This is a genomic window from Mesorhizobium sp. RCC_202, from assembly GCF_041355295.1.
Classification (GTDB): Bacteria; Pseudomonadota; Alphaproteobacteria; order Rhizobiales; family Rhizobiaceae; genus Mesorhizobium.
Map to the genome: position 1 here is coordinate 795,187 of NZ_JBFUPO010000001.1, position 53,048 is coordinate 848,234.

The window sequence follows — 53,048 nt, forward strand, 5'->3', positions numbered from 1 at the left end:
CAGTCCGCGACGGTCGAGACAGAGATCTTCGCCGGCGCCAAGGAAGTCGCCAAGATCAACGCTTATGAGGCTGACCGTCACATTCGCCAGTTCAACCTGGTGATCGACTGGGGCTGGTTCTATTTCATCACCAAGCCGATGTTCTGGCTGATCGACACGCTCTACAAATTCTTCGGCAATTTCGGCTTGGCGATCCTCGCCACCACCGTCATCGTCAAAGCCATCTTCTTCCCGCTCGCCAACAAATCATACGCCTCGATGGCGAACATGAAGAAGGTGCAGCCGAAGATGACCGAAATCCGCGAGAAATATGCGGACGACAAGATGAAGCAGCAACAGGCGATGATGGAACTCTACAAGACCGAGAAGATCAATCCGCTCGCCGGCTGCTGGCCGGTGGCGCTGCAGATCCCGGTGTTCTTCTCGCTCTACAAGGTACTCTACATCACCATCGAGATGCGGCATGCGCCGTTCTTCGGCTGGATCCATGATCTTGCGGCGCCGGATCCGACCTCGGTCTTCAACCTGTTCGGCCTGATACCGTTCGCGGCGCCCGCCTTCCTGCCGCATATGGGCGCCTGGGCGGTGGTCATGGGCATCACCATGTTCCTGCAGATGCGCATGAACCCGACGCCGCCGGACCCGACGCAGGCCGCCATCTTCACCTGGATGCCGGTGATCTTCACCTTCATGATGGGCTCGTTCCCGGCCGGCCTCGTCATCTACTGGGCCTGGAACAACACGCTGTCGATCCTGCAGCAGGGCGTGATCATGAAGCGCCAGGGCGCCAAGATCGAATTGTGGGACAATCTGACGGCGCTGTTCCGCAAGAAACCATCGCCGGCGGAATAGCCGGCGCCCCTATCTTCCTAGAGCGCTCACCGTTTCGCGGAAACGGCGAACGCTCTAACTCTCTGCTTTGACGCAATTCCTGACGGAGGTTTACGGCGAAGTCGCCGAACTTAACCGCTCACAGTTTTCCTGGAATTGTTCTGATGCAAAACCCGGCCCTGGCCGGGTTTCTTGTTGCCCGCCGATGGTGGGCGGCGGCTACAATTTTCAGAAAATTATGCGGGCCGTGAAACTCCGCGCCGGGTGACCTCGTTATCTTCACGTCCCCCAAAAGGCCCGGGTGGCTTCCGGCGCGATAACGCCGGTGTTTGGGAGGCCGTCCCGGCGGACCGGGGCTCGCGGCGGAGCCCCGGTCTAAGCTTTCAGCCCTGTATGACAGGACCTTGTCTCTGGAACTTTGTGTCGTGGAGCGGTCGGCTTTTCGAACCGCTATTCCATGACGGCGCTGTGGTCGACCTTGGCCGGCGTGCCGGGCTTGCGCAGCAAGAGCACCAGCGGGATGGCCGCGAGCGACAGGATCATCATCAGCTTGAAGTCGTCGACATAGCTGATGATCGTCGCCTGCAGCGTGACCAGATTGTCGAGCGCGGCGCGGCCGGCGGCGGTGTACGGGCTCAGCGCCTGCGAGACCGCAGGATCGCTGAACGCCTGGTTGAAGGGCGTCACATAGGTGGCGATGTTGGCGTGATTGATCTGAACATTCTGTGTCAACAGCGCCGAAACCACCGAGATGCCGACGCTTGAACCGATGTTGCGCGACAGATTGTAGAGGCCGGTGCCCTCCGAGCGCCGCTCCGGCGCCAAAGTGGCGAAGGTAATGGTGGTGAGCGGCACGAACAGGAAGCCCAGCCCGGCGCCCTGGATGAAGCCGGTGCTGATGATCGTCCATTGCGAGACAGCGGGCGTCCAGCCGGTCATGTCGTACATCGCCCAGGCGGTGATGGCGAGGCCGATGAACAGCAGCCAGCGCGTGTCGACCTTGCCGACGAGACGACCGACGAGGAACATGCACGCCATGGTGCCGAGGCCGCGCGGACCCATGACGATGCCGGCCGTCACCACCGGATAGCCCATCAGCGTCTGCAGATAGGGCGTCATCAACGCCAGCGAGGCGAGATAGGTGACGCCGATGATGAAGATGAAGATCATGCCGACGGCGAAATTCCGGTCGAGGAACAGCCTCGGGTTCACGAAAGTGTTGCGGGCGGTGAAGGTGTGGACGATGAAGATGTAGAAGGCCGACGCGCAGACCAGCGCCTCGACGACGATCTCCGCCGACGAGAACCAGTTGAGCTGCTCGCCCCGGTCGAGGAACATCTGCAGCGCCCCAATGGAGACGCTGAGCATGCCGAAGCCCAGCCAGTCGAGCTTGGCCTTGAGATCGAGCTTGGTTTCCTGGACGAACATCGACACGCCGAAAAAGGCCAGCGCGCCGATCGGCACGTTGATGTAGAACACCCAGCGCCAGGAGACATTCTCGGTCAGCCAGCCGCCGATGACCGGGCCGAGCACCGGTCCGACCATGACCGAGACGCCGAATAGCGCCATGGCCGAGCCGCGTTCCTCGACGCTGTAGATATCGAGCAGGATCGACTGCGACAGCGGCACAAGGGCGGCGCCAAACAGGCCCTGCAGCAGGCGGAAGCCGACGATCTGCGGCAGCGACTGGGCAAAACCGCACAGCACCGAGGCGGCGACGAAGCCGGTGATCGCCACCAGAAGGATGCGCTTGCGGCCGAAACGGTTGGCAAGGTACCCCGAAGGCGGCGTCATCACGGCGGCAGCGACGATATAGGAGGTCAGCACCCAGTTGATCTGGTCGGCGCTGGCCGAGACGCTGCCCTGGATATAGGGCAGCGCGACATTGGCGATGGTGGTGTCCAGCGCCTGCATGATGACCGCCAGGATGACACAGGCGGTGATGGCGCCGCGATTGGCGACCACGGGCGCGCCTGTCGCGGTAGCCGTTGTCATGACTTTGACCCGGATTGCTTGAAGAGATTGGTGATGAAGTCGGGCAGGCCACGCGCATGGCCGGTGTCGATGTCGACCACGGCGCTCATGCCGCCGCGCAGCGGCGGCTTGCCCTGGGGATCGTCGATCGCCAGCCGCATCGGGATGCGCTGCACGACCTTGACCCAGTTGCCGCTGGTGTTCTGCGCCGGCAGCAACGAGAAGCTGGACGACGAAGCCGGGCTGATCGAACCGACGGTGCCGTGCCAGACGTCACCCGGATAACCGTCGATGCTGATCGTCGCCTTCTGCCCGGGCCGGACATAGGTGATCTCGGTTTCCTTGGGCTCGGCCGCGATCCAGATATCGGTCGACGACACCAGGCTGAAGGCGGGTTGCGATGCCGGCAGATACTTGCCGACCTGCAGCGCATCGACATTGGTGACGATGCCGTCGAAGGGCGCCTTGACGATAGCGTCGTTCAAGTTGCGCTGCGCATCGTCCACCGCCGACTGGGCCTGCAGGTAGAAGGGGTTCTTCTCGACCGGCTGGCTGGCGTCACCGCCGAGCTGGGCGAGCATGGACTGCGCCTGCGCCTTGGCGACGATCACCTTCTGGCGCGCGGCGACGAGATCGTGCTGGGCGCTGTCGAAGGTCGCCTTGGAGGCGGTCGAGGTCTTGAGCAGGTCCTGCTGACGCTGGAAAGCGGCCTCGTAATAGGGAATGTCGGCCCGCGCCTGATCGATCGCCGCCAGCGACTGCCGGTAGCTCGCCTGCAAGGTCAGCACCTGGTTGCGCACGGTGCCGAGCTGCGCCTCGGCGCCCGCAAGCGCGGTCTGGAAGGAGGCCGGCCGCAGCCGGAACAGCACCTGGCCCTTCTTGACCGCGTCGTTGTCATGCACGTCGATCTCGTCGACGGTGCCGGAGACGTCGGTTGAGACGCCGAGCGACTGGGCCTGGATATAGGCATTGTCGGTGGTCATGACCTGGCCGCCGACAACGTAATAGTAGCCGCCAGCCACCAGCGCGACCGGAAGCAGTGCAAACAATATCGGTCGGGTGAGACTGCGGCGCGGCTTGACGGGAGCCGGCGACGCCACGGTGACCGAGGCTGGCTTCGGCTGCGCCGAGGGGGCTTCAAGGGCCGCCGGCTCGGGAGCCATGGGCGCTTCCAGCTCATCGTCTTCGATCGGCGGGTTGGTGACGCGCCTTTGCTCGCGCTGGCTGTCCAGGCGGATGACCTGGTCGCTTACCCTGTCGCCGGCATTGTCTTCGTCGGCGGACTTTCTGGTTGAGGTTGATTCAGACATGGACTTTCTCCCGGTCGATGACCGGCTGGGCGCGGGCCTCGAGCAGATTGCAATTGATCAAGCGCTTTTCGAACGGACGCGCGACATCGTGCAGCACGAAGCTGATGGAGGGTGAGGGGGACATGGGAGGATATCGAGTCGGCGACAAGCTTTCGTAAGCATGCTTATTATCATCATGCACATAATCCCGCTGGACGCGGCGCGCAAGACCGACTAAGGCGCTTGGTAAAAATTTCGCATGGGCCACGGCGGCGCCGGCCCGACCTATATTCGAGCAAGGCAAGACCATGAACCGGCTCAAAATCACTCTTGTCGCCAGCCTTGTCGGGTGCGCCTTTCCAGCCGCGGCCAAGGACGCGATTAGTTGCGGCGGGGCGGCGATGCTTGGGGGCGCGCAGCTCAACTGCAGCCACGTTGAACCCAAGGCGCCGCCGCAATTCTGCACCTTCAGCTGGGCTCTGCACACGACGGCCGGCGACCAGAAAATCGTCGAGGGCAGCTTCTCGCTGCCGCCTGGAGCATCGAATGTCCAGGTCTACCAGGGCAGCGGTTTCGACAGCGCTCTTTCCAACCCGATCGTCATCTGCCGCGGCAGCCACTGAGCGGTTTGCGCTATAGCCGGATCACGTTAGTTTGATCGGATGTCGACGTCGCCGGCTACGCCGGGACGCGCCTGCAACCATGGAGGGACCGTGATGACTGGACCCAATCCCAACGTCAAGCATCCGGTTGCGATGCATCCGCGCATCGGTTTCCTGAAGGGACTGGTGAAGGCGCCGAACATCGAGATCGGCGACTTCACCTACTATGACGATCCCGACGGCCCGGACGCATTCGCCGAGAAATGCGTGCTGCATCACTACGACTTCATCGGCGACAGGCTGATCATCGGCAAGTTCTGCGCCATCGCGGAAGGCGCGCGCTTCATCATGAACGGCGCCAATCATGCCATGTCCGGCTTCTCGACCTATCCGTTCAACATTTTCGGCCATGGCTGGGAGGAAGGCTTCGACCCGCAGACCTGGTCGAAGGAGGTTCGCGGCGACACGATCGTCGGCAATGACGTGTGGATCGGCATGGATGCGGTGATCATGCCGGGCGTGAAGATCGGCCATGGCGCCATCATCGCCGCGAAATCGGTTGTCACGCACGATGTGCCGCCCTATGCGATCTTTGCCGGCAATCCGGCCAAGGTGGTAAAAATGCGCTTCGACGACTTCACGGTGCGACGCCTGCTCAAGGCGGCCTGGTGGGACTGGCCGGTGGACAGGATCAGCCGCAACCTCAACGCCATCCGTGGCGCCGACATTGCCAGACTGGAGGCCGCGGTTTGAACGCGCCAAACACGACCGCGATCAGCACCGAGCTTTTCACCCGCGCGTGGATCTTCATCCGCGGCGTGCCGTCGATGAAATTCCTGCCGCCGGAAGGACCGCCCGAGATCGCCTTTGCCGGCCGCTCCAATGTCGGCAAGTCGTCGCTGATCAACGCGCTGGTCAACCAGAAGGGACTGGCGCGCACCTCCAACACGCCGGGACGCACGCAGGAGCTCAACTATTTCGTGCCGGACGGCTTTTCCGGCGAGGGCGCCGACCTGCCGCCGATGGCGCTGGTCGACATGCCCGGCTACGGCTATGCCAGCGCGCCGAAGGAGAAGGTCGACGAGTGGACCAAGTTGATCTTCGAATATCTGCAGGGGCGCGTGACGCTGAAGCGCGTCTATGTGCTGATCGATGCCCGCCACGGCATCAAGGCCAAGGACGAGGAAGTGCTGTCGCTGCTCGACAAGGCGGCGGTGTCCTACCAGGTGGTGCTGACCAAGACCGACAAGATCAAGGCCGCCGGCGTGCCGAGACTGATCGAGGAGACGCTGGCCAAGATCAAAAAGCGGCCGGCGGCTTTCCCGATCGTATTGGCGACATCCTCGGAAAAAGCCGAGGGGCTCGACGAGCTGCGCGCTGCCATCGTGCTGGTGGCGAACGGCGGCTGACAACGGGGCGCGCCGTTGACCACGCCTCGGCAAACCGTCAAAATTGCACGGCCTGCTAAGGTTACGCCATGCGCATTGTTTTCCGTTGCGACCCTGCACTTGCCGAGACGCTGCCGCAACCCGTGCCGGCACGCACGGTCCTGCCCGACTGGCTGCGCAAAATGCCGTCCAAAGCCTATTCGGAGATCCACGGCCGCGATATCCGAACGGTAAAACAGTGTCCGCCGTTCGTCGATGCGATGACACATGGCTTCATGATCCTGCTGCCATGCGACGTGACGGTGGAGAATGGCGCCTTCGAATGGCATTGGGACATCCCGGAGCCTTCAACGAAGGGTCACCCACGGTCCCCGCTTAGCTTCCACGTTGCTGAACAGCTCGCCGGCGCGCCATTCGCCAACGGGCTGGCGGCGATAAAATTCAACAGTTTCTGGACAATCGAGCTGGAGGAAGGCTGGTCCTTGTTCGCCACCCACCCGGTCAGCCGCGACGACCTTCCTTTCCGCCTGGTGACGGGGGTCGTCGATTCGGATCATTTCCAAGACGCCGGCATCAATTTCCCGGCGGTCTGGACCGACCAGGATTTCCGGGGAGTTCTGCCCAAGGGCACGCCGGTCGCGCAATGTTTTCCCGTGCCGCGCGCAGCACCCGAACTCGTCTTCGAGAGCTTCGATGCCGCTCGCGAGATCGCCTATGCGGAAACCGTCGCCGATGTCCTGGCCAGACCCGGCGTCTACCGGAAGCAGTTTCGCGACAAGCGCGCCCGCTAGAGCGTTTTCACCGTTTCACTGAAACGGCGAACCGCTCTATCTCTTTGTTTTGTCGTAATTTCCAGGCGGAAAACCGCTCACACCTTTCCTGAAATTGTTCTAGGACTCGCCGAGCAGTCCCTTCAGCGCTTCGCGATCGAGCCAAAGCCGTCCATGCGGTGCCGACGTCAGGGCCATCGCAATGGTGCCGAATGTTGCGGGGCGCTGCCGGTAGGCCGTTCGATAGGCTTGGATCGCGGCGTCCATGTCGCCTGTTTCCTGAAGCGCGACCCCTAGATTGACCGCGGCCTCGGCATCATCCGGGCGCTTTTCCAGTGCCTTGCGATAAGCGGCGCCGGCGCCGGCATGGTCATGCAGATCCTGCCTGACAAGGGCGAGGTCGAACCATGCCGAGGCAGGCGCATCGCCCTTGATGGCACGCTCCAGAAAAGGAGCTGCTTCGGCTGGCATGCCGTCCTCAAACAGAATGCGGCCCAGACGCGCTGCAGCTTCGGCGGATGAAGGATCGGCCTGTGTCGCCGCGCGCCACGCCTGATACGCCTGGCCCCGGTCGCCCGCCGCATCGAGCGTGCGCGCCCGCTCGAGCAGTCCGGCAACGCCGGGCGCCAATTCCGCTGCGCGCCCGAAATGGTAAAGCGCCGGCTCAAAGTCCCCTGCCGCCCGCGCTATCCGTCCCGCGAGCAAATGAGCGGATGCGTTGTCGGCCCTGATCGACAGACTTGCACGAATATGGGCGCGGGCTTTCGCCACCTCTCCCTTTGCAAACAGGACGGCCGCCAGAAGATGGTTGAGAGCCGGTTCATCCGGCGTCTGGCGAAGGCCCTCTTCGCAAAGCAGGCGCGCCTGGTCGTGGCGACCGGCATTGAAGTCCGCCACGATGCGCCGAATCCGGTCCTGCAGCTTTGTATCGACCATCCTCAACCTGCCTGCCACGCCGAGCCCCCCTGCGGCCCAGTGATCCGTCGAAGCCCGCCTTAAATGTTTGAGCCTTGGGGCCGTCAGGTCAAGCTGGCGTTCGGCATGTCTCGTGGGGTGGCGGGGAAACGGCGGCTGACGCCAGCGATGGGACCGGTCCGTCAGGGATCAATCCGTCTCGTCGCGTTCCGGCTCGCGGTCGCGACGCCCGGTGAGGATTTCGCGCTTGCCGACATGGTTGGGCGTGCCGACCAGCCCTTCCTTCTCCATGCGTTCGACCAGCGAAGCGGCGCGGTTGTAGCCGACGCCAAGCCGACGCTGGATGTAGGAGGTCGAGCACTTCTTGTCGCGTTTGACCACCTTGATGGCTTCCTCGTAGAGGGCATCGCCATCGTCCTCGGCGATCGCGGTCTTGTCGAAGACCGGGCCGGTGTCTTCGGCTTCCTGATCCTCTTCCTCGTCGGCGGTGACGGTGTCGAGATATTCGGGGCGGCCCTGCGCCTTGAGATGCGCCACCACCTGCTCGACCTCGAGGTCGGATACGAAGGGGCCGTGCACGCGCGCAATGCGTCCGCCACCGACCATATGCAGCATGTCGCCCTGGCCGAGCAGCTGCTCGGCGCCCTGTTCACCAAGGATGGTGCGGCTGTCGATCTTGGACGTGACCTGGAAGGAGATGCGGGTCGGGAAATTTGCCTTGATGGTGCCGGTGATGACATCGACGGAGGGCCGCTGCGTTGCCATGATCAGGTGAATGCCGGCGGCGCGCGCCATCTGCGCCAGACGCTGGATGGCGCCTTCGATTTCCTTGCCGGCCACCATCATCAGATCGGCCATCTCGTCGACGATGATGACGATGTAGGGCATCGGCGTAAGATCGATTTCGCGCTCTTCGAACAGCGGTTCGCCCGTGCCCTTCTCGAAGCCGACCTGCACCTGCATGGCCACGGTTTCGCCCTTGTCGCGGGCGCTTGCGGCGCGCTGGTTGTAGCCGTCGATGTTGCGCACGCCGAGCCGCGCCATCTTGCGATAGCGATCTTCCATTTCACGCACCGCCCATTTCAGCGCCGTCACCGCCTTCTTGGAATCGGTGACGACCGGGGTGAGCAGATGCGGGATGCCGTCATAGACCGAGAGCTCGAGCATCTTGGGATCGACCATGATGAGGCGGCATTCCTCCGGCTTCATCCGGTAGAGCAGCGACAGGATCATGGTGTTGATGGCGACCGACTTGCCCGAGCCGGTGGTGCCCGCGACCAGAAGGTGCGGCATCTTGGCGAGCTCGGCGATGACCGGCTCGCCGCCGATCGTCTTGCCGAGGCCGAGAGCCAGCTTGCAGGACGTGTTGCGGAAGCCGGCCGACCCGATCAGCTCGCGGAAATAGACGGTCTCGCGCGTCTCGTTGGGCAGTTCGATGCCGATGACGTTGCGGCCCGGCACCACGGCGACGCGCGCCGAGACGGCCGACATGGAGCGGGCGATGTCGTCGGCCAGGCCAATGACACGGCTGGACTTCACGCCTGGCGCCGGCTCGAATTCATAGAGCGTGACGACGGGACCCGGGCGGACATGGATGATCTCGCCCTTGACGCCGAAATCCTCCAGCACGCTTTCGAGCAGGTCGGCGTTCTGCTCCATCCGCTCCTGCGACATGTAGAAGCCCTGGCCTTCCGGCGGCATCTGCAAAAGGTCTTCGGAGGGGAGCTCGTAACCAGCCGTACCGATTACCGGCGCGATCTTGCCGGCAAGTGGCAGTGCGGGCGCCGACTTGGCTGCCCGGGCACCCCTTGCGGGCGCGGTCGGCGCGATGTCCGCAGTAGCGGGCTGCACGGCCGGCTCGACGGCCGGCGCCGACATTGAAGCCGTGCCGGCGAGCGTCGTGTTCGAGCGCCATTCGATGACGCGGTAGAACGATGTCGCCTCGCTCATGAGAGGGATGCGCGACTGGCTCGGTTGCGGCCCCGGAGTCGGGACAGCGGGCGACGACCCGGCGGATTGCTGCGTTGCCTGTGCCCGTGCCAGACGCTCGGCCAGGAACGGCATGCCGAACTCGAAAAACGCGTGGTCGGAAAGATAGGACCAGCGCAATCCGGTCGGGCGCGGCTTCGGCGCTGGAACAATGGTATGCGGCGGCGCAGCGGCCGTTGCGGGAACAGTGACGACAGCGGGGGCAACCGGCCGAGCCGGATTGGTCTTCGCCTGGACCGAAGCCAGCGGCGCGGGCCTGACAGGCGCCGCCGCGGAATTTGGTTTCGGCGGCAGAGCGGCCTCCGTCTGTGGCGCCGGGCGCTTTACGGCATCGGAATCGGGCGTGCGCGTAAAACGCACGTTCGGCGCCAGAAAGAAATAGTTCTGGAAAGTCGGTCGGTTGAATCCACCGTCGGTCGAATCGGACGGTTCATCGCGGACGGCATTCGATTCGGCGACGGGCACGGCGCGCAACGGGACAATTTGCGCCGCTTGCGGCTGCGCGCCCGCGCCCGGGCGCCCAACGTCCCGCGGATGATGATTGTCATCGCTATCGTAGGCCGAGGCACCGGGAAGATTGGCACGGGGGAAACGCATGGATGTCATACTCGAGACTCGCCGGTTGCACGTGTCCCGAGACATAGAAAGCGATGGTTAACAGGTCCTTCCGAAAACCCGGTGACGAGGTCGTTGACGGTCGGATTTGATCGGAAAAAATCTACCCGGCATCGAAGCGACCCACAGGCCGATTGGAACTGGCAACACGCATCACGAACCTTCGGGTTCGGGCAGGGCGCCTCCATGTCGGCTGTCGCGAGTTCCGTCCATCGAAGAGACGCTCGCTTGCGATGGTCAGGCCGTCTCGGACGCACGCTCCTCGGCGAACAGCTTCTCTGTACCGTAGGCCTTGAGGAACACATCGACACCTGAACGCACGATATGCTCGATCTCCGCCTGGCCTGGGGCCTTGGTGCGGTAGGAGAAGATGCACTGCCGGAACAGGCCGGCGAGGCAGAGTTCGGTGTACTGATAGGCGGCGAGATCGACATCGTCGATCTTCAGCAGGCCACGCTCGACGGCCTCAACGAGGAAGGACATCACCTTGTCATGGCCGCGTTTGGGACCACGCTCATAGAAGCGGGCGCCAAGCTCGGGAATCCTGTCGGAGGCACCGACCACGGTGCGCTGCGCCTGGATGACTCTGACCGAGGTGATCTTGGTCGAGAGCACCACGCCAAATTTCACCATTGTCTTGCGCAGATCGTCAAAGTGATCGAGCACCTCATACATGTTCTTGAAGATGCTGCCGCGCTCTTCTTCGATGAGGGCCTCGAACAGCTCTTCCTTGTTCTCGAAATAGACGTAGATGGTGCCCTTGGAGACGCCGGCCTCGCGCGTTATGTCGTTCATGGACGCGGCCTCGAAGCCTTTGTCTATGAAGACGCGGCGCGCGCCCTCGATGATCTGGGCCCGCTTAACAGGATCCTGCCCGGCGGCCGGTCGGCCCTTGCGCAGGTCGAGCAGATCGCTGTCCGCTGTCGTTTCGACCATTAAAGTCACACCTCGCAAAATATTTCGAACCGCTCGGTTCGATTTCCTCTTGATATGGGCCTCTTCCCGCGCTATGTCAACGGCGAATTCGAACCGAACGGTTCAGTCTGACTGACAATCCAGAGAGATCATCATGTCCTCGAACGCGCCCGCCACCGCCGAAGTCCGCCCCTTTCCCAACGCCAAGGTCCAACCGTCGACCGAAGCTCCGGAAGCCCCCACCCAGCCCGTCACCCCGGTTGCTCCTCCCGCAGCCGAAGCACCGGCCAAGAAGAAGCGCTCGGTGCGTTCGTTCCTGTTGCCGATCATCGGCGTGGCCCTGCTCGGCGCCGGCGCCTGGTATGGTTATGACTACTGGACCGACGGCCGCTTCATGATCTCAACCGACGACGCTTATGTCCAGGCCGACATGTCCTTCGTGTCGCCGAAGATTTCCGGCTATATCGACAAGGTCCTGGTGAGCGAGAACCAGCAGGTAAAGGCCGGCGATCCGCTGTTCGTCATCGACAATGGCGACTACAAGATCGCCGTTGCCCAGGCCGAGGCGCAGATCGCGACGCTCGCCAAGACGCTCGACCGCATCGACGCACAGACCAAGGCCGCCCAGGCCTCCCTGCAACAGGCCCAGGCCTCGAAGGTTGCCGACCAGGCCGCCGCCGACAATGCAGGCCGCGCCCAGGTGCGCGCGACGCAGTTGCTCAAGACCCATGTCGGTACGCAGGCGCAGCTCGATGACGCCCAGACGGCGCTCGATCAGGCAAACGCCGCGCTTGTCGGCGCGGATGCGCAGATCGCCGCGGCCCAGGCCAATATCGGTGTGCTGCAAGCCCAGCGCGCGGAATCGGCCTCGACGCTGGCTTCGCTGCAGCTGACCCGCGACAAGGCCGCGCGCGACCTCGCCTTCACCGTGCTCAAGGCGCCTTATGACGGCGTCGTCGGCAACCGCTCGGTCGAGCAGGGCGACCTCGTCAGCCCTGGACAGAAGCTCGCCGTCGTCGTGCCGATGGACAAGCTCTACATCGTCGGCAACTTCAAGGAAACGCAGCTTGGCCGGATGGTGCCTGGCGAAAAGGTGCGCATCACCGTCGATGCCATCGACGGCCAGACCTTCGAAGGCACCGTCTCGTCGCTGGCGCCGGCCTCGGGCGCGGTGTTCTCGCTGCTGCCTCCGGAAAACGCCACCGGCAACTTCACCAAGGTGGTGCAGCGCGTGCCCGTGCGCATCGACGTGCCGGCCGATGTCCTGAAGACCGGCAAGTTGCGCGCCGGCCTGAGCGTCGTCGTCGCCGTCGACAGCCGCACGGCGCCCGCCAGCACGACCAACTAAGCACTTTTGGGGGGACGGTTCGGTGGCCTGTTGAGCACCGAACCGTCCAGCCCGCCAGTATTTGTTTCGATGCAATTCCGGACGGAAACCCTTGTTCCCGGAATTGCTCTAGGGAGGCCATGATATGGCAACCGCAACCCTGACAGCAGGCGCGCCGGCGGCAAGGCCGGCAGTCCCTGACACCATCTCGACCAGACGTGTCATCGCCTTCCTGGCGATGGTGTTCGGCATGTTCATGGCGATCCTCGACATCCAGATCGTCTCGGCTTCGCTGGCCGAGATCCAGGCCGGTCTCAGCGCCAGCTCGGATGAAATTCCGTGGGTGCAGACCGCCTATCTGATTGCCGAAGTTGTGATGATCCCGCTGTCGGGCTTCCTCAGCCGGATGCTGTCGACCCGGGTGCTGTTCACCATCGCCGCCGCCGGCTTCACCGCGGCCAGCGCGCTTGCCGCCACCGCCACCAACATCGACCAGATGATCGTCTACCGCGCCATCCAGGGTTTCATCGGCGGCGGCATGATCCCCAGCGTGTTCGCGGCCGCTTTCACCATCTTCCCGCCTTCCAAGCGCGCCATCGTCTCGCCGATGATCGGCCTGGTGGCGACGCTGGCGCCGACCATAGGCCCGACCGTCGGCGGCTATATCAGCCACGCTTTCTCATGGCATTGGCTGTTCCTGGTCAATGTCGTGCCGGGCATACTGGTGGCGACCGCGGCCTGGTCGCTGATCGATTTCGACAAGCCGAACCTCAAGCTGTTCAACAAATTCGACTGGTGGGGCCTGATCGGCATGGCCGCCTTCCTGGGCTGCATGGAATATGTGCTGGAGGAAGGCCCGAACCACGACTGGCTGCAGGAGCCGGCGGTGTTCGCCTGCGCTGTCATCATGACCATCGGCGCTGTCGTGTTCTTCTGGCGCGTGTTTACCGCCGAGGAACCGATCGTCGATCTCAAGGCCTTCACCAACGTCAACTTCGCCTTCGGCTCGCTGTTCTCCTTCGTCATCGGCATCGGCCTCTACGGCCTCACCTATCTCTATCCGGTGTTCCTGGGACGCATCCGTGGCTACGATTCGATGATGATCGGCGAAGCGCTGTTCGTCAGCGGCCTGGCGATGTTCGTCACCGCGCCGATCTCCGGCTTCCTATCCAGCAAGATGGATTTGCGGCTGATGATGATGATCGGCTTCCTCGGCTTTGCCACCGGTACCTGGTGGATGACGCATCTGACCGCCGACTGGGATTTCTATGAGCTGCTCATCCCGCAGATCCTGCGCGGCTGTTCGATGATGCTGTGCATGGTGCCGATCAACAACATTGCGCTCGGCACACTGCCCCCGGACCGGCTGAAGAACGCATCGGGCCTGTTCAACCTGACCCGCAACCTCGGCGGCGCCGTCGGCCTTGCGCTGATCAACACGGTGCTGATCGACCGCAACGCCTTCCACTACGCCCGGCTGGCCGAGCATGTGCAGTGGGGAAGCGCCGCCGCGCAGACCAAGCTGCAGAACATGACGTTGAATTTCGAGCAGACCGCAGGGCTCGATGCCACGACTGCCGCGATCTCGAAACTGTCGGGCATGGTTCAGCAACAGGCGGCGCTGCTGTCGTTCATGGACGTGTTCATGATGCTGACGGTGCTGTTCGCCTCGCTCGGTTTCTTCGTGCTGTTCATCAACAAGCCGGCCCAGCAGGGCGGCGGCGGAGGCCATTGAGGAGCCGGAACCCCCGCCTGGCATCCTCACGCGTGACCCCGGAAATCGGTGACGATTTCCGGGGTCATTCTTTTTCGGAGACCGAACGCGGCTCCAGGTGGGTTGAGATTCAGGTCAGGCCGAGCCGAAAATGGCGGGTTCCGAGAACCGGGGCCGAGCGTACTTAAGTACGTGAGCACCGAAGCGCAGGAAGCCGGCATTTGCAGGCCGGCATCACCTGGATATCGACCCAGCTCAGGCGGTGGCCGGCTTGAAGCTCAGCGCCACGCCATTGATGCAGTGGCGCAGGCCGGTCGGCGGCGGGCCGTCATCGAAGACATGACCGAGATGGCCGCCGCAGCGGCGGCAATGGACTTCGGTGCGCGTCATGCCGAGCGAGCGGTCCACGGTCTTGCCGATGGAATTGGCGATCTCCTGGTAGAAGCTCGGCCAGCCGGTGCCGGAATCGAACTTGGTCTCGGATGCATAGACCGGCAGGTCGCAGCCGGCGCAGGCGAACACGCCTTTGCGGTGCTCGTTGAGCAAAGGGCTGGTGCCCGGATATTCGGTGCCTTCCTTGCGCAACACATCGAAGGCGGCGTCGGAAAGGATGGCGTGCCATTCAGCGTCGGTCTTGGTGACCTCGAAGGTCTCGGCGGCCAAAGCCGGGTTCGGCCCACCAGTGCGCAGAAGCGCCCCGGAGCCGACAATCAGAGCGGCAGCGGCAGCTCCGCTCCAGAGAATATCACGACGGTTCATGGCCATTCCTCCTGCACTTTTGTGCCAGATCGCGGCGCCACCTGAAAATCAAAAGCCGGTGACGCTCTGTCTCTTTGTCTTGACGCAATTCCGAACGGAAACCGCTGCACACTTTTCCCGGAACTGCTCACAATGATGCTCCGCATCGCCTTTCCAGGACAACGCGGAGCACACTCTTGCCGGATTACGCGGATCTTTGCGGCCGGCGCGGTTCGACCTATTCTTCGCCGGCCGGGCCCGCTTTGTTACATCTTCGGCAAGAGAACCTTGTCGATGACGTGGATGACGCCGTTCGACTGGCGGACGTCGGCGATGGTGACATGCGCGACATTGCCGTTCTCGTCGGTCACGGTGACCTTGCCCTTCTCCGACTTCAGCGTCAGCTCGCAGCCGCCGGCCGTCTTGACCTCGTGCGCGCCGCCATCGGCCTTGGCCATCTTGGCGACGTCGGCGGCCATCGCCTTGGCGGCGACGACATGGCAGGTCAGGATCTTGACCAGCTTGTCCTTGTTCTCGGGCTTGAGCAGCGTATCGACCGTGCCGGGCGGGAGAGCGGCGAAGGCCTCATTGGTCGGCGCGAAAACGGTGAAGGGGCCCTTGCCCTCAAGCGTGTCGACCAGGCCGGCGGCCTTGACGGCAGCGACCAGCGTCGTGTGGTCCTTGGAATTGACGGCGTTCTCGATGATGTTCTTCTTGGCATACATCGGCGCGCCGCCGACCATCGGATTGGCATAGGCAATGGCGCCAAGCGCCGAAAGGCCGATCGTAGAGGCGAGCAAAAGGGTGGCGAGTTTACGCATAGTATAAGTCTCCTCGGGTTGTTTTTCCCCTGTTTGGGAACGCTAGGAGATACGGTGCTCGAAAAACTAAGTTTCGCTACTCCCAAAAGATTTCGCTCTTTCAGGCGAGACTTCTGTCTCTATCTGGTTAGGCACCAGCAGAGCCTCGAACATGGGCGACGTGCCCAGATAAGCTTCATCTAATCTTTGGAAATGCCGTAATGATCAGATGCCCTTGAGGTCGCCCGCGGCGACGACAGGGCCGGTCGGCTGGCCGGTCGGCGAACCACCCGTCGGCTCGAGGCTGACGGCGAGCACCGCGCCTTGCGCGAGCTTTTGCTGGACGGCGGGCGTGACAGCGACGCGCGCGGTCTGGCCGGCGGGGATGACGCCCATCGATACAGGCGCATTCTTGCCTTCGATCATCCAGAGCTCGAAATCCTTGCCGGCGCCACGGTCGCCGGAGACCAGCGACAGGCCGACCTCGTGACGGGCCGCGTCATAGACTGCGAGGTATTTGACATTGCTGTTGTCGGCGGCGAGCGATGCGACCAGCCTGGTCTCGGCCTGCGGCGCCGGCGGGTTCACATAAGGCAAAGCGACATAGACGGCCAAAGCGGCGATCGCGGCGGCGGCAAGACCACGCCAGAAGGCCAGGCTCGACCACATGCCGGCGCTCGGCGCGGCGGATGTGGCGGCAGAAGATGCAAACAGCCGGCGGTCGATCGCCACCTTGACGGAGGCCGGCGGCTCGACCGCGGCATAGGCGGACGCCATCGGCGCGAAGTGGACCTCCCAGCCATCGACCAGACCGGCGAACGCCGTTTCGGTATCGATGCGGCGGGAAGCGATCTGGCGCTCGTCGGCTGCCAGAACGCCGAGAACGTATTCGGCGGCGAGCAGGTCGTCGCCTCCACGTTCCGGTCCGTTGTCCTCTGCCAGCGTCATCTTTCCAGACATTCTCTAAGTTTCAGCAGGCTTCGCCGCAGCCAAGTCCGCATCGTGTTCAGCGGTACGTTGTGACGTTCCGCCAGCTCGGCATAGCTTTCGCCGTTCAGATAGGCGCCCCGGACGGCCGCCGCCCGGTCTTTTTCCAATTCGTCGAGGCAATGGTAGATGCGTTCGGTTTCGCCGCCCGCCACAGCCATGGCCTCGGGTCCCGGCGTCGGATCGGCGACGTCGAGGGCTGCATCGATGTTGGCAGAAGGACTGCGCCGCACCCGAATGCGATCAATCGCATGGTTGCGAGCAATGGCCACCAGCCAGGAAATCGGGCTCAGATCGGAAACCGCGAAACGATCCGCCTTCGTCCAGACTTTGACGAAGACCTCCTGCAGCGCTTCTTCCGCATCTCCCCGATCCTTCAATACACGAAGGCAGACGCCAAAAAGTTTCGAGCTGGTCTGCTTATAGAGCAGATCGAACGCAGCCCGGTCCTTCATCGAAGTCCGGACGATCAGCTTGCTGATGTCCTGCGGCGCCATGGAGGCAAATTAGAAGATTATGATTTATTTGCAACGGGTCAGCGGATGTTGTCCACGAAAGGTCGTCATCGAGCTGCGAAGCGGTTTGGGCGGTCTTTATTGGCGCGTCGCCCAACCTGCCGCCGTGGGGCGTTTCACCGAAACGGCGAAGCGATCCAACTCTTTTCTTGCGCAATTCCGGGTGGAAAACCGCTCACACTTTTCCTCGAATTGCTCTAGCCTTTTTCAAAACGAGGGAATGGCGATGTCGGTCGAGCGCGTGCTTTGGGAACAGGATGCGACCGGCCTCGCCGATCTCGTGCATCGAAACGAAATTTCACCCGAGGAGCTGGTCGACGCGGCGATCGCGCGCGCCGAGGCGACAAGGCCCGACATCAACGCCATAGCCACACCGCTTTATGAAGCCGCGCGAGGCCGGGCCAGGACAATCGACCGTCAGCTGCCGCTGGCTGGCGTGCCGTTCGCGCTGAAGGATCTCGGCATCGGCATCAAGGGCGTACCGATCCATGGCGGCAGCCGCGTCGCGCCGTTCACGGCCGATTTCAACTCGGTGATGGTCGAACGCTACCTTGCCGCCGGCCTTATCCCGATCGCCACCAGCACGACCCCCGAGCACGGGTTGCGGCTGATGACGGAGTCTGCCCGTTTCGGCATCACGCGCAGCCCGTGGAACACCGGCCACACGACCGGCGGCTCGTCCGGCGGCTCGGCGGCGCTGGTCGCGGCGGGCGTGGTGCCTGTCGCCCATGCCTCCGACGGTGGGGGCTCGATCCGCGTGCCTTCGGCCTGCAGCGGGCTGGTGGGCTTAAAGACCTCGCGTGGCCGGGTGCCGCTGACGCCGCTGATCAGCGAGAGCTGGTATGGCATGGTCGTCGACCATGCCGTCAGCCGCTCGGTGCGCGACACGGCGCTGCTGCTCGATCTCACCCACGGCGCCGACCCGCTGTCGCCTTATGCGGCGCGCCTGCCGCAGGGCACGTTCGCGGCAGCCGCGGCGCGTGACCCCGGCAAGCTCAGCCTTGCCGTCTACCGCAAATCGCCGCTCGGCCTGCCGATCTCCGCGGAGACGATTGCCGCGCTCGACACGGCGGTGGCGCTGGCGCGCGAGGGCGGCCACACCGTCGAAGAGATCGACCTCCCCTTTATCGGCCGCGACTTCTTCGCCGACTTCTGCAAGACGGTCGGCTCGGCCGTTGCCGGCACGATGCGCGGCGAGGCGGAGCGCCTGGGGCGGCCGGTGACCGGCGAGGTCGAGCGCGCGACGCGCGTGCTCAGCCGTCTCGGCGAGATGCTCTCGGCCGGCGAAGTCTATGACGGGCTGCAGCGGCTTCACGCTACAGCACGCCAACTGATAGCGGAGACCGCGCGCTACGACGCGGTGCTGATGCCGATCATCGCGCATCCGCCGCTGGCCTGCGGCTCGATGGACCCGCAGGGCGCGGACGAGCTCATCGAGAATCTGCTCGACAAATTGCGTCTCACCAGCCTGCTCAAGGTCAAGGCGCTGTTTGGCCAGCTGATGGACAAGAGTCTTTGGTTCACGCACTGGCCGGCGATCCAGAATGTCAGCGGCCAGCCTTCGATCGCCCTGCCGGTGCATGTCACCGCTGCCGGCCTGCCGCTCGGCATCCAGGCCGCGGGCCGGCCCGGCGACGAGGAAACGCTGCTTTCGCTCGCCGCGCAAATGGAGAAGATTTCCGGATGGCTGACGCGCCGGGCGCCACTCAAGGTGCCGGCCTAGAACAGTCGGCCAGATTTCATCATTGTGACCGCAAAGCCGTTTGCGGCCTGCGGCAATTCCCGCTAAGAGGCCGCCACCCTTGCCAGTCAGGAAACCAGACCGATGACGGACATTGCCGCCACCGCCGAAATGCAGGCCGCGCTGCTTTCCAGGGCGCTGCCCTACATGCAGCGCTACGAGCACAAGACGGTGGTGGTGAAATATGGCGGCCATGCCATGGGCGACATCGAGCTCGGCAAGGCCTTCGCCCGCGACATCGCGCTTTTGAAGCAGTCCGGCGTCAACCCGATCGTCGTGCATGGCGGCGGGCCGCAGATCGGCGCGATGCTCTCCAAGATGGGCATCGAATCCAAGTTCGAGGGCGGCCTGCGCGTCACCGACCAGAAGACGGTCGAGATCGTCGAGATGGTGCTGGCCGGCTCGATCAACAAGGAGATCGTGGCGCTGATCAACGCCGAGGGCGAATGGGCGATCGGGCTGTGCGGCAAGGACGGCAACATGGTGTTTGCCGAAAAGGCGCGCAAGACGATGATCGACCCGGATTCCAACATCGAGCGGGTGCTCGATCTCGGCTTTGTCGGCGAGCCGGTCGAAGTCGACCGCACGCTGCTCGACCTGCTGGCACGCTCGGAGATGATTCCGGTGCTGGCGCCGGTGGCGCCCGGCCGCGACGGCCACACCTACAACATCAACGCCGACACCTTCGCCGGCGCCATTGCCGGCGCCTGCCAGGCGACGCGCCTGCTCTTCCTCACCGACGTGCCCGGCGTGCTCGACAAGAACAAGAAGCTGATCGACGAGCTGACGGTGGCCGAAGCCAAGGCGCTAATCAAGGATGGCACCGTGTCGGGCGGCATGATCCCCAAGGTCGAGACCTGCATCGAGGCGATCGAACGCGGTGTCGAAGGCGTCGTCATCCTCAACGGCAAAACGCCACACTCGGTGCTGCTCGAGCTGTTCACCGAGCACGGCGCCGGCACGCTGATCGTTCCGTAACAGTAGAGGCATAGTTAGCCGGCTAATCTTCTTTCTTTCGCTAGGCCCTGACCTTCGATAACAGGCGCGGTCGGTTTGCGCGGCTGGCGCCGAACGATCATCGATTCCTCCTCGGTATCCTGCGGCGCGCCCCAGAATTCGGCTAATGTCGGGCCGCCCGTCACGCGGCGGTCGGTGACCAGAAAACCCCAGACCTCGCGGAACCAGACGCGGCGGCCCATCTTGGTGTACCAGCGCATCGAATGGCGCTGCACGGGATCGGGGTGAAACAGGATGCGCGCCAGCGCCTTCGGCCTGGATTGCACGGCGACTTCGATGAGCTTGACCGCGAAGAACAGCATCCACGGCTTCAGCCTCGTCATATGCATCACCTGATGCTTGTAGTCCCAAAGACGCACATCCTTCTGGATCACCTTGCGGTCGCGGGCGATGCGGAAGAACGGCGTCCAGCGATGCGGCGTGACATAGAGCGCCTGGATCTGATCGGGGTCATAAGCGAGAAGCTGGCGAAAGCCGCGCCAGAGATCGCTGAGCGTCTCGTCCTCGAAGCCGGCAACCCAGGTCGCCATCGACAGGATGCCGTGCTGCCTGAGCAGCCGGATCGCCTCGCGGTCGGATTTCGTACTGCCGCCCTTGCGGATCAAGGACAGCGTTTCCTCGTCGGTGTTCTCCATGCCGAGCAGCCAGCGGATGACGCCTGCCTTGCGATAGAGATCGAGGATATCGGCATCGCGCACGATGTCGTCGGCGCGGGTCGAGCCGACGATCAGCACCGGCACGTTCTCGGCGATCATGGCATCGAGAAACGCCCGCCACGCCTTCTTCGAGGATGTCGGGTTCTCGTCGGCAAGGTTGATCAGCTCGACGCCGTGCTGACGATGCAGCCAGGCTATCTCCCTGGCGAACTTGACCGGGTCGCGATGGCGCCAACGGGTCCAGAAACCGCGCTGGCCGCAATAGTTGCACAGATGCGGGCAGCCGCGCGAAAACTGCATGACGACCGCCCGCTTGCCGCCCCAATAAGAGTAGCGGCGATGGTCGATCAGCTCCCAGCCGACGCGGTAGGCGTCGAGGTCGCCAATGGTCATCGCCGGCTGCGTCGCGGCCGGACGCCCGAGGTCGTCGCGATAGGCGATGCCGGCGACGCTCGCCAGCGGCTGGCGCATTTCGATGGCCTCGACCAGCGCCGTCAACGTCGCCTCGCCCTCGCCGCGCACGATGAAGTCGAAGACGTTCGTCTCGGTGAGGATGTCGCGCCAATGATAGGTCGGGAAGACGCCGCCATAGATGACGATGACCCCTGGCGCGCGTGCCTTGATCATCCCGGCGATGCTGAGCGCCGTAGGATGCGCCGAGGTCGAACCGGAATGGCCGATGAGGACGAAGTCCGGATCGCCGCTCAGGGCGTCGTCGACAAGCGAGGAGAGCGGCATCGGCCCGAATTCGGCATCGACCAGCCGCACCGCATGGCCGGAATCGATCAGCGGACCGCCGATCGCCAGCAGGCCGAGCGGCGGCAGATGGTCGTCCGGCACGCGGCTGCCGATGGCGGTGTGCGGCGGGTTGATCAGCACGATGTTCATGGTGGACCTCCAGACTGGTCCACCGGTGATAGTTGCCGATGACGAGGCCGCCTTGGCGCGATTGCGCAGTTTCCAAGCAGCTTTCCCGGAGATTTCCGATCCGAGCCCCGGAGTACCCTTACCGCTTCAAATGCGCCAGCGGCACGTGGCCCGGCCCCTTGATATTCTGCAGGACGAGCTGGGTGTGGACGTCGCGCACGCCGGGCAGCCGCATCAGCCGGTGCATGACGAAGGCGTTCAAATCGTCCACCGACGGCACCAGGACATGCAGCAGGAAATCATGGTCGCCGGTCATCGTCCAGCAGGACGAGACCTCGTCCATGCGTTGCACGGCGGCAATGAAGCTTTCCGGCGAGCCGTCGCTATGGCTCACCAGCCGGACCTGGACGAAGACCTCGACGGTGAGGCCGACGGCGCGGCGACTGAGCACGGCGGCAAAGCCCTGGATGATGCCGGTTTCCTGAAGCGCGTCGAAGCGGCGGGCGCATGGCGTGGTCGACAGGCCGATCTCCTGCGCCAGCTCCGACACGGGCTTGCGCCCATCGCGCTGCAGGATGTCGAGCATCTTGATCTCGAATTCATCGAATTGAGGCATATTTTCTCGATCCACTGTTAGAGTGAGTGTCTTTACCTCAGAATCGGCTTGCAGGCCAGAAACAAGGCTGATTTGCCTCGCCAGGAGCCGCTAAGTTTCTCTTCACGATCCGAGGATCACGATCTCGAGGAGGAAATGATGACGATGAGCGTTGCCGACTATGCCCGCGACTGCGCGGCGCAAGGGCTGCGCGGCGACTATTCGGTCTGCCGCAGCGATTTCACGGTGGCTCAAGGATACAATTACTCATCCGAGGAGCAGGCGGTGTGGCGCACGCTCTGCGACCGCCAAACCAGGCTGACGCAGAAGCTGGCGCACCGCTCCTACCTCGACGGCGTCGCCTCGCTCGGCCTGCTCGACCGGATCCCGGACTTCGACGAAGTGAGCGAGAAGCTCACCAGGCTGACCGGCTGGGAGATTGTCGCCGTGCCTGGCCTGATCCCGGCCGGCCCGTTTTTCGATCATCTCGCCAACCGCCGCTTCCCGGTCACCAACTGGCTGCGGACGCGCGGAGAGCTCGACTACATCGTCGAGCCGGACATGTTCCACGACTTCTTCGGCCATGTGCCGATCCTGACCCAGCCGGTGTTTGCCGATTTCATGCAGATGTATGGCCGGAAGGCCGAGGACGTGATTGCGCTCGGCGGCGACGAGATGATCACCCGGCTCTACTGGTATAGCGCCGAGTATGGCCTGATCCAGGAACCCGGCCAGCCGCTGAAGGCGTTCGGCGCCGGGCTGATGTCGTCTTTCACCGAACTGCAGTTCGCGGTCGACAGCAAGGACGCGCACCATGTGCCGTTCAAGCTCGAGACGGTGATGCGCACCGGCTATGAGATCGACAAGTTCCAGCGCGCCTATTTCGTGCTGCCGTCCTTCGACGTGCTGCGCGACGCCTTCGGCAACGCCGACCTCGCCGGCATCGTTAGCCGGTTCAAGGGCCAGCCGGCGCTCGATCCGGCCACCGTATAAGGTCGGTTATCGCCCAATCGGCCTTCGGGAGTGGTTCAGCGGCCAGACAGATTGCTGAACCGCTTTCAGCTTTTCCAGGCAGGCCGTCAGCCAGCCTCCTCCGGTTCAGCCTTGAGCCGCGCCAGCTGTTCGTTCTGCAGCGCAAGGGCGGCGGTCACGAAACGCAACACCGTGGCCAGCTCGGCATCGCTGAAACCGGCGAGCAGTTTTTGCCCTTCGCGGGCGATCGGGCCGTAGTAGCGATCGGCGAATTTCCTGGTGGTTTCGGTCTGCTCGATGACCACCTTGCGCCTGTCTTCCAGGCTGCGGGTGCGGGTCAGCATGCCGCGTGCCTCAAGCCTGTCGATCAGCGACGTCACCGCCGCCGGCGTCAAGCCGGTGGCGATCGCGATTGCACCAGCCGATTGCGGGCCGGTCTGCAAAAGGCCGAGGCAGAGCCGCTCGGCCATGCCCAGGCCGAGCTTGGCCCCGACCGCCTCGTCATAGGACTGCGTCGCATCCTGCCAGCGCATGATGGCGGCCCCGATGGCCGCATCCATTTCGGCACGATTCACGCTTGACGATTTTACTTCGATCATCTAACTATCATTTTGTCTAACATTAAGACGACATCAATAATATGCGGCCGCCCTGCCCTTCTTGGCAAGACCCAACTGCCGCCGCCAACACGGAGACTACAAAAATGTTCGATACCCAGACCCGCGCCCCGCTGACCCCGGCCGAAGAATACAGCTACGCCAAGCTGGCGATGGAATGGTATGGCTGGGGCTCGCCGATCGGCCTTGGCATCCTGCTGGTTTGCCTGGCGGCGACGGCCGTGCTGCTGCGTATCGCCATCTTCGGCTTCTGAGCCCGGCTTGCCAATAGCGGCCGGCTCGGCCCTTGCTTTTGACGAGGCAAGCCAAGCGTGGCCGGTTGAAGTTGATTGGGCTCGACCGGCGCGCCGGCAGGAATGTCCCGTTCGTCCGCGATCCCGCAATTGCGACCGAAGTCGGAGGTCGCAGCGCATTGGTCCCTAGGCTGAAACATATGGCCTGTTATTCCATTTGGCATCAGACAGGCGAATATGAGTCCCTTCATTCGTCGGTTAACCGAACACCCGCCACATCGAACATTGGCGGGTGTTCGGATGTTTTCCGGGAGACGCGCGTGCAGCTTGGCAAGATCATTGCAAACCTATGTGCCGCCATCCTGGCAGCATGCTGCCTCGCCACCGTGTTCCTGCTGGCCGGAAAGCCTCTCTGGCCGGACAACAAAGCGAAGATGGTTGTCCTCCTGCCGCGCGATGCCATGACCACGGCATCAATACCGGGACCAAGTCACCCACGTTTGCCGGATAGCGTTGACGCCGGACTTCTGCAGGCCAGGCCGCAGTAACCGGCGCGAGGCCAAATGCCGGCGTCAAACGGCGATCACCTTGCTTAGATGATCGCCCAAGCGGCAGGCGAGCGCGGTGATGGTCGTCGTCGGATTGCACTGGCCTGACGTGCAGAACACCGACGAGCCGCCGACATAGAGATTGTCCATGCCGTGCACCTTGCAATTGGCGTCCACGACGCTCTTCAAAACATCGGTGCCCATACGGGTGCCACCCATATGATGGTAACCGGCGGTCTCCTCATCGGTCGGGTAATCGTCGCCATTGCTGATCCAGTCGGCGATGCGCACGCGGCCGAGATTCTTCTGCGCCAAGGTGATTCCGAACAGCCGCAGCCCTTCAAGCAAGGTGCGGTGCTCGAGCGGCGACTTCTTCCAATGCAGTTCGATGCGCGGCACGCCGGCATGGTCGACATCGGTCTTCGACAATTCGACCTGGTTGGAGGCGAGCGGCGCCTGTTCCCAGGCGACGTAAAGCTGGGCCGCGCAGCGCAGGTTCTGGTCGAGCTTCGAGGACATCCATTCCGCCATGTCGGGCGCCGTGCAGGCGAGGTCGGCGATCAGCCGCTTGACGTTCGGATAAGGCGTCTCGATCAGGCGGATGCCAAAATTCAGGATCTCGAGCCGCTCCATCGCCGCCAGCGTCGGCGAGAAGAACGCCTCGCTGGAGGCATCGACCTCGAACTCGTTGTAATTGGCCAGAACGGCATTGCCGCCCTCGAAGGTCGGATGCTCCATCCAGTAGCGGCCAAGCGCTGCCGCATTCGGCACGACACCGCCATTGCAACGCTGGTTCGACCACAAAAGCAGCCGCGAATTCTCCAGCCCGCCGGTGCAGGTGATAAAATAATCCGCCGTGAATGTGCCGGCGTCCCCGGTGGACCACAGCTTTGCGCCGGTGACGCGTTTGCCGTCGCCGACGAGTTCGGTGGCGTAGGTGTTGAGCACGACGGCGATGTTCTTGCTCTGGTCGAGTTCGTCGGCGAACTTTTCGCCGAAGCGCACGGCCGGGCTCTTGATCAATTGCACCCAGCGAATGTCGTCTGAAACCGACACATCCGGGCGAAAGGCAGGCAGCTCCAATATGTCGTGCACTTCGCCGAGATAGGGCTCGATGTCGGCGCGGCTGATCGGCCAGCCGGTGTCGGGCGCCCAGGCCTTGGGCTCGAAGTCCTGCTTGTCGAGCACGCGGCACCAGCCGGCCCAGTGGTTCGACGAGCCGCCCATGAAGCGCAGCCGGGCTACGTCGAGATCGAAATAGTAATCGCCGACCGTCTTGCCGCGGTAGAAATCCTGGGACTCGTCGCTGAATTCGCGCGAGCCGGCCTCGAGCACGACCACCGGAATGCCGGCGGCGCCGAGCTTTCTGGCGATCGTGGTGCCGGCCGGGCCGGAACCGAGAATGCAGGCCTTCGGCTTGAAGCCGGCCTGCTTATAGGCTTCGTAACTATCGAAGATCATGCGAGGTCACTCCGCCTCAGTATCCAGCCATTGACCTCGACGATCTCATTGGGGCCGACAGCGGCCGGCTGGCCGCGGAAGAGCGACAGCATAGGCAGTGCGATAAGCGCCTGCACGAGCGCGCGGCGCGACATTTTCTTTATGATATGGCTCATGACACGTCTTTCGATGGGGCTTCGATCCACGCATGCGATTCCCTGAACGGCACACGCACCGCCGGGCAGGCCAATTCCATGCCAAACCTAGATGAAAACCCCATTACACGGGTAAGTTTAGCCCGGTTGAATATGGACATGGTTAGGACTTTGCTAACGCGCGCTGGCCATGGCGATATGTTGCCTTGGTCAAGCTGCTTCCGAGATATCGCGATCGAGGATCGAGAGGTTGCGGCCGCGATGCTTGGCTTCGTAGAGCCGGCGGTCGGCCGCGCGCATCAGCTCCGACACGGTGGCGCTCTCGCCACAGGTGATGCCGCCGATCGAAACGGTGAGCGGCACCAGGCGCTCATCGACGGGTCGAAACCGGATCAGCTCGACTTCGCGGCGGATGCGCTCGGCGACACGTCTCGCTTCCGGCTCGGTGGCGCCGATCAGGAAGGCCGCGAACTCCTCGCCGCCGATGCGACCGAGCACGTCGCCAGCGCGCACGCCGCGCTCGATGGCGCGCGCGATCAAGAGCAAGGCGTCGTCGCCGGTCAGGTGGCCGAAATTGTCGTTGACCGTCTTGAAGTGGTCCGCGTCGATGATGAGCAGCGCGCCGCGGTCGGCCTTTCGGCGCGAGCCGTCAAGCGAGGCGAAGAAGGTCTCGCGGTTGAGCATGCCCGTCATGTCGTCACGGCTCGCCTTCTCGGACAGACGCCTGTGGGCGGCGGCAAGCTGGGCGTGAGCGCGGGCCAGATCGCGATGTGCATTCTTCAGCCGGTCGCTTTGCCAGAAAGTGCCGGCGCTGGCGACCCAGGCAAGCATCAGCGGGCAAAGGGTCGATGTCAGCCAGACGATGCGGCTGATGGGAAAGCCCATTGCCGGAATCACAATGAGCGTCAATAAAAGCGAGACGGCGACCGAAGCAAACGCCACGGCCGCGGACTTCAAAATTATGCCACTCATCGCTTGCTCCCAACGGACTGCTTCTGTGCCAGCAAGCGCTAAAGGCGACCTTTCCGAGACGTCTAAAATTTGATCTGAGACGCCATTTTCACACTTCGTGACCCGCAGAAGTTGTGGATAAACTCGTTGTCGGCATGCCATAAGAAAATCATGACAACGACACCCGATCCCGCCCGCTTCGCCCATGTCACGGACTGGGTCTTCGATCTCGACAACACGCTCTACCCGCATCATTCGAATCTGTTCGCGCAGATCGACGTGAAGATGACCGCTTATGTCGGCGAGCTGCTGACTTTGTCGCGCGAGGATGCGCGCAAGCTGCAGAAGGAACTCTACCTGGAATACGGCACGACGCTGAACGGGTTGATGACGCGCCACGGCATCGATCCCGACGATTTTCTCGAGAAGGTGCACGACATCGATTATTCCTGGCTGGTGCCCGATCCGCTGCTCGGCGCTGCCATCCGCCAGCTTCCCGGCCGCAAGTTCATCTTCACCAATGGCGACCGCAGGCATGCCGAGCGCACGGCGCGGCAGCTCGGCATACTCGAGCATTTCGACGCCATCTTCGACATCGTGGCGGCGGGGCTCAACCCCAAGCCGGCGCGCCAGACCTATGAACGGTTCGCCGCGCTGCACTCGGTCACCGGCCACAACGCGGTGATGTTCGAGGATCTGGCGCGCAATCTTTCGGTGCCGAAATCGCTCGGCATGACGACGGTGCTGGTGGTGCCGCGCAATTTCGAACCGACCTTCTCCGAGATCTGGGAGCGCGATCCGACGAATGAAGACGACGTCGATTTCGTTACCGACGATCTTGCGGGGTTTCTCACGGCGATTGTGGAGAAGGGATAGGGAACTGAGGAACTGAAGAACTGGGGAGTTGGTGAGAGGGCTGAAGAAGCTTCTTCCTCAGTTCCCCAGGTCTATTCCCCTAACTTGTAGAAGCGGCGGATGATGTCCCAGGCTTCGTCGGCCGTGTCGACGAAGTCGATGATGTCCTGGTCGCCGGGCGAAATCGTGCCCTGCTCGGCCAGGAAATCGAGATCGATCGCCCTTTGCCAGAACGCTTTGCCGAACAGGATCACCGGCACACGCTCCATGCGGCCGGTCTGGATCAAGGTCAGCGTCTCGAAGAACTCGTCCATGGTGCCGAAGCCGCCCGGAAACACCGCGACGGCCTTGGCGCGCATGACGAAGTGCATTTTGCGGATCGCGAAATAGTGAAAGTTGAAGCACAGCTCCGGCGTCACATAGACGTTGGGCGCCTGCTCATGCGGCAGCACGATGTTCAAGCCGATCGACGGCGCGCCGACGTCGTCGGCGCCGCGATTGCCCGCTTCCATCACGCCGGGGCCGCCGCCAGTGATGACGACGAACTCCCGATAATAGGAGGTCGCCGACTGCTGCGAGCAGAGACGGGCGAATTTGCGCGCCTCCTCATAGTATTTGCTGTTGGCCTCGAGGTTTTTCTTCTGCGTCTCGTTCTTCGCCGCCCAAGCCTCGCCGCCCGGCTCGGGCAGCCTGGCGCCGCCGAACAGAATGACCGTGGACTGGATGCCGCGCTCGGCCAGAATCATCTCGGGCTTGAGCAGTTCCAATTGCAGGCGCACCGGGCGCAGCTCGCGCCGCGTCATGAAGTCCGGATCGTTCCACGCCAGCCGGTAGGTGTCGGCGCGCGTCTGCGGCGTGTCGGGCACGCTTTTTGCCCGCTCCAGATCCTCGTCTGAATGCGGCAGCGGCGTCCAGCCCGCCTTTTCCATGGGAGTCATTCGATCCACCCGTCCTAATTCCCTTAACTGCGCCGCCCCGTGACGCAACCGCGATTGACCCTATCCAAGCCTTCACATAGGGTCCGCGCGATTTCAAAACAGGTTAAGGCGCAGCCCTTAACAGCTTTGTAATGGAGCAATTTCATGTCGAAGCCCGATCTGGCGAGCCTCGAACAGACCATCGAGAAGGCGTTCGAGGAGCGCGATACGATTTCGACCGCGACCCGCGGCGAAACGCGCGACGCCATCCAGTCGGCGCTCGACCTGCTCGACCGCGGCACGGTGCGCGTCGCCGAGCGGCAGAATGACGGCAAGTGGCATGTCAACCAGTGGCTGAAGAAGGCGGTGCTGCTCTCCTTCCGCCTGAACCCTATGGAGATCATCAAGGGCGGTCCGGGACAGGCGGTCTGGTGGGACAAGGTGCCGTCGAAATTCGACGGCTGGAGCGCCGTAGACTTCGAGAAGGCGGGCTTCCGCGCCGTGCCGTCCTCGATCGTGCGCCGCTCGGCCTATGTCGCGCCGGGCGCGGTGCTGATGCCGTCCTTCGTCAATGTCGGCGCCTATGTCGATACCGGCACCATGGTCGATACCTGGGCTTCGGTCGGCTCCTGCGCCCAGATCGGCAAGAACGTGCATCTGTCCGGCGGCGTGGGCATCGGCGGCGTGCTGGAACCGATGCAGGCCGGCCCGACCATCATCGAGGACAATTGCTTCATCGGCGCGCGCTCCGAGGTGGTCGAAGGCTGCATCGTGCGCGAAGGCTCGGTGCTCGGCATGGGTGTCTTCATCGGCCAGTCGACCAAGATCGTCGACCGTGCCACCGGCGAGGTTTTTTACGGCGAAGTGCCGCCGAATTCCGTCGTCGTCGCCGGCTCGATGCCGGGCAAGAATTTTCCCAACAACGAGCCCGGCCCCGGTCTCTACTGCGCCGTCATCGTCAAGCGCGTCGATGCCAAGACCCGCTCCAAGACGTCGATCAACGAATTGCTGCGCGACTGACCGGGCTGAACTGATTGTCCGACAAACCGCAACTTTTATGGCTTTTCTTCGGTCTCTCGGGGCGGCTCGCCCCGAGCGCCTATTTCCTTGCCGGTCTTTTGCTCGTGATCGCACAAGGGCTCCCGCTCTATCATTTTACGCTGGCGGAGCCGGGAAGCTCAGCCGACCGCGGCTGGGCGCAGATTCTGGTTTTCGTCGTGCTGCTGACCTGGTGGCCATCCTTCGCGCTGGCGGCAAAGCGATTCCACGATTTCGGCAAGCCGACCTACTACGCACTGCTTTCCCTGATCTTCACGCCGCTGGTGCTGCTGGTTCTCGCCTGTTTCCGCAGCGATCCCGGGCCGAACCAGTATGGCAGGCGCAGCAACGCGCCGGCCGATGGCTAAGGCCGGGCCACGATGCGCTACCGCACGCTCGATCCGCAACTGATAATCGAGACGGCCGAAAGGCTGGAAGGGCGGGTCGGCGAGCGTTTTCCCGAAGCTGGCCTGCGTGGCGTGGCGGCGGAGCTGGTGTCGCTGTCGCGTGACCTTGCCAAGGCGGCCAAGGACCTGGAAGCGCCGATCTGGTGGCTGCGCGGCGCCATCATCGCCGCCTTCATGGCCGGCGTCGCCGTGTTCCTGTTCGTCGGCACGATCCTGCCGCTCGACCGCATTTCGGGCGCCGACGACGCGGTGCAGTCGATGCAAGGCATCGAGGCGACGATCAACACCGTGATCCTGGCCGTGCTCGGCTTTCTGGCGCTGGTGCGCACCGAGGAACGTATCAAGCGCAAGAAAGTGTTCCGCCAGTTGCATGGGCTACGCTCGCTGATCCATGTCATCGACATGCATCAGCTGACCAAGGATCCGGCGACGCTGTCGGCCGACTTCAAACCGACATCGCAGTCGCCGCGGCGCATCACCAATGCGGCCGATCTCGCGCGCTATCTCGACTATTGCTCGGAGATGCTGTCGATCACCGGGAAGATCGCCGCGCTGTTCGCGCAATCGGTCAATGACGATGTCGTCATCGATGGCGTCAACGACATCGAGAATTTGAGCTCCAACCTGTCGCGCAAGATCTGGCAGAAGATCACGCTGATCGAGGAGCGGCGTTAGATCTCTTTGTTCCAACGCAATTTCGGACGGAAGGTTCGGCGAAGTCGCCGAACTTAACCGCTTCAGACTTTTCCTCAAATTGCTCCAAAGGCTTGCGGCGTGAGGCCCGGCGGCCGCGTTTTTCCGCTTCTGCTTGACGCACCAGCGCGATGACGCGTTCGATGGTCGGCGTTGGCGTGCCTGTCTGCCTTGCCAGGCGCAGCACCGCGCCCTGCAATTCGTCGATCTCGGTCGGGCGGCCGCGCTTGAGATCGTCCCACATCGAGGCCCGCGCCCGCGGGTCGATCGCCAGCATGCGCCGCGCCAGAATTCCAAACAGCCAGTCCGGCAACCGCAGCACCTTGGGCAGCAGCGACGGCGGCAAGCCGGTGATCCGGGCAGGCTGGATGCCCGACGCCTTCATCGCGGCGAGCGCCTCGTCGATCTGGGCGGCCAGGATGACGCGCCAGCTTCGCTCGGCGAGCTGCTTTGCCAGCGGCAGGTCGGATAGCGCCACCAGCGCGTTGTTGAGGTTCATCAACAGCTTGCTCCACTGCACCGCCTTCATGTCGGTGCGCGCTTCGACGGCAAGCCCTTCGACATTGAGCAGATCGACGAGGCCCGCGACACCGTCATCGATCATCACCTCGCCCTGGCTGGCGCGATGGACGCGAAACGGCACCTCGCCGTCCGCCGACTGGATGACGTTGAACAGCACCATGCCGGTCAGCACGCGCAGGTCCGGCAGGACGGCGCGCAGCCTGACGGCATTGTCGACGCCATTTTGCAGGCTGATCACAATGGCGTCGGCCCGCCCGTGAGCGGCGATCAGCTGCGCCATTTCGTCGGTTCCACCGCTTTTGACCGTCACCAGGATGATGTCGGCCTCGCGCAACGCCGTCGGCGGATCGTCGGTGAGCGTGATCGCCTGTGCGCCGATGCGGCGATCGAGCCCGTCGAGATCGCTGACGCGAAGCCCGTCCTTGCGCATCGTCTCCAGAATGTGGCCGCGACCGAGGAAGATCACCTTGCGTCCGGCCAGCGTCAGGCAGCCGCCGACATAACAGCCAATGCTGCCGGCGCCGGCAATCGCGATCGTCTTGCCTTCGTCGGCCATGCAATCATCCTCACCCGGTTCGAGACTTGCCCCGATGCATATCGTTTCCCAGAACCGCACGCACTTCCGGGCGACATGCATCATACGCCACGAAAACCATATTGTCGGCGACATGGTCGGTGACCATCTGCCACCGTGACAGGTCAAACGCTTTCGACTATCGCTTTGGCCATGACATTGCCGACCGACCCCGCCGCAAACCTTGCTGCCCTGATCCGCTGCCCGTCCGTGACGCCCGCCGAAGGCGGAGCGCTTGGCGCGCTGGAGGATATGCTGAAGCCGCTCGGCTTCGCGGTCGAGCGCCCGGTGTTTTCAGACGACGGCACGCCGGACATCGAAAATCTCTATGCGCGGCGCTCGGGCAACGGCCCGCATCTGATGTTTGCCGGCCATACCGATGTCGTGCCGGTCGGCGACGAAGCCGCCTGGACGCATCCGCCCTTCGCAGCCGAGATCGCCGATGGCCAGATGTATGGCCGCGGCACCGTCGACATGAAGGGCGGCATCGCCTGCTTCATCGCCGCGGTGGCGCGGCACGTCGAGAAGAATGGCGGTCCGAAAGGCTCGGTTTCGCTGCTGATCACCGGCGACGAAGAGGGACCGGCGATCAACGGCACCACCAAGCTGCTCGAATGGGCGGCCGCCAAGGGCGAGAAGTGGGATGCCTCGATCGTCGGCGAACCGACCAACCCCGATGCGCTCGGCGACATGATCAAGATCGGCCGGCGCGGCTCGCTGTCGGGCAGCGTCATCGTCCATGGCCGCCAGGGCCATGCCGCCTATCCGCAGCTTGCCGACAATCCGGTGCGCGGATTGATCGGTCTGGTCGATGCGTTGCTCCATCCGGTGTTCGACAAGGGAACGAAGGATTTCCAGGCCACCAATCTGGAAGTGACATCGATCGACGTCGGCAACCCGGCGACCAATGTCATCCCGGCCAAGGCGACAGCCACCTTCAACATCCGCTTCAACGACACCTGGACAGCCGAAACGGTCCAGGCCGAGATCCACAACCGCCTCGACCAGGCGGCAAGGCGCAAGAAATATCGGCCGGGCAAGAAGACGGCGGTGGAGTACGAGCTTGTCTGGCGCGACCGGCCGAGCCATGTCTTCCTGACTCGGGACGACAAGCTGATCGACACGTTGACGAGCTCGATCGCATCCACCGTCGGCAAGACGCCGGCGCTCTCGACCTCCGGCGGCACGTCCGACGCCCGCTTCATCAAGGACTATTGCCCGGTGGTCGAGTTCGGCCTGGTCGGCAAGACCATGCATATGGTCGACGAGCGGGTGGCACTCGCTGATCTCGAGACACTGACGCGCATTTACGAACGCTTCATCGAAGACTGGTTCGCACAGGATCTGGCGTAGCCCATGCTGTCAGGTGATGAAACCCATGCCTCGCTGGTCGGCGCCTGGCAGCTGATGTTCGGCAAGAGCGACGGTCTGCGCCTGCTTAACCTTTCAGCGGACGGTTTCTGGAATTCCTTCTTCGCCATCGTCGTCGCGGCGCCGGCGCTGATCGTCGGCTGGGTGGAACTGGCCAATGAGATCGGCGATCCGAATGCTTTCGCCGGCCGACTCGGCATGCTGGTGAGATTGGCTACCGTCGACATCGGCTCCTGGGTGCTGCCGCTCGTGGCGCTGGCACTGGTCGCACCGCGCGCCGGCATAGGCGGGCGCTTTGTCCATTATGTCGTCGCTTCGAACTGGGCATCGGCGATCATTGCCTGGCTGATGCTGCCGTCGGCGCTGATCAGGCTGGTGCTGTCTTCGACAAACGAGGTCAGCAGCGGGGTGTCGTTCGTCTTGTTCCTGCTTTCCATGGTGCTGACCTGGCGGATGACAAACGCGACCATCGGCAAGGGCGCCGCCGTCGGCACCGCCGTTTTCGTCGGGATGTTCGTTGCTTCGCTGCTCGTGCTGTTTGGATTGCAGGCGCTGCTCGGCATCAACATACCGGATGGCACGACGAGCTGATCTTTCCTAAGCTGACATCGGTCTTTCAATTCATTTGACGGCCCGGTATGATAAATTCATACCGCCTCTCAGGAGGGAGTCATATGTCCACCATCGAAAAACGCACCTTCAGTCTGCCAGCCGAGCAAGCCGCCTTCATCGATGAGCTTGTGCGCTCGGGCGCTTATGCAACCAGCAGCGAGGTTATCCGCGCGGGACTTCGCGCCCTGCAGGAGCGGGACGCCGCTGTAGAGCGTTGGCTACGTGAGGAGGTCATTCCGACCTATGATTCGTGGAAGGCTGATCCGGGCAAAGGCATCTCGCCAGAGGAAATGGCCGAGCGGGCCCGCAAGCGCCATGAGGGCTATTCCAAGGGGAAACCGTGAGGCGTCGGGCTGTTGTCTACACGCCAGATGCCGGCAACGATCTCGATCGTATCTACAACACCATTGCGGAAGCCAGCAGTGCCATCACAGCTGACCGCTATGATCGCCGCATAAGGGCGTTCTGCGAGCGTCTCGAATATGGCTCTGAACGTGGCACCAAACGTGATGATGTGCGGCCGGATCTCCGCATCGTCGGGTTTGAGCGCCGCATAACCGTGGCGTTCGTGGTTGAACCGGACCGGGTTGTAATCTTGCGCGTGTTCTATGGCGGGGCCAATTGGTCAGACGAACTACCCGAGGACAATCTCGGCTAATCGTTCTTCAGACGCCGTCCGGATAATCGACACCCACCAGAAACAGCCCATCGGGTGGCGCCACCTGGCCGCAGGCGGCACGGTCGCGCGCTTCCAAAGCCGCCTTGAGGTCGGCTGCATTCCACGAGCCGTCGCCGATGCGCCTTAACGAGCCGACCATCGAACGCACCTGATTGTGCAGAAACGAGCGCGCCGAGGTGCGCACCTCGATGAGATCGCCAGCGCGGCTGACATCGAGCTGGACCAGCGTGCGCACCGGGCTTTCGGCCTGGCACTGCGTGGAGCGGAAGGTGGTGAAATCGTGCCTACCGAGCAGCACCTTCGCCGCGTCGTGCATGGCCTCGGCGTCGAGGCGCTTCGGCACCCACCAGACCTTGCCCTTTTCCAACGCCGAGGGCGCCCGGCGATTGAGGATGCGGTAAAGATAGTGGCGGCCGGTGGCGGAAAAGCGCGCGTCGAAGCCGTCGGCGACGATCGCGGCCTTGAGGATGGCGACGCGTGCGCCGGCCGCCTGCAGATGGGCGTTGACGGCGTCGCGCACCTTGTCGCCCGGCCAGTCCCTGGCGAGGTCGACATGCGCGACCTGCGCGGTGGCGTGCACGCCGGCATCGGTGCGGCCGGCGGCGCGCAGCCTTACTGTTTGGCCGCAGAATTTTTCGACGGCCTGCTCGATCGCCTGCTGCACCGAGGGTTGGTCGGCCTGATGCTGCCAGCCGGCGAACTGGCTGCCGTCATATTCGATATCGAGACGAAAACGCGGCATGCCAGCTGGGCTTTCGCGCTCGCCTAGGCGGCGAGCGCGGTGAAGGCCGAAGCGTAGACAAGCTTGCCGGTCTCGGGCGCATCGGTCCAGGCGAGCGCCTGCAGCGCGACACCCTGATACTCGCTCTCGAACTTTTCGGCGCGGGCGTGGGTGTAGCCGAAGCGGCCGTAATAGGCCGGATCGCCCAGCACCACGGCCAGCGTCTCGCCGGCATCCTTGAGGCGAATGTGCGCCTCGCGGATCAGCGCGCCGCCGATGCCGGTGCCGTGGAAGGATGGCTCGACAGCCAGCGGCGCCAGCGCAACCGCCGTGAACTGCTTACCGCCATTCTGTACGAACAGCCTGGAAAACAGGATGTGGCCGACGACCTGGCCGTCTTCCTCGGCAACCAATTCAACGACGGCGTCGCCGCCATTGATCAGGGCGTCGACCAGGCCGGCTTCCGCCTGCTGGCCGAAGGCATGCTCTTCGACGAGGCGGATCGCCTCGCGGTCCCGCGGCGTTGCCGCGCGTATCGACATCATGCTCATGTGAGTTTCATTCCTTTTTCGATCTTGGCCCCGCGCAGAAACTCCTGCGCGGCGGCGGGCTTTCCGCCCGCCCGTTGAACTTCGACCAGCCTAACCGCGCCTGCCCCGCAAGCGACCGTCAGCCGGTCATCGAGAATTCCTCCCGACTCGCCGACGCCATCCGAGAGCGTCGAGCGAAGCAGTTTCAGCCGCTCCATGCGGCCGCCAATGTCGACCTCGCACCACGCGCCCGGAAAGGGCGAGAGGCCGCGAATGTGGTTATGGACTTCGCCAGAAGGCCGCGTCCAGTCTACGCGCGTTTCCGATTTATCGATCTTTCGCGCATAGGTCACCCCCGCCGTTGCCTGTTGGGTAAATGTCAGACAATTTATCCCCAACTGCGCGAGCGCTTCCACCATCAGCGAAGCGCCAATCGCCATCAGGCGGTCATGCAATTCACCGGCGGTGATATCGGGTGCGATGGCGCATTTTTCAACCAAAGCCACCGGACCGGTGTCCAAACCTTCTTCCATGCGCATCACCATCATGCCGGTCTCGGCATCGCCGGCCATGATGGCGCGATGGATGGGAGCAGCACCACGCCAGCGTGGCAAAAGCGAGGCGTGGCCGTTGAGGCAGCCGAGCCTGGGCGCGTCCAGAACGGCTTTCGGCAGCAGCAAACCATAGGCAACGACGACGGCGACATCGGCCCGCAAGGCGGCAAAGGCCTGCTGCTCGGCTTCGCCCTTGAGCGACGTCGGCGTCCGCACCTCGATGCCCAGCCGCTCAGCCCCGCGCTGTACCGGGGAAGGCGTCAGTTCCAGCCCGCGCCGGCCGGCGGCGCGCGGCGGCTGGGTGTAGACGGCGGCAATCTCATGGCCGGCCTCGACGATGGCGCGCAAGGTCGGCACGGAGAAATCCGGCGTGCCCATGAAGATGACGCGAAGCGGCATGACGTTCTGCGATCCTGTTCTCGTGCCTGAAATGCCAAGCCTGCTAGAGCAGTTCAGCGTTTCCTGGAACCGCTGACCTGCTCTAACTCTTTGTTTTTACGCAATTCCGGACAGAAAACCGCTGTGCACTTTTCCTGGAATTGCTCTAAGCGCCCGCTTCAAAAGGGTTTACGAGCTTCAGGTCAAGCCCATCGAAGTCGCGGATATTGCGGGTTGCCAGCGTTGCATCCTGCGCGAGACAGATTGCGGCGATCATGGCGTCGGGGAGACTCATTGGACGACCCATTCGTTCGCACATCGCCCGCAGCTTGCCGGCAAGACGAGGAGCTGAGCCCGCAAACTCCGCGATGCGACCGGCAAACTGATGTGAAATCAGATGATCCAGGACACGGATATAGCGATCCGACCCCGTCCTGCTCAAAAACCTTTCCGCGCCAAAAGATTGCTCCATGATAACCGGACCGCACAGATAGAGTTCGAGAACGTCCTGCTTGCCAAACCATTCGGCAACCTTGGAATCAGGCGCGGGCTTGCCTGCTTCGGAAACGACATTGGTATCGAGGACGATCACTCGAGATCCTCGATCGGGCGACCAAAGTCATGTTTCCTTTCCGCTTCGATTTCGTCCATTATCTCCGCGAACGTCCCGTCCGTGGCGTTTTCAGCGACGAATGCCGCGCGGATCGCATCCCAAGCCGAAACGCCCGACTCAGGTTTGGTCTCTCTTTCCGCGACGATGCCTTTGCGCAAAAGATCGATAGCTTTGCCCGACAGGCTCTGGCCGCCCTTGCGGGCAGCTTGCTCGATTTCGCGCTTCAAAGGTTCGGGAATACCTCGGATCAGCATATCGCCCATTGCTATACCTCCTGGTATGATATCATCGATATCACACTAGGAGCCGATGCTCAAGGCGGCGTGCCCGGGCGGGCGTCAACCCACCATCTTGCCCGGTGCCTTGTCCTTGGCGAGTTTCTTGAATTTTTTCACCACCATGTCGCGCTTGAGCTTGGAGATGTGGTCGATGAACAGCACGCCGTTGAGATGGTCGATCTCATGCTGCAGGCAGGTGGCCATCAGGCCTTCCGCCTCGATCTCCTGCAGCTTGCCGTCGCGATCCAGGTACTTCACCCGCACGGAGGCGGGGCGCTCGACCTCGGCGTAGTAATCGGGGATCGAAAGGCAGCCTTCCTCGTAAACCGAGCGCTGATCGGAGCTTTGCAGGACTTCCGGATTGATGAAGACATGCGGCGCCGGCGGCTCGCCTTCCTTGGCGAGGTCGATGACCAGGAGGCGCCGCGGCTCACCGATCTGAATCGCGGCAAGGCCGATGCCCGGCGCGTCATACATGGTCTCCAGCATGTCGTCGGCGAGCTTGCGCAAATCGCCATCGACGCGCTCCACCGGTTTGGACAGCTGGCGCAGGATCGGATCGGGAAGAATGATGAGCGGCTTGATCGACATGGCGTCTCACCTAAGACCTCGCTGGAAAAGCGTCAACGGGGGCATTTGCGCGTCGTTCACGTTTTGATCTGTGCCGGCGACCCGAATCGGCTATGCTGCTGCCATGAACGACATGACGTCCATCCTTTCGGAGCCGATCGCGCGGCTCGGCGCCACCACGATCACGCTTGGCCAAGTGCTTGGTTTCGGTGCGCTGCTGCTGCTTGCGCTTGTCATGGCGCTCGTCGCGGGCCTGTGGCGCACGGCCAAGGCGCGCGCGGTCGCGGCGGCGGAAGCGGCCGACCACGCCCGCGATACCGAAGCGCGTATGGCCGATATCCTGCAGAGCCAGGCCGAGATGCAGGGTCGCATGGGTGCGATCGCCGAGGTGTTCGGCGCCCGGCAGGCCGAGCTGACGCAATCGCTTGGGCAACGGCTCGACGCCATGACCGGCAGGATCGGCCAGACCATGACCGAGCAGACCAAGTCGACGCATGAGAGCCTGGCCAAGCTGCAGGAGCGTCTGGCGGTGATCGACACCGCGCAAGGCAACATCCAGTCGCTCGCCGGCCAGGTCGTGCAATTGCAGGCGATCCTCTCCAACAAGCAGACGCGCGGCGCCTTCGGCCAGTCGCGCATGGAGGCGATCATTGCCGACGGACTGCCGCATGGCGCCTACGAATTCCAGGCAAGCCTGTCGAATGGCAGCCGGCCGGACTGCCTGGTGCGTATGCCGAACGGCACCCCGATGCTCGCCATCGACGCAAAATTCCCGCTGGAGGCGTGGAACGCCATCCGCGCCGCCGAGGGCGCCGACATGCAGAAGGTGGCAGCGCAGGCCTTCCGCCGCGATATCGAGGTGCATATCCGCGATATCGCGGAAAAATACCTGATCCGGGGCGAGACGCAGGACACCGCCTTCATGTTCGTGCCGTCGGAATCGGTGTTTGCCGAGATCCACGAGAATTTCGAGGCGGTGGTGCAGAAGGCGCACCGCGCCCGTGTCGTCATCGTCTCGCCGTCGCTGCTGATGCTGTCGATCCAGGTCATCCAGTCGATCCTGAAGGACGCCCGCATGCGCGAGCAGGCGCATCTGATCCAGGGCGAGGTGATCCGGCTGATGGAGGATGTGGCGCGCGTCGACGAGCGGGTGCGCCGGCTGCAGACGCATTTTAGCCAGTCGGCCAAGGACATCGACGACATCCTCGTTTCGACTTCGAAGGTGACCAAACGTGGCCAGAAGATCGAGGCGCTGGAGTTTGCCGAAGGCGAAGCCGAACCGCCACGCAACGGCCCGGTGAAGGTCGAAGCTGGCGCGCGGGTGGCCGATTCCAAGACCGGCCAGCTGCGGCTCAGGGTTGTCGAAGGCGACGAGTAGTCTCGCGACGCCGACGTCGGAAAGAGCGCACACCTTGGAGATTGGCCAGAACGCCCGTCGCTTCGCCATTCCAGGGCTGAGCAAGGAGCGAAGCGACGCGCGCAGACCCTAGAATCCGTGCCGTGACGCTAAGGCGTTGCAACAGTCACAGGATTCTGCGCCGTTGCGCCCTGCGGCAACGGTCACGGCATGGATACCCGGGTCGAGCCCGAGTATGACGAAGGGATGGGAGGCTTCCGCTAATCGCAGAGGTCTGGGACAACCCACTAACCCTCTACTGTCCTTCGACGGTCGTCATGCCTTCGAATTCCGGCAACCAGTGCAATGCCGAGCGGTGCCAGACCTGTCGTTTCGGTACCAATTGTTCACGTTGCCGCGCCGTGCCGACCCGGATGCCATAGATCTTGGGCCCGTCGCCCACCGACGTGGCGTAGAGATGCGAGCCGCATTCTCCGCAGAAGCCCTGGGCTCGCTTGGCGCCGCTTGACCCTGTCTTGATATAGACCTTCGGCGTGCCCTTGGTGATCCGGTAGTGATCTTCCGGCGCCCCGACGGTCACCCGAAAAGCGGTCCCGGTCAGTTGCTGGCAATCGGTGCAATGGCAGATTCCGGTCTTCTCCGGATCGACCTCCGCCTCGTAGGTGATGGCGCCGCAATGGCATCCGCCGTCGATCTTCATCGGCTTTCCTCCTCCAAACCTGGCTGCCATCAGCCTATCCCTCCTCCGAGGCGTCGGCGATGGCCTTGCGCCGCTGCTGCCATGTGCCAGTCGTCTGCGGCTTGACGAACAGCCTGGTGATTTCCGGCATCTCGTCCTTCAGCCGCGCTTCCAGTCGTTCGACGCAGGCTTCGATCTCTGGTGCCGTCAGATGATCCTCGAACTCGATGCTGAGGCCCGCGACGATCTGCCGTGGTCCGAGATGGACCGTCAGGACGCCATTCGCCCGCTGCACGGCGGCGTCTGCCTGTGCGATCGCCAGGACCTTCTCTTGCACGTCCGGTGAAGCCGGTTCGCCGATGAGCAGGCCCTTGCTTTCACGGGCGAGGAAGATCGCGGTCGCGCCGAGGATGATGGCGATGCCGATCGAGCCGACGCCGTCGAGTTCCGGCATCTGCAGCATTTGCGCGGCCGATATGCCGGCGAAGGCGACGGTGAGGCCGAGCAGCGCCGCGCTGTCTTCGAACAGCACCGTATAGACGCTTGGATCCTTGCTCGATTGCACCGCCTGCAGCCAGCCCTGGTTGCTGGTCTTTTGCTGGCGGAACTCCCTGAGCGCCACCAGCCAGGAACTGCCTTCGAACAGGAAGGACAGGCCAAGCACAATGTAGTTGACCTTGGCGTTGACGACCGGTTCGGGCGCCATGATGTGGACGATGCCTTCGTAGAGGGACACGCCGGCGCCGAGCGCGAAAACCAGAAGGGCGACGATGAAGCTCCAGAAATAGAGCTCGCGCCCATGGCCGAGCGGGTGGGTGCGATCGGCCGGGCGCGCCGCGCGATGCATGCCGTAAAGCAGGAGCCCGCCATTGCCGGTGTCGACCAGCGAATGCACGCCTTCCGACAGCATGGCGGAACTGCCGGTGAAGAAGGCCGCGGCGAATTTGGTCAACGCGATCGCGAGATTGCCGGCGAGCGCGGCATAGATCACCTTTTTCGATCCGCTATGGCCTGCCATTCGATCTCCCGATCCTCGGCCGATGCATTGAGCTTAGCGGCCCGCCGGCCGAAGCTCCACAGGCAATGCGCCGGATGCTCCAAGGTTCAAGGGTCAGGCCTCGAATATGGTCTTGTCACGGAAAACTGGTTGACAGCCGGCTAGCGGGCTTCGCAAACGCGCGCAGCCTCTTGCAGTCTTGCTCGTCTCTTGTTTCACTCAGCAGGCCCACAGTTCGAAGGAGCGAATCATGGCTAAAGGTGCGATGAAGGCGGGCAAGGAAGCCCGCAAGCCGAAGAAGGATGCCAAGAAGCCCGCCGCGGCCCCGGCACTCAAGGCGCCGCCGGTCAAGGCGATGCGCATCAAGGAAAAATAGAAGGCCGACCGAGGCCGGCCCGGCTTTTTGTTTCAAACCGGCGGCATGAAAATGCTGCCGGTGTTTTGTTGATCGGGAGACAAGGCACCTTATATCGGTGGCGCGAGGACGACCTCGCTTCCGCAAAAAACCGGCCGGGACGACCCGCCCCCATCAAGCATCCGAACCGATGCTGGAATGACGGAGTTTGCGATGTCCTGGATTTTTCTTTTCTTTGCCGGCCTGTTCGAGATCGGCTGGGCGATCGGCCTCAAATATACGGACGGCTTCTCGAAACCGCTGCCGACCGTGCTCACGGTCGTCTCGATGGTCATCAGCCTTGGCCTGCTCGGCCTGGCGCTGAAGACGCTGCCCGTCGGCACCGCCTATGCGGTGTGGACCGGCATCGGCACCGTCGGCACCGCCATGCTCGGCATCTGGCTGCTTGGCGAACCGGCGACCGCTGTGCGGCTTGCCTGCATCGGCCTGATCGTCTGCGGCATTGTCGGGCTGAAGCTCGTCGCCTGACACAAGACAAACGCGTTCAGGGCCGCTTTTGACGACCCTGAACAATATTCGAACGAAACCCGGCTGTTAGCGGGCCGAGAAGCCCGGGGGCGCCCTGCCGGTGCGCGCCTTGCGCGCCGCATAACGCGCGTCGCGCTTGGCTTTCCGTTCGGCTTCGTCGGAGAGGAGGCGCGCAATGCGCTCGGTCTCTTCGGCTTCCCGGATCTTCGCCTCGGCCTGCGCCGCCTCTTCGGCGGCGAGACGCGCTGCCTCCGCAGCAGCTTCGCGCTCGGCCCTTTCGACGGCTTCGCGCGCCAGCTTTTCCTGCTTCAGCCTTGCCTTCTCGGCTTCGCGGATCGCGCGGGCCTCGAGAATCGCCTTGCGTTCGGCCTGCTTGGCCAGCACGGCAGGATCATCCGCCGCCGGCTTCGACTTGAAGCGCTCCAGAAGCGCCTTCTTTGCCTCGTTCGCGGCATTGCGCCGCTCGAAAATATCTTTTTCCCTGTAGATAGCCAAGTCCACTTCCTTGCAGTCTATTCGCGACGCTTACATACGCGCGAAAGCGGCGAGTTCAAGCGCCAAAACGGTATGCCAGCCATGAAAATCTGCGCTGTTGCCGTAGGGCTACGCTGCGAAGCGATGCACCGTTCACAAATCGCGCCTCTGGCGGCGAGGCCGGGCGATCGCTACGTCTGGCGCCGATTGATACGCCAGAGATATTTCAGGAAGACAACAATGGAACTCGGTCTCTACACCTTCGCCGATGTCAGCCCCAAATCAGGCCCCGGTGCCGTCGGCCCGCATGAACGGCTGCGCAACCTGATCGAGGAGGTCGAGCTGGCCGACCAGGTCGGCCTCGACGTCTTCGGCCTTGGCGAGCATCACCGCCCCGACTATGCCGCGTCAGCGCCAGTGGTGGCGTTGGCGGCGGCGGCCGAGCGGACCAAGAACATCAGGCTCACCAGTGCGGTCACCGTGCTTTCCTCCGACGACCCGGTGCGCGTCTTCCAGCAGTTCGCGACGCTCGACCTGCTCTCCAAGGGCCGCGCCGAGATCATGGCCGGGCGCGGCTCCTTCATCGAATCCTTCCCGCTGTTCGGCCATAATCTCGAAGACTATGACGAGCTGTTCGCCGAAAAGCTCGAACTGCTTCTGGCAATCCGCGATCAGGTGAAGGTAACGTGGCAGGGCAAGCTGCGCGCGCCGATCAACGGCCGCGGCGTCTATCCGCGCCCATTGCAGGAGAAGCTGCCGATCTGGATCGCGATCGGCGGAACGCCGCAATCCGCGGCCCGCGCCGGCGTGCTCGGCCTGCCGCTGGCTTTGGCTATCATCGGCGGCGAGCCGGCGCGCTTCGCGCCGCTGTTCGACGTCTATCGCGAGGCGGCAAAGCGGGCCGGCACGGATGCGGCTGAACTTGCCACCAGCATCAACGTGCATGGCTTCATCGCCGAGACAACTGAAAAGGCGGCTGACGATTTCTACGGGCCGCAAGCTGAAGTGATGAACCGCATTGGCCGCGAGCGCGGTTGGGGGCCGACGTCGCGGGCGCATTTCGACCAGTCGCGCGGTCCGAACGGCGCGCTGTTCGTCGGCAATCCTGAACAAGTGGCGGAAAAGATCGTCGCCCAGCACAAGATCTTCAACAATGACCGCTTCCTGTTGCAGATGGCGATCGGGACGATGCCGCATGCCAAGATCATGAAGGCGATCGAGCTCTACGGCACCAAGGTGGCGCCGATCGTGCGCAAGGAGACGGCCAAGGCTCAACTGGCCGCGCCGGCCGCCTAAGCCGAGGCGGGGAGCACCGGTTTAGGTCAAGGGTTGCCCCATCATCTCGGCATGATGGGCCTCGGTTGCCTCGTCAGCCGGGAACATGCACTCGATGCGCAGTTCCTGCGCGGCGACGGTTTGGGGTGTGCCCACAGTGGTGACCATCGAGAAGTAGTTGAGGACCCGATCGTCCTTGATGAACCCAATTGGGATGGCGGGCATGAAGCCGATCGCCACAGGGTTCTTCCATTCGCTTTTCACGTCCGGATAAGCGAGCAACTCGGCCAGCAAATCCCTGGTCTTCTGATCGACGACGCGGCCGATGGATTCGCGATAGACGCGCTCGAACAAGCTCCTCGCCACATCGTGCCAATTGGCGATGAACGGGCGCATGCCTTGAGGATCGAACATCAGGTGCAGCATGTTGCGCGGCCCCTGGCGGGCTTGCATGTCGATGAACCGACCAAAGAAACGCGGCGTGGACTGGTTGGTCATGAGCACGTTCCAGTATCGATCCATGACCAGGGCCGGAAAGGGTTCGTGCTGGCGCAACATGCGGCTCAGCGCATTGGTCACGGCCGCCATTTCCACGGAGTCCCAGGCATTCTCGGAAAATATCGCCGCGTAGCCCGCCGCCAGAAACAATGCATTGCGGTCGCGCAAGGGGATATCGAGCGCCTGGGCGATAGCCATCAAGGTCTGACGGCCCGGAACGCTGCGGCCGCTTTCGACGAAGCTGATCTGCTTTTGCGAAATGCCCGCATCGAAGGATAGATCGAGCTGGCTTCTGCCGCGCAAATCACGCCAGTAGCGCAGGAGCACACCCAGGTTCGGCGTCGTGTTGGACTTGAGAACCGGCGATTTCATACATCATGTCCTTGCAACACCAGCACCATGCATGGCGACCCTGCCGCCGGTAGTGCCGACACCGCACGGATGGCCGGTCCGTGCGATGTCGATTGACGGTCAGGCCGCCGCGGCCCACGCCTGGGGCTGGAAGCGTTCCTCGATCGGCGTGCCGGCCATATTGGTGGTGGTTGCCGCCATGGTGGAAATGCCGACACCGGTTACCACCTCCAGGATCTGCGCCTGCGAATAGCCTGCCGACGTAAACGCATGGATGTCGGCATCGCTCACATTTCCTCTTTTCTCGATCAGTGCCTTGGTCAGCGCCGAGAGTGCCGCATATTTGCGGTCTCTCGGCAACCGGCCGTCACGGATCGCCTGGACTTCGCTTTCGGCAATGCCGTCTTCGATGGCGAATGTCGAATGGGCGGCAACGGTCCAGGGACATTTGATGGTGACCGCATTCGTCAGCAGGAGGACCTGCTTTTCGATCTCGTCGAGGCTGCCGCCGTGAAAGCTGCCAAAGGTGGCGGCGAACCCATTGAGAAGCACCGGATTGTTCGCCATGGTCGCCATGACGTTCGGCAGGAAGCCAAATCTCTCTTCCAATGCTCTTAGTGTTGCCCTGGATTTCTCCGGCGCCGATTCGATCGTCTGAAGGTTGAATCTCGGCATTGTAACGTCCTTTCTAAGACCGATTCCTGATCACATGCATCCTTCGCGTTGCGCGCGGAAGTTTTGAGCTGCCGCTTTCCTTGCTGGCATTGCGAAAGTCTGCGTGTGTTAGACCCGCTGACGGCATGGCCTCAATTACACGCCATGTAATATTTGGAAGACGCGGATGAATTTTCGCGTGGCACCGAGAGACCGGTTCAGCAACGTCTCCGACAGCCGGCTTATGGAACCTGCGCCAGCAATTGCGCGTTTGGTGCAGGCAATTGCCGCGTGGAGGGACGTTGGCCCGAGGGGGTGCCCATGAAAGCCGAACCGATCGCGCCAAGCGTGAGCGACGAAAGTCCCGACCCGCGCGTGCAGGCTTGGGCCGACATGCGGCTGGTGCGCTCGCTGCTGATCGGTATCTTCATCTTCATGACCATGGCAGCGCTCTATTTCGGCCGCGCCTTCTTCATGCCGGTGATGCTCGCGTTCCTGCTGGCGTTGACGCTGACCCCGATCGTGCGGGTCCTGCGCAAGCGCGGCATTCCGGAGGTCGTTTCCGCCACGCTGCTGGTCCTGTTGTCGATCTTCGTCTTCGTCAGCGCCGGCTACCTGCTCAGCGGACCGGTCATCGATCTCATCAACAACACATCGACGATCGGCCAGCAGCTCACCGAACGGCTGGCGCATTTTCAGCGACCGCTCGCCAAGATCATGGATCTTGCCCATCAACTGGAAGGGTTGACCGAGACCACCCAGGAACCGGGCGTGCAGAAGGTCGCGGTCGCGCCATCGGGCATTCTGTCGTCGGCCGCCGGCAACATTCTGGAAGCCGGCACAGCGATCACCATCGTCTTTGTGCTGTCGCTGTTTCTGCTCGCTTCAGGCACGCTGTTTTACGAGAAGATCGTCCAGTCCTTCACCAGCATGAGCCAGAAGAAGCGGGCGCTGCGCGTCGTCTATGATGTCGAGCGCGAGATCTCGCACTATCTGCTCACCGTCGCGCTCATCAATGCGGGTCTCGGCACGGTGATCGGGCTTGGGCTGTGGGGGCTCGGCATGCCCAATCCGCTGGTCTGGGGCGCCGCCGCGGCCCTGCTCAACTTCCTGCCCTATGTCGGCGCGCTGATAACCATCCTGCTCGTCGCGATCATCGCCCTTATCAGCTTCGATACGATCTCCTACGCGCTGCTTGCGCCGGCCATCGTGCTTTTATGCGATGTCGTCGAGGGCCAGTTCGTGACGCCGATGGTGGTCGGCCGGCGCCTCGAGATCAATGCCGTGGCGATCTTCATCGCCATCGCCTTCTGGTCGTGGCTGTGGGGCTTCGTCGGCGCGCTGATGGCGGTGCCGCTGCTGGTGGTGATCAAGGTGTTCTGCGATCATTTCGAGGGCCTGAGCCATGTCGGCAATTTCCTCGCCGCGCAGCAGAGCTTCGTCGTCGACGACGAGACCGGCGAGCAAGACCACAAGACCGCGACTTAGAGCAGTCCGCCGTTCACCGAGCTGCGGAATGCTCTATCTTCCGTTGACGCAACCCCGGACGGAAAACCGTTTCACACTTTTCCTGGAATTGCTCTATCTCCTGTTTGACGCAATTCCGGACGGAAAACCGTTTCACACTTTTCCTGGAATTGCTTTCGTCTGGCCCAACGCCGTGTCCGGTCGCCTGTTTGCGGTGGCCATGGCGCGTGCCTATATCGGACCGGTCACGCTGGACCCGCCCTTGATGAATGAATTCGACCTCGATGCCTATTTCGCCCGCATCGGCCATAGCGGGCCGAGGGATGCCTCGCTTGGAACGCTGCAGGCATTGCACGCCATACACCCGCAAGCGATCCCGTTCGAGAATATCGATGCGCTGATGGGTGTTTCGGTCGGGCTCGATCTCGCTTCACTGCAAGACAAGGTTTTTCGCCAGGGCCGCGGCGGCTATTGCTTCGAGCACAACCTGATCTTCATGCATGCGCTGAAAGCGCTGGGTTTCAGCGTCAGCGGCCTTGCGGCGCGGGTGCTCTGGGGCCAGCCGGACGACGCGCTTACCGCGCGCAGCCACATGCTGCTGCGCATCGAGCTTGACGGCCGCAGCTGGATTGCCGATGTCGGCTTCGGCGGCCTGACGCTGACGGCACCGCTGCTTCTGCAACCAGACCTCGAACAGCAGACACCGCACGAAGCTTTCCGCGTCGTCGAGGCGCAGGATGATATTCGCCTGCAAGCCAATATCGGTGGTCATTGGCGCACGCTTTACCGCTTCGACCTAAGCCAGGCCTATGAGGTCGATTACCGGGTCGCCAGCCACTTCCTGTCGACGCATCCGAGCTCGCATTTTCTCTCGACGCTGGTCGCCGCCCGCGCCCTGCCGGACAGGCGCTACGCGCTGCGCAACAACCGGCTGTCGGTTCACCATGCCGGCGGCCGCAGCGAGCAACGCGAAATCGCCGCCGCGACCGAACTCGCCGACGTGCTGGAAAAGCAGCTCGCCATCGTCATTCCGGACCGCGCCGCCTTCGAGGCGAGATTGCGCGAAAAACACATCGTGGAGACCTGATCATGACAGCCCTTTCGGTCCTCGACCTGTCGCCGATCACGCAAGGCAGCACCGCGTCGCAGTCGCTGGCCAATTCGCTCGACCTTGCCCGCCACGCCGAGCGACTCGGCTACACCCGCTACTGGCTGGCCGAGCACCACAACATGCCGGGCATTGCGAGCGCGGCGACGTCCGTGGTGATCGCCCATGTCGCCGGCGGCACCAAGACGATCCGCGTCGGCGCCGGCGGCATCATGCTGCCCAACCACGCGCCGCTGGTGATTGCCGAGCAATTCGGCACGCTGGCCGCGCTTTTCCCCGGCCGCATCGACCTCGGGTTGGGCCGTGCGCCGGGCACCGACATGATGACGGCCAGGGCGCTGCGCCGCAACCTCGAGTCCACCGACAATTTCCCGCAGGATGTGGTCGAGCTGATGGGCTATTTCCAGCCGGCGGAGGAAGGTCAGCGCATCCGCGCCGTGCCCGGCGAAGGCCAGGAAGTGCCGGTCTGGATCCTCGGCTCCAGCCTTTACGGCGCGCAGCTCGCGGCGCTGCTTGGCCTGCCCTACGCCTTCGCCTCGCATTTCGCGCCAGCCGAGCTCGACCATGCCCTTGAGGTCTATCGCACGCGCTTCCAACCGTCGGCGCAGCTCGACAAGCCGCATGTCATGCTCGGCCTCAATGTCTTTGCCGCCCCCACCGACGCGGAAGCGAAGCTGTTGTTCACCTCGCTGCAGCAGGCTTTCGTCAATTTGCGCAGCGGCCGGCCCGGCCAATTGCCGCCGCCGGTCGAAGACTACGAGCGCGACCTCGATCCAATGGCCCGGAGCATGCTCTCACAAGCGCTGTCTTGCGCCGTCGTCGGATCGCCGGAAACGGTGCGCCAGGGCATCGACGCCTTCGTGCGCCGCACCGGCGCAGATGAGCTGATGGTGACGGCGCAGATCTTTGACCATGCGGCGCGGCTGCGCTCTTTCGAGATCCTCGCCGATGTCCACAAATCGCTGTCGCAGGCCGCCTGACAGCTATTGCTTTTGTCCGACGTACTGCTCTGCTAAGGGCACGCACCCCTCTTCGTTGTTTTGACGCAATTCCGGACGGAAAACCGCTTCACATTTTGCCTGGAATTGCTCTAATGCGAGCCTTGCCCGTGACCCACGACCTCGACGACCGCATGCATTTCGCCATGGACCTGGCACGACGCGCCGGCGAGCTCGGACTGAAATATTTTCGCGATCTCGACAATCTGACCATCGAAGGCAAGGGCCATCAGGACCTGGTCTCCGACGGCGACCGCGAGGTCGAGCTGTTCATCCGCGCGGCGATCGCGCAGGCTTATCCGGATGACGGCATCGTCGGCGAGGAGCATGCTGCGGTGACCGGCAAGACCGGTCATGTCTGGGTGATCGACCCGATCGACGGCACCGCCAATTTCGTGCGCGGCATTCCGGCCTGGTGCGTGGTGATCGCCTGCGCCAGGGATGGCGAGACAGTGGTCGGCGTCATCCACGAGCCGTCGACCGACGAGACCTTCCATGGACGCCTGGGCGGCGGCGCCTTCGTCAATGGCAAGCCGATCCGGGTGAGCGGCGTCGCCTCGCTTTCCGAAGGCTCGGTCGGCACCGGGCTTTCGAACCGGGCATCGACGGAGCATGTCGCGGTGCTGATCAGCAATATCATGGCCGAAGGCGGCGTCTTCTACCGCAACGCGTCAGGCGCGCTGATGCTCGCCTATGCCGCCGCCGGCCGGCTGCTCGGCTATATCGAAGAGCACATGAACGCCTGGGATTGCCTGGCCGGCATGCTGCTGGTCGAGGAAGCCGGCGGCATGGTTCTCAAGGCCGACCCGAAGACCGTGCTTGCCCAGGGAACACAAGTCATAGCGGGCGGAAAAGACATCTTTCCAAAGCTCCAGGCACTCTGCGCGCAGGCGTTCAGGCCTTGATCCGGGTGGCTGCGACGTTTTTGCCCGGGCCGAATTCAGCGAATTCGGCCGTTTCAAGCGATAAATCGGCTGCGATATGCACGATTTAGGCGTTTTCCCCACAGTGAACAGGGATCGCGGGCAGCTTGCGCAGAATGCTTGCGCCCCGTGCTGCCTGTTCTTATATACGCGCCAAGCCGTCCGCCCCCGAAAAGCGGGGAGCGTGGCGGTATTTCTAGTGAACAGGGGCTTTCGTTGGAACGCCTTTTCAGGGTCCTGAGAGCCTGCTTAGAGGAGAGACCAGAACAATGGCAAAAGTAATCGGTATCGATCTCGGCACCACAAATTCCTGCATCGCCATCATGGATGGCAAGGATCCCAAGGTGATCGAGAATGCGGAAGGCGCGCGCACGACGCCTTCCATCGTCGCCATCAGTGGCGACGGCGAACGTCTCGTCGGCCAGCCGGCCAAGCGCCAGGCTGTCACCAATCCGGAAAACACCATCTTCGCGGTCAAGCGCCTGATCGGCCGCCGCTATGACGATCCGGTGACGGAGAAGGACAAGAAGCTTGTCCCCTACAAGATCGTCAAGGGCGACAATGGCGACGCCTGGGTCGAGGCCGGCGGCAAGAATCAGTCGCCCAGCCAGATCTCGGCCATGATCCTGCAGAAGATGAAGGAAACGGCGGAAGCCTATCTCGGCGAAAAGGTCGAGAAGGCCGTCATCACCGTTCCGGCCTATTTCAACGACGCCCAGCGCCAGGCGACCAAGGACGCCGGCAAGATCGCCGGCCTCGAAGTGCTTCGCATCATCAACGAGCCGACGGCGGCGGCGCTTGCCTATGGGCTTGAGAAGAAAGAAGGCAAGACCATCGCCGTCTATGACCTTGGCGGCGGCACCTTCGACATCTCCGTGCTCGAAATCGGCGACGGCGTGTTCGAGGTGAAGTCGACCAATGGCGACACCTTCCTCGGCGGCGAGGACTTCGACATGCGCCTGGTCGAGTATCTGGCGGCCGAGTTCAAGAAGGAACAGGGCATCGACCTGAAGAACGACAAACTCGCTCTGCAGCGTCTAAAGGAAGCGGCCGAGAAGGCCAAGATCGAGCTGTCGTCGACGACGCAGACCGAGATCAACCTGCCCTTCATCACCGCCGACGCAACCGGGCCGAAGCACCTGACGATGAAGCTGACCCGGGCCAAGTTCGAGAGCCTGGTCGACGACCTCGTGCAGCGCACCATCGAGCCCTGCAAGGCGGCGCTCAAGGATGCCGGCCTCAAGGCAGCCGAGATCGACGAAGTGGTCCTGGTTGGCGGCATGACCCGCATGCCCAAGATCCAGGAGATCGTGAAGCAGTTCTTCGGCAAGGAGCCGCACAAGGGCGTCAACCCGGATGAAGTCGTCGCTCTCGGCGCCGCCATCCAGGCCGGCGTGCTGCAAGGCGACGTCAAGGACGTGCTGTTGCTCGACGTGACGCCGCTGTCGCTCGGCATCGAGACGCTGGGTGGCGTGTTCACCCGCCTGATCGAGCGCAACACGACGATCCCGACCAAGAAGAGCCAGGTGTTCTCGACCGCCGAGGATTCGCAGAGCGCGGTGACCATCCGCGTCTTCCAGGGCGAGCGCGAGATGGCCGCCGACAACAAGATGCTCGGCCAGTTCGACCTGGTCGGCATCCCGCCGGCGCCGCGCGGCGTGCCGCAGATCGAGGTCACCTTCGACATCGACGCCAACGGCATCGTCAACGTCTCGGCCAAGGACAAGGGCACCGGCAAGGAGCACCAGATCCGCATCCAGGCTTCCGGCGGTCTGTCGGACGCCGACATCGAGAAGATGGTGAAGGACGCCGAGGCCAATGCCGAGACGGACAAGAAGCGCCGCGCCCTCGTCGAAGCCCGCAACCAGGCCGAGGCGCTGGTCCATTCGTCCGAGAAGTCGCTGAAAGACTATGGCGACAAGGTCTCGGAGGCTGACCGCACCGCGATCGCCGACGCCATTGCCGCGCTGAAGACTGCTACCGAGGGCGACGACGCGGCCGATATCGAGGCCAAGTCGCAGTCGCTCGCCGAAGCTTCGATGAAGCTTGGCCAGGCCATGTACGAAGCCTCGCAGAAGGAAGCGGCCGAAGCCGACGCCAAGGCGGACGCGGCCAAGGATTCGGACGTGGTCGATGCCGACTTCGAGGAAATCGACGAAGACGACGACAAGAAGAAGTCGGCTTAAGCCGGCTGACGGCAGATAAAGCGAAAAGCCCGGCGCAAGGCCGGGCTTTTTTGCAACCTTAGCCAAAAAAGTGACGGAAAAACACGCGGTGAGTTCGGCTCGCCACTAGTATCCGGACAACATCGCTCCTAAATCGAACCAGTGCCGGCGAACGACGCCAACAATGCTTGAAGACATTGAGCATCCGGACAGCGGGAAAAAATGAAAGCTGATTTCTACGAAACGCTGGGCGTGCAAAAAGGCGCCGACGAGAAGGAACTCAAGAGCGCTTTCCGCAAGCTCGCCATGCAGTTCCATCCCGACCGCAACCCCGGCGACAATGCCTGCGAGCACAAGTTCAAGGAAATCAACGAAGCTTACGAGACGCTGAAGGACCCGCAGAAGCGCGCCGCCTACGACCGTTTCGGCCACGCCGCCTTCGAGCAGGGCGGCATGAATGGCGCGGCCCATGGTTTTGGCGCCGGTGGCTTCGCCGACATCTTCGAGGATATTTTCGGCGACATGATGGGCGGCCGCCAGCGCCGCTCGTCAGGCGGCCGCGAGCGCGGCGCCGACCTGCGCTACAATATGGAAATCACGCTCGAGGAAGCCTTTGCCGGCAAGACGGCGCAGATCCATGTGCCGGCTTCGATTTCATGCTCTGAATGCTCCGGCAGCGGCGCCAAGCCCGGCACGCAGCCGGTGACCTGCTCGATGTGCCATGGCCACGGCAAGGTGCGGGCGAC

General features: G+C 63.1%; 60 protein-coding genes (2 of these 60 only partly in view). 31 read left to right on the forward strand and 29 right to left on the reverse strand.

Going from position 1 to position 53,048, the window contains the following annotated elements; all coding sequences use genetic code 11:
• Positions 1-852 carry the 3' end of a membrane protein insertase YidC gene (gene yidC, locus AB6802_RS03690; RefSeq protein ID WP_371008646.1) on the forward strand. 966 nt of this gene lie to the left of the window's left edge, so only the last 852 of its 1,818 coding nucleotides appear in the window; the start codon falls outside the window, past its left edge; the stop codon is at positions 850-852.
• A 429-nt stretch (positions 853-1,281) separates the two neighbouring features.
• Here the strand turns inward: yidC and AB6802_RS03695 are convergent, their stop codons facing one another.
• Genes AB6802_RS03695 through AB6802_RS03705 form a run of 3 tightly spaced genes read right to left on the reverse strand, consistent with a single transcriptional unit; the run spans position 1,282 to position 4,239 of the window.
• The gene (locus AB6802_RS03695) at positions 1,282-2,826 is read right to left on the reverse strand and encodes a DHA2 family efflux MFS transporter permease subunit (protein ID WP_371008647.1); all 1,545 of its coding nucleotides are present in this window, start codon (positions 2,824-2,826) and stop codon (positions 1,282-1,284) included.
• Positions 2,823-4,115, reverse strand: a complete 1,293-nt coding sequence (locus AB6802_RS03700; protein ID WP_371008648.1) for an efflux RND transporter periplasmic adaptor subunit — start codon at positions 4,113-4,115, stop codon at positions 2,823-2,825. Before AB6802_RS03700 ends, AB6802_RS03695 begins: the two co-directional genes overlap by 4 nt.
• Entirely contained in the window at positions 4,108-4,239 is a 132-nt protein-coding gene (locus tag AB6802_RS03705) for a hypothetical protein (RefSeq protein WP_371008649.1), read from the reverse strand. Before AB6802_RS03705 ends, AB6802_RS03700 begins: the two co-directional genes overlap by 8 nt.
• 163 nt (positions 4,240-4,402) lie before the next feature.
• Here AB6802_RS03705 and AB6802_RS03710 point away from each other — a divergent pair, with 163 nt between their 5' ends.
• From AB6802_RS03710 to AB6802_RS03725, 4 genes are all read left to right on the forward strand, one after another.
• Complete coding sequence (locus AB6802_RS03710; protein WP_371008650.1) at positions 4,403-4,717, forward strand: hypothetical protein; 315 nt, start codon at positions 4,403-4,405, stop codon at positions 4,715-4,717.
• 93 nt (positions 4,718-4,810) lie between these two features.
• A complete protein-coding gene (locus tag AB6802_RS03715) occupies positions 4,811-5,449 on the forward strand; it encodes a CatB-related O-acetyltransferase (protein ID WP_371008651.1) in 639 nt (212 codons plus the stop codon).
• The gene (yihA, locus tag AB6802_RS03720; protein ID WP_371008652.1) at positions 5,446-6,105 is read left to right on the forward strand and encodes a ribosome biogenesis GTP-binding protein YihA/YsxC; all 660 of its coding nucleotides are present in this window, start codon (positions 5,446-5,448) and stop codon (positions 6,103-6,105) included. Before AB6802_RS03715 ends, yihA begins: the two co-directional genes overlap by 4 nt.
• Positions 6,106-6,173: 68 nt before the next feature.
• Entirely contained in the window at positions 6,174-6,875 is a 702-nt protein-coding gene (locus tag AB6802_RS03725) for a hypothetical protein (RefSeq protein ID WP_371008653.1), read from the forward strand.
• A gap of 99 nt (positions 6,876-6,974) precedes the next feature.
• Here the strand turns inward: AB6802_RS03725 and AB6802_RS03730 are convergent, their stop codons facing one another.
• From AB6802_RS03730 to AB6802_RS03740, 3 genes are all read right to left on the reverse strand, one after another.
• Positions 6,975-7,751, reverse strand: a complete 777-nt coding sequence (locus AB6802_RS03730) for a tetratricopeptide repeat protein (protein ID WP_371008654.1) — start codon at positions 7,749-7,751, stop codon at positions 6,975-6,977.
• Positions 7,752-7,958: 207 nt separating this feature from the next.
• Positions 7,959-10,355, reverse strand: a complete 2,397-nt coding sequence (locus tag AB6802_RS03735) for a DNA translocase FtsK (protein WP_371008655.1) — start codon at positions 10,353-10,355, stop codon at positions 7,959-7,961.
• A 255-nt stretch (positions 10,356-10,610) separates the two neighbouring features.
• Positions 10,611-11,309 (reverse strand): TetR/AcrR family transcriptional regulator, encoded by a 699-nt coding sequence (locus AB6802_RS03740; protein WP_371008656.1) that lies wholly within the window; start codon positions 11,307-11,309, stop codon positions 10,611-10,613.
• Between the two features lie 133 nt (positions 11,310-11,442).
• Here AB6802_RS03740 and AB6802_RS03745 point away from each other — a divergent pair, with 133 nt between their 5' ends.
• A complete protein-coding gene (locus AB6802_RS03745) occupies positions 11,443-12,636 on the forward strand; it encodes an HlyD family secretion protein (RefSeq protein WP_371008657.1) in 1,194 nt (397 codons plus the stop codon).
• 124 nt (positions 12,637-12,760) lie between these two features.
• A complete protein-coding gene (locus tag AB6802_RS03750) occupies positions 12,761-14,350 on the forward strand; it encodes a DHA2 family efflux MFS transporter permease subunit (protein WP_371008658.1) in 1,590 nt (529 codons plus the stop codon).
• A 234-nt stretch (positions 14,351-14,584) separates the two neighbouring features.
• Here AB6802_RS03750 and msrB read toward each other — a convergent pair whose 3' ends face one another.
• From msrB to AB6802_RS03770, 4 genes are all read right to left on the reverse strand, one after another.
• A complete protein-coding gene (msrB, locus tag AB6802_RS03755) occupies positions 14,585-15,088 on the reverse strand; it encodes a peptide-methionine (R)-S-oxide reductase MsrB (protein ID WP_371008659.1) in 504 nt (167 codons plus the stop codon).
• A 245-nt stretch (positions 15,089-15,333) separates the two neighbouring features.
• Positions 15,334-15,888, reverse strand: a complete 555-nt coding sequence (locus AB6802_RS03760; RefSeq protein WP_371008660.1) for a fasciclin domain-containing protein — start codon at positions 15,886-15,888, stop codon at positions 15,334-15,336.
• 204 nt (positions 15,889-16,092) lie between these two features.
• A complete protein-coding gene (locus AB6802_RS03765) occupies positions 16,093-16,815 on the reverse strand; it encodes an anti-sigma factor domain-containing protein (protein WP_371008780.1) in 723 nt (240 codons plus the stop codon).
• Positions 16,812-17,351, reverse strand: coding sequence for a sigma-70 family RNA polymerase sigma factor (locus tag AB6802_RS03770; protein WP_371008661.1), 540 nt, complete (start codon positions 17,349-17,351; stop codon positions 16,812-16,814). Before AB6802_RS03770 ends, AB6802_RS03765 begins: the two co-directional genes overlap by 4 nt.
• Before the next feature lie 244 nt (positions 17,352-17,595).
• Here AB6802_RS03770 and AB6802_RS03775 point away from each other — a divergent pair, with 244 nt between their 5' ends.
• Complete coding sequence (locus AB6802_RS03775) at positions 17,596-19,092, forward strand: amidase (RefSeq protein ID WP_371008662.1); 1,497 nt, start codon at positions 17,596-17,598, stop codon at positions 19,090-19,092.
• A 102-nt stretch (positions 19,093-19,194) separates the two neighbouring features.
• Entirely contained in the window at positions 19,195-20,088 is an 894-nt protein-coding gene (gene argB, locus AB6802_RS03780; protein ID WP_371008663.1) for an acetylglutamate kinase, read from the forward strand.
• 14 nt (positions 20,089-20,102) lie between these two features.
• Here the strand turns inward: argB and bchE are convergent, their stop codons facing one another.
• Both bchE and AB6802_RS03790 read right to left on the reverse strand, forming a co-directional pair.
• The gene (gene bchE / locus AB6802_RS03785; protein WP_371008664.1) at positions 20,103-21,671 is read right to left on the reverse strand and encodes a magnesium-protoporphyrin IX monomethyl ester anaerobic oxidative cyclase; all 1,569 of its coding nucleotides are present in this window, start codon (positions 21,669-21,671) and stop codon (positions 20,103-20,105) included.
• Positions 21,672-21,789: 118 nt separating this feature from the next.
• A complete protein-coding gene (locus AB6802_RS03790) occupies positions 21,790-22,266 on the reverse strand; it encodes an Lrp/AsnC family transcriptional regulator (protein WP_371008665.1) in 477 nt (158 codons plus the stop codon).
• A gap of 135 nt (positions 22,267-22,401) precedes the next feature.
• Here AB6802_RS03790 and phhA point away from each other — a divergent pair, with 135 nt between their 5' ends.
• Positions 22,402-23,238, forward strand: a complete 837-nt coding sequence (gene phhA, locus AB6802_RS03795) for a phenylalanine 4-monooxygenase (protein ID WP_371008666.1) — start codon at positions 22,402-22,404, stop codon at positions 23,236-23,238.
• Between the two features lie 86 nt (positions 23,239-23,324).
• Here the strand turns inward: phhA and AB6802_RS03800 are convergent, their stop codons facing one another.
• Positions 23,325-23,816, reverse strand: coding sequence for a MarR family winged helix-turn-helix transcriptional regulator (locus AB6802_RS03800; protein WP_371008667.1), 492 nt, complete (start codon positions 23,814-23,816; stop codon positions 23,325-23,327).
• 104 nt (positions 23,817-23,920) lie between these two features.
• Between AB6802_RS03800 and AB6802_RS03805 the strand changes: the two genes are divergently transcribed.
• Complete coding sequence (locus AB6802_RS03805; protein ID WP_371008668.1) at positions 23,921-24,088, forward strand: hypothetical protein; 168 nt, start codon at positions 23,921-23,923, stop codon at positions 24,086-24,088.
• Positions 24,089-24,387: 299 nt separating this feature from the next.
• Positions 24,388-24,615 carry a polymerase gene (locus AB6802_RS03810; RefSeq protein WP_371008669.1) on the forward strand — a complete coding sequence of 76 codons (228 nt, stop codon included), beginning with the start codon at positions 24,388-24,390 and terminating at the stop codon, positions 24,613-24,615.
• 24 nt (positions 24,616-24,639) lie between these two features.
• Here AB6802_RS03810 and AB6802_RS03815 read toward each other — a convergent pair whose 3' ends face one another.
• The 3 genes from AB6802_RS03815 to AB6802_RS03825 all read right to left on the reverse strand — a co-directional run bounded on the left by AB6802_RS03815 (position 24,640) and on the right by AB6802_RS03825 (position 27,182).
• Complete coding sequence (locus tag AB6802_RS03815; RefSeq protein ID WP_371008670.1) at positions 24,640-26,076, reverse strand: GMC oxidoreductase; 1,437 nt, start codon at positions 26,074-26,076, stop codon at positions 24,640-24,642.
• A complete protein-coding gene (locus AB6802_RS03820) occupies positions 26,073-26,231 on the reverse strand; it encodes a hypothetical protein (protein WP_371008671.1) in 159 nt (52 codons plus the stop codon). The genes AB6802_RS03815 and AB6802_RS03820 overlap by 4 nt, the downstream gene beginning before the upstream one ends.
• Before the next feature lie 189 nt (positions 26,232-26,420).
• Positions 26,421-27,182, reverse strand: a complete 762-nt coding sequence (locus AB6802_RS03825; protein ID WP_371008672.1) for a GGDEF domain-containing protein — start codon at positions 27,180-27,182, stop codon at positions 26,421-26,423.
• A 150-nt stretch (positions 27,183-27,332) separates the two neighbouring features.
• Here AB6802_RS03825 and AB6802_RS03830 point away from each other — a divergent pair, with 150 nt between their 5' ends.
• Positions 27,333-28,037, forward strand: a complete 705-nt coding sequence (locus AB6802_RS03830; RefSeq protein WP_371008673.1) for a pyrimidine 5'-nucleotidase — start codon at positions 27,333-27,335, stop codon at positions 28,035-28,037.
• 71 nt (positions 28,038-28,108) lie between these two features.
• Here AB6802_RS03830 and AB6802_RS03835 read toward each other — a convergent pair whose 3' ends face one another.
• Positions 28,109-28,954, reverse strand: a complete 846-nt coding sequence (locus AB6802_RS03835; protein WP_371008674.1) for an LOG family protein — start codon at positions 28,952-28,954, stop codon at positions 28,109-28,111.
• Positions 28,955-29,098: 144 nt separating this feature from the next.
• On the opposite strand from AB6802_RS03835, the gene dapD reads away from it, so the two are divergent.
• From dapD to AB6802_RS03850, 3 genes are read left to right on the forward strand one after another with little or no spacing between them, the layout of a single operon-like run.
• The gene (dapD, locus tag AB6802_RS03840; protein WP_371008675.1) at positions 29,099-29,953 is read left to right on the forward strand and encodes a 2,3,4,5-tetrahydropyridine-2,6-dicarboxylate N-succinyltransferase; all 855 of its coding nucleotides are present in this window, start codon (positions 29,099-29,101) and stop codon (positions 29,951-29,953) included.
• A gap of 14 nt (positions 29,954-29,967) precedes the next feature.
• Positions 29,968-30,339: a DUF805 domain-containing protein gene (locus AB6802_RS03845; protein ID WP_371008676.1), complete on the forward strand. Its 372-nt coding sequence runs from the start codon at positions 29,968-29,970 to the stop codon at positions 30,337-30,339.
• Positions 30,340-30,351: 12 nt separating this feature from the next.
• Positions 30,352-31,053: a hypothetical protein gene (locus tag AB6802_RS03850; RefSeq protein ID WP_371008677.1), complete on the forward strand. Its 702-nt coding sequence runs from the start codon at positions 30,352-30,354 to the stop codon at positions 31,051-31,053.
• On the opposite strand, the gene AB6802_RS03855 is transcribed toward AB6802_RS03850, so the two are convergent.
• Entirely contained in the window at positions 31,028-32,149 is a 1,122-nt protein-coding gene (locus tag AB6802_RS03855) for a 2-dehydropantoate 2-reductase (protein ID WP_371008678.1), read from the reverse strand. The two genes, AB6802_RS03850 and AB6802_RS03855, sit on opposite strands and share 26 nt — an antisense overlap.
• A gap of 171 nt (positions 32,150-32,320) precedes the next feature.
• Here AB6802_RS03855 and dapE point away from each other — a divergent pair, with 171 nt between their 5' ends.
• The 4 genes from dapE to AB6802_RS03875 all read left to right on the forward strand — a co-directional run bounded on the left by dapE (position 32,321) and on the right by AB6802_RS03875 (position 34,808).
• The gene (dapE, locus tag AB6802_RS03860) at positions 32,321-33,520 is read left to right on the forward strand and encodes a succinyl-diaminopimelate desuccinylase (RefSeq protein WP_371008680.1); all 1,200 of its coding nucleotides are present in this window, start codon (positions 32,321-32,323) and stop codon (positions 33,518-33,520) included.
• 3 nt (positions 33,521-33,523) lie between these two features.
• A complete protein-coding gene (locus AB6802_RS03865; RefSeq protein WP_371008681.1) occupies positions 33,524-34,129 on the forward strand; it encodes a transporter in 606 nt (201 codons plus the stop codon).
• 83 nt (positions 34,130-34,212) lie between these two features.
• Entirely contained in the window at positions 34,213-34,494 is a 282-nt protein-coding gene (locus tag AB6802_RS03870; protein ID WP_371008683.1) for a type II toxin-antitoxin system ParD family antitoxin, read from the forward strand.
• Complete coding sequence (locus tag AB6802_RS03875) at positions 34,491-34,808, forward strand: type II toxin-antitoxin system RelE/ParE family toxin (protein ID WP_371008684.1); 318 nt, start codon at positions 34,491-34,493, stop codon at positions 34,806-34,808. Before AB6802_RS03870 ends, AB6802_RS03875 begins: the two co-directional genes overlap by 4 nt.
• 7 nt (positions 34,809-34,815) lie before the next feature.
• Here the strand turns inward: AB6802_RS03875 and truA are convergent, their stop codons facing one another.
• From truA to fmt, 3 genes are read right to left on the reverse strand one after another with little or no spacing between them, the layout of a single operon-like run.
• On the reverse strand, positions 34,816-35,571 hold the full coding sequence (gene truA / locus AB6802_RS03880) for a tRNA pseudouridine(38-40) synthase TruA (RefSeq protein ID WP_371008686.1): 756 nt from the start codon (positions 35,569-35,571) through the stop codon (positions 34,816-34,818).
• Positions 35,572-35,594: 23 nt separating this feature from the next.
• On the reverse strand, positions 35,595-36,101 hold the full coding sequence (locus AB6802_RS03885) for a GNAT family N-acetyltransferase (protein ID WP_371008688.1): 507 nt from the start codon (positions 36,099-36,101) through the stop codon (positions 35,595-35,597).
• On the reverse strand, positions 36,098-37,033 hold the full coding sequence (gene fmt, locus AB6802_RS03890) for a methionyl-tRNA formyltransferase (protein WP_371008689.1): 936 nt from the start codon (positions 37,031-37,033) through the stop codon (positions 36,098-36,100). Before fmt ends, AB6802_RS03885 begins: the two co-directional genes overlap by 4 nt.
• Between fmt and AB6802_RS03895 the strand changes: the two genes are divergently transcribed.
• On the forward strand, positions 36,972-37,109 hold the full coding sequence (locus tag AB6802_RS03895) for a hypothetical protein (RefSeq protein ID WP_371008788.1): 138 nt from the start codon (positions 36,972-36,974) through the stop codon (positions 37,107-37,109). The genes fmt and AB6802_RS03895 overlap by 62 nt on opposite strands.
• A gap of 69 nt (positions 37,110-37,178) precedes the next feature.
• Here AB6802_RS03895 and AB6802_RS03900 read toward each other — a convergent pair whose 3' ends face one another.
• The 3 genes from AB6802_RS03900 to def form a co-directional block, all read right to left on the reverse strand.
• Positions 37,179-37,604 carry a type II toxin-antitoxin system VapC family toxin gene (locus tag AB6802_RS03900; protein WP_371008691.1) on the reverse strand — a complete coding sequence of 142 codons (426 nt, stop codon included), beginning with the start codon at positions 37,602-37,604 and terminating at the stop codon, positions 37,179-37,181.
• Positions 37,601-37,888, reverse strand: coding sequence for a plasmid stabilization protein (locus AB6802_RS03905; RefSeq protein WP_371008692.1), 288 nt, complete (start codon positions 37,886-37,888; stop codon positions 37,601-37,603). Before AB6802_RS03905 ends, AB6802_RS03900 begins: the two co-directional genes overlap by 4 nt.
• Positions 37,889-37,963: 75 nt before the next feature.
• Positions 37,964-38,494, reverse strand: a complete 531-nt coding sequence (gene def, locus AB6802_RS03910; RefSeq protein WP_371008693.1) for a peptide deformylase — start codon at positions 38,492-38,494, stop codon at positions 37,964-37,966.
• A gap of 103 nt (positions 38,495-38,597) precedes the next feature.
• Here def and AB6802_RS03915 point away from each other — a divergent pair, with 103 nt between their 5' ends.
• Positions 38,598-39,851, forward strand: a complete 1,254-nt coding sequence (locus AB6802_RS03915; protein WP_371008694.1) for a DNA recombination protein RmuC — start codon at positions 38,598-38,600, stop codon at positions 39,849-39,851.
• A gap of 274 nt (positions 39,852-40,125) precedes the next feature.
• Here the strand turns inward: AB6802_RS03915 and AB6802_RS03920 are convergent, their stop codons facing one another.
• Complete coding sequence (locus AB6802_RS03920; protein WP_371008695.1) at positions 40,126-40,530, reverse strand: GFA family protein; 405 nt, start codon at positions 40,528-40,530, stop codon at positions 40,126-40,128.
• 34 nt (positions 40,531-40,564) lie between these two features.
• Entirely contained in the window at positions 40,565-41,527 is a 963-nt protein-coding gene (locus tag AB6802_RS03925) for a cation diffusion facilitator family transporter (protein WP_371008696.1), read from the reverse strand.
• Positions 41,528-41,756: 229 nt separating this feature from the next.
• Here AB6802_RS03925 and AB6802_RS03930 point away from each other — a divergent pair, with 229 nt between their 5' ends.
• On the forward strand, positions 41,757-41,882 hold the full coding sequence (locus tag AB6802_RS03930) for a hypothetical protein (protein ID WP_081294138.1): 126 nt from the start codon (positions 41,757-41,759) through the stop codon (positions 41,880-41,882).
• Between the two features lie 192 nt (positions 41,883-42,074).
• Complete coding sequence (sugE, locus tag AB6802_RS03935; protein WP_371008697.1) at positions 42,075-42,389, forward strand: quaternary ammonium compound efflux SMR transporter SugE; 315 nt, start codon at positions 42,075-42,077, stop codon at positions 42,387-42,389.
• A 66-nt stretch (positions 42,390-42,455) separates the two neighbouring features.
• Here the strand turns inward: sugE and AB6802_RS03940 are convergent, their stop codons facing one another.
• Complete coding sequence (locus AB6802_RS03940) at positions 42,456-42,884, reverse strand: DUF6481 family protein (protein WP_371008699.1); 429 nt, start codon at positions 42,882-42,884, stop codon at positions 42,456-42,458.
• A gap of 219 nt (positions 42,885-43,103) precedes the next feature.
• On the opposite strand from AB6802_RS03940, the gene AB6802_RS03945 reads away from it, so the two are divergent.
• Complete coding sequence (locus AB6802_RS03945) at positions 43,104-44,159, forward strand: LLM class flavin-dependent oxidoreductase (protein ID WP_371008700.1); 1,056 nt, start codon at positions 43,104-43,106, stop codon at positions 44,157-44,159.
• Between the two features lie 21 nt (positions 44,160-44,180).
• Here AB6802_RS03945 and AB6802_RS03950 read toward each other — a convergent pair whose 3' ends face one another.
• Both AB6802_RS03950 and AB6802_RS03955 read right to left on the reverse strand, forming a co-directional pair.
• Positions 44,181-45,008, reverse strand: a complete 828-nt coding sequence (locus tag AB6802_RS03950; protein ID WP_371008701.1) for a helix-turn-helix domain-containing protein — start codon at positions 45,006-45,008, stop codon at positions 44,181-44,183.
• A 99-nt stretch (positions 45,009-45,107) separates the two neighbouring features.
• Positions 45,108-45,662 (reverse strand): carboxymuconolactone decarboxylase family protein, encoded by a 555-nt coding sequence (locus tag AB6802_RS03955; RefSeq protein WP_371008702.1) that lies wholly within the window; start codon positions 45,660-45,662, stop codon positions 45,108-45,110.
• 300 nt (positions 45,663-45,962) lie between these two features.
• Between AB6802_RS03955 and AB6802_RS03960 the strand changes: the two genes are divergently transcribed.
• The 6 genes from AB6802_RS03960 to dnaJ all read left to right on the forward strand — a co-directional run.
• Positions 45,963-47,129, forward strand: coding sequence for an AI-2E family transporter (locus AB6802_RS03960; RefSeq protein ID WP_371008703.1), 1,167 nt, complete (start codon positions 45,963-45,965; stop codon positions 47,127-47,129).
• Between the two features lie 28 nt (positions 47,130-47,157).
• Entirely contained in the window at positions 47,158-48,195 is a 1,038-nt protein-coding gene (locus AB6802_RS03965) for an arylamine N-acetyltransferase (protein ID WP_371008704.1), read from the forward strand.
• A 2-nt stretch (positions 48,196-48,197) separates the two neighbouring features.
• Positions 48,198-49,196, forward strand: a complete 999-nt coding sequence (locus tag AB6802_RS03970) for an LLM class flavin-dependent oxidoreductase (RefSeq protein WP_371008705.1) — start codon at positions 48,198-48,200, stop codon at positions 49,194-49,196.
• Positions 49,197-49,324: 128 nt separating this feature from the next.
• Entirely contained in the window at positions 49,325-50,119 is a 795-nt protein-coding gene (locus tag AB6802_RS03975) for an inositol monophosphatase family protein (RefSeq protein ID WP_371008781.1), read from the forward strand.
• Positions 50,120-50,406: 287 nt separating this feature from the next.
• Positions 50,407-52,323 (forward strand): molecular chaperone DnaK, encoded by a 1,917-nt coding sequence (gene dnaK / locus AB6802_RS03980; protein WP_371008706.1) that lies wholly within the window; start codon positions 50,407-50,409, stop codon positions 52,321-52,323.
• Between the two features lie 201 nt (positions 52,324-52,524).
• On the forward strand, positions 52,525-53,048 hold the start of the coding sequence (gene dnaJ, locus AB6802_RS03985; protein WP_371008707.1) for a molecular chaperone DnaJ. It continues 607 nt past the right edge of the window; 524 of the gene's 1,131 nt are visible here — the first part of the coding sequence; its start codon is at positions 52,525-52,527; its stop codon lies off the right edge, out of view.

What these genes read in the sequence shown, in the direction of transcription:
- AB6802_RS03695 (WP_371008647.1), bottom strand. Translation starts at nt 2,826, where the DNA reads ATGACAACGGCTACCGCGACAGGCGCGCCCGTGGTCGCCAATCGCGGC.
- AB6802_RS03700 (WP_371008648.1), bottom strand. Translation starts at nt 4,115, where the DNA reads ATGTCTGAATCAACCTCAACCAGAAAGTCCGCCGACGAAGACAATGCC.
- AB6802_RS03705 (WP_371008649.1), bottom strand. Translation starts at nt 4,239, where the DNA reads ATGTCCCCCTCACCCTCCATCAGCTTCGTGCTGCACGATGTCGCGCGT.
- AB6802_RS03710 (WP_371008650.1), top strand. Translation starts at nt 4,403, where the DNA reads ATGAACCGGCTCAAAATCACTCTTGTCGCCAGCCTTGTCGGGTGCGCC.
- AB6802_RS03715 (WP_371008651.1), top strand. Translation starts at nt 4,811, where the DNA reads ATGACTGGACCCAATCCCAACGTCAAGCATCCGGTTGCGATGCATCCG.
- AB6802_RS03725 (WP_371008653.1), top strand. Translation starts at nt 6,174, where the DNA reads ATGCGCATTGTTTTCCGTTGCGACCCTGCACTTGCCGAGACGCTGCCG.
- AB6802_RS03735 (WP_371008655.1), bottom strand. Translation starts at nt 10,355, where the DNA reads ATGCGTTTCCCCCGTGCCAATCTTCCCGGTGCCTCGGCCTACGATAGC.
- AB6802_RS03740 (WP_371008656.1), bottom strand. Translation starts at nt 11,309, where the DNA reads ATGGTCGAAACGACAGCGGACAGCGATCTGCTCGACCTGCGCAAGGGC.
- AB6802_RS03745 (WP_371008657.1), top strand. Translation starts at nt 11,443, where the DNA reads ATGTCCTCGAACGCGCCCGCCACCGCCGAAGTCCGCCCCTTTCCCAAC.
- AB6802_RS03750 (WP_371008658.1), top strand. Translation starts at nt 12,761, where the DNA reads ATGGCAACCGCAACCCTGACAGCAGGCGCGCCGGCGGCAAGGCCGGCA.
- msrB (WP_371008659.1), bottom strand. Translation starts at nt 15,088, where the DNA reads ATGAACCGTCGTGATATTCTCTGGAGCGGAGCTGCCGCTGCCGCTCTG.
- AB6802_RS03760 (WP_371008660.1), bottom strand. Translation starts at nt 15,888, where the DNA reads ATGCGTAAACTCGCCACCCTTTTGCTCGCCTCTACGATCGGCCTTTCG.
- AB6802_RS03765 (WP_371008780.1), bottom strand. Translation starts at nt 16,815, where the DNA reads ATGACGCTGGCAGAGGACAACGGACCGGAACGTGGAGGCGACGACCTG.
- AB6802_RS03770 (WP_371008661.1), bottom strand. Translation starts at nt 17,351, where the DNA reads ATGGCGCCGCAGGACATCAGCAAGCTGATCGTCCGGACTTCGATGAAG.
- AB6802_RS03775 (WP_371008662.1), top strand. Translation starts at nt 17,596, where the DNA reads ATGTCGGTCGAGCGCGTGCTTTGGGAACAGGATGCGACCGGCCTCGCC.
- argB (WP_371008663.1), top strand. Translation starts at nt 19,195, where the DNA reads ATGACGGACATTGCCGCCACCGCCGAAATGCAGGCCGCGCTGCTTTCC.
- bchE (WP_371008664.1), bottom strand. Translation starts at nt 21,671, where the DNA reads ATGAACATCGTGCTGATCAACCCGCCGCACACCGCCATCGGCAGCCGC.
- AB6802_RS03790 (WP_371008665.1), bottom strand. Translation starts at nt 22,266, where the DNA reads ATGCCTCAATTCGATGAATTCGAGATCAAGATGCTCGACATCCTGCAG.
- phhA (WP_371008666.1), top strand. Translation starts at nt 22,402, where the DNA reads ATGATGACGATGAGCGTTGCCGACTATGCCCGCGACTGCGCGGCGCAA.
- AB6802_RS03800 (WP_371008667.1), bottom strand. Translation starts at nt 23,816, where the DNA reads ATGATCGAAGTAAAATCGTCAAGCGTGAATCGTGCCGAAATGGATGCG.
- AB6802_RS03805 (WP_371008668.1), top strand. Translation starts at nt 23,921, where the DNA reads ATGTTCGATACCCAGACCCGCGCCCCGCTGACCCCGGCCGAAGAATAC.
- AB6802_RS03815 (WP_371008670.1), bottom strand. Translation starts at nt 26,076, where the DNA reads ATGATCTTCGATAGTTACGAAGCCTATAAGCAGGCCGGCTTCAAGCCG.
- AB6802_RS03820 (WP_371008671.1), bottom strand. Translation starts at nt 26,231, where the DNA reads ATGAGCCATATCATAAAGAAAATGTCGCGCCGCGCGCTCGTGCAGGCG.
- AB6802_RS03825 (WP_371008672.1), bottom strand. Translation starts at nt 27,182, where the DNA reads ATGAGTGGCATAATTTTGAAGTCCGCGGCCGTGGCGTTTGCTTCGGTC.
- AB6802_RS03830 (WP_371008673.1), top strand. Translation starts at nt 27,333, where the DNA reads ATGACAACGACACCCGATCCCGCCCGCTTCGCCCATGTCACGGACTGG.
- AB6802_RS03835 (WP_371008674.1), bottom strand. Translation starts at nt 28,954, where the DNA reads ATGACTCCCATGGAAAAGGCGGGCTGGACGCCGCTGCCGCATTCAGAC.
- dapD (WP_371008675.1), top strand. Translation starts at nt 29,099, where the DNA reads ATGTCGAAGCCCGATCTGGCGAGCCTCGAACAGACCATCGAGAAGGCG.
- AB6802_RS03850 (WP_371008677.1), top strand. Translation starts at nt 30,352, where the DNA reads ATGCGCTACCGCACGCTCGATCCGCAACTGATAATCGAGACGGCCGAA.
- AB6802_RS03855 (WP_371008678.1), bottom strand. Translation starts at nt 32,149, where the DNA reads ATGGCCGACGAAGGCAAGACGATCGCGATTGCCGGCGCCGGCAGCATT.
- dapE (WP_371008680.1), top strand. Translation starts at nt 32,321, where the DNA reads ATGACATTGCCGACCGACCCCGCCGCAAACCTTGCTGCCCTGATCCGC.
- AB6802_RS03865 (WP_371008681.1), top strand. Translation starts at nt 33,524, where the DNA reads ATGCTGTCAGGTGATGAAACCCATGCCTCGCTGGTCGGCGCCTGGCAG.
- AB6802_RS03870 (WP_371008683.1), top strand. Translation starts at nt 34,213, where the DNA reads ATGTCCACCATCGAAAAACGCACCTTCAGTCTGCCAGCCGAGCAAGCC.
- truA (WP_371008686.1), bottom strand. Translation starts at nt 35,571, where the DNA reads ATGCCGCGTTTTCGTCTCGATATCGAATATGACGGCAGCCAGTTCGCC.
- AB6802_RS03885 (WP_371008688.1), bottom strand. Translation starts at nt 36,101, where the DNA reads ATGAGCATGATGTCGATACGCGCGGCAACGCCGCGGGACCGCGAGGCG.
- AB6802_RS03895 (WP_371008788.1), top strand. Translation starts at nt 36,972, where the DNA reads ATGGCGCGCAAGGTCGGCACGGAGAAATCCGGCGTGCCCATGAAGATG.
- fmt (WP_371008689.1), bottom strand. Translation starts at nt 37,033, where the DNA reads ATGCCGCTTCGCGTCATCTTCATGGGCACGCCGGATTTCTCCGTGCCG.
- AB6802_RS03905 (WP_371008692.1), bottom strand. Translation starts at nt 37,888, where the DNA reads ATGGGCGATATGCTGATCCGAGGTATTCCCGAACCTTTGAAGCGCGAA.
- def (WP_371008693.1), bottom strand. Translation starts at nt 38,494, where the DNA reads ATGTCGATCAAGCCGCTCATCATTCTTCCCGATCCGATCCTGCGCCAG.
- AB6802_RS03915 (WP_371008694.1), top strand. Translation starts at nt 38,598, where the DNA reads ATGAACGACATGACGTCCATCCTTTCGGAGCCGATCGCGCGGCTCGGC.
- AB6802_RS03920 (WP_371008695.1), bottom strand. Translation starts at nt 40,530, where the DNA reads ATGAAGATCGACGGCGGATGCCATTGCGGCGCCATCACCTACGAGGCG.
- AB6802_RS03925 (WP_371008696.1), bottom strand. Translation starts at nt 41,527, where the DNA reads ATGGCAGGCCATAGCGGATCGAAAAAGGTGATCTATGCCGCGCTCGCC.
- AB6802_RS03930 (WP_081294138.1), top strand. Translation starts at nt 41,757, where the DNA reads ATGGCTAAAGGTGCGATGAAGGCGGGCAAGGAAGCCCGCAAGCCGAAG.
- sugE (WP_371008697.1), top strand. Translation starts at nt 42,075, where the DNA reads ATGTCCTGGATTTTTCTTTTCTTTGCCGGCCTGTTCGAGATCGGCTGG.
- AB6802_RS03945 (WP_371008700.1), top strand. Translation starts at nt 43,104, where the DNA reads ATGGAACTCGGTCTCTACACCTTCGCCGATGTCAGCCCCAAATCAGGC.
- AB6802_RS03950 (WP_371008701.1), bottom strand. Translation starts at nt 45,008, where the DNA reads ATGAAATCGCCGGTTCTCAAGTCCAACACGACGCCGAACCTGGGTGTG.
- AB6802_RS03955 (WP_371008702.1), bottom strand. Translation starts at nt 45,662, where the DNA reads ATGCCGAGATTCAACCTTCAGACGATCGAATCGGCGCCGGAGAAATCC.
- AB6802_RS03960 (WP_371008703.1), top strand. Translation starts at nt 45,963, where the DNA reads ATGAAAGCCGAACCGATCGCGCCAAGCGTGAGCGACGAAAGTCCCGAC.
- AB6802_RS03965 (WP_371008704.1), top strand. Translation starts at nt 47,158, where the DNA reads ATGCTCTATCTTCCGTTGACGCAACCCCGGACGGAAAACCGTTTCACA.
- AB6802_RS03970 (WP_371008705.1), top strand. Translation starts at nt 48,198, where the DNA reads ATGACAGCCCTTTCGGTCCTCGACCTGTCGCCGATCACGCAAGGCAGC.
- dnaK (WP_371008706.1), top strand. Translation starts at nt 50,407, where the DNA reads ATGGCAAAAGTAATCGGTATCGATCTCGGCACCACAAATTCCTGCATC.